The following is a 57,001-nucleotide window of genomic DNA, read 5'->3' on the forward strand; positions in this document are numbered from 1 at the left end:
CTACCGCAACGATGTGGAGCGCGCCGCTCGTTCGCGCATGAATGTGTCCTTCGTCTTGCACGATGCTGCGCTGGACCGTGCCTTCCTCGCGGAATCCGAGGCCGCCGGTTTCATCGGCCTCAAGGGGCACAAGGCCGTGGGAGGCATGCGTGCATCCCTGTACAACGCGGTGTCGCAGCCCGCGGTGGAAGCGCTCGTGCAATTCATGCGGGACTTTGCGGCGCGGCACGGTTAAAGTCGGAAGTCGCCGCGCTGCAGCATTGCAACGCGGGGACAAACGTTTCACCTGCAACCACTTAGCCGCCTGGAAGTCCATGAGCAAGACCCCTGCCGACAAACAAGCCACGCTCGCCGAGGCGCGCACGCGCATCGACAGCATCGACCAGCAACTGCAATCGCTCATCAGCGAACGCGCCCGGTGGGCGCAGCAGGTCGGGCGGGCCAAGGGCCCGTTGAAGGCGGCGGTGGAGTATTACCGACCCGAACGTGAGGCTCAGGTACTGCGCGGTGTGATCGACCGCAACGACGGTCCGCTGCCCAATGCGGAACTGGTGCGGTTATTCCGCGAGATCATGTCGTCGTGCCTGTCGCAGCAGCAGCCGCTGAAGATTGGCTTCCTCGGTCCCGAAGGCACCTTCAGCGAGCAGGCCGTGCGCAAGCACTTCGGTCACGCCGCTTACGGCCTGCCATTGGGCAGCATCGAAGAGGTGTTCCAGGAGGTTGCGGCCGGCAACGCCGACTTCGGCGTGGTGCCGGTGGAGAACTCGGGGCAGGGCATGATCCAGATGACGCTGGACATGTTCCTCGTGTCGAAGGCCACCATCTGCGGTGAGGTCGAGCTTCGCGTCCACCAGAACCTGCTTTCGTTGAGCGGCGAACTGAAAGACGTGAAGCGTGTGTACTCCCACCCGCAGTCATTGCAGCAGTGCCAGGGCTGGTTGCGCGTGAACCTTCCGCACGCCGAGCGCGTGCCGGTATCGAGCAACGCCGAAGCCGCGCGCACGGCCCGCCTTTCGCCGGAATCCGCCGCGATCGCGGGGGAAACGGCCGGCCGCGTCTATGGTCTCAAGACCGTTGCCGGTCCCATCGAGGACCGTTCCGACAACACCACGCGCTTCCTCGTCATCGGCCGCTCGATCTTTCCCGCGTCGGGCAACGACCGCACGTCGCTGCTGGTGTCGGTACGCGACAAACCGGGTGCGCTGTACGACGTGTTGAGTCCGCTGGCGAAACACGACATCAGCATGAACCGTATCGAGTCCCGTCCGGCACATACGGGCAAGTGGCAGTACGCGTTTTTCATCGACGTGTCCGGCCATGTGGACGATCCGGCCTTGCAGGCCGCGCTCGAAGAAATGAAACCCGCCGCCGCCGACGTACGCGTGCTTGGCTCTTACCCTGTCGCCCTTCCATGACCTCTTCATTCGATGCAGCCACGCTCGCCAACAGGGCGACGTCGGCACTCCGCGCCTACGACCCCGGCCATGACCTCCCGGCACTGCGCCGGCGCTTCGGTCCGGCCATCTCCGAACTCGGTTCGAACGAGAACCCGTTGGGTCCTAGCCCCCTTGCCATGCGCGCCGCCACCGACGCGCTGGATGAGGTGTGGCGGTATCCCGATCCGCTTGGCGCGTCGCTGAAACGAGCCTTGTCCGCCGCGCACGGTGTTCCGGTGCCCGGCATCACGCTCGGCAACGGCTCGCATGAACTGCTGATGCTGCTCGCGCAATGCTTCGCGGATGCCGAGCATCCCGTGCTGCATTCGCAGTTCGGCTTCGCGGTGTTCCCCATCGCCGCGGCGGCAGCGGGTGCGCCCTCGATCGCCGTGCCGGCGCTTCCCGCCGACCATCCGGAAGCGCCTTACGGTCACGACCTGGATGCGCTGGCGAAAACCGTCACCGAAAACACGCGGCTGGTGTACCTCGCCAATCCGAACAATCCCACAGGTACCTGGTTCGGCGACGCCGCGCTGGAAGCCTTCCTCCGCAAGGTGCCGTCGCGGACGCTCGTCGTCGTGGACGAGGCTTACCACGAATATGTCGACGCCGAAGGCCTGACGACGGCCGCGCACTTCCTCGACCGCTTCCCGAACCTGGTGGTCACGCGCACGTTCTCGAAAGCATACGCACTCGCCGGCCTGCGCATCGGATACATGCTGAGCCATCCTTCCGTGGCGGCGGTGTGCGAACGCCTGCGCGAGTCGTTCAACGTGAACGGCGTGGCGCTGGCGGCGGCGGAAGCGGCCCTCGGCGATGCCGATCATCTGCACCGCGTGCGTGAGACGAACCGCGTCGACCGGGCATGGCTTGCCGAACAGCTGAGCGCGCGCGGCTTCCGTGTGTTGCCATCGCAGACCAATTTCCTGCTGTTGGACCTCGGCCGCGATGCGGCCCCGTTCGAGGCGCACCTGTTCGAGCGTGGCGTGATCGTGCGGCCCATGGTCGGCTATCGCCTGCCGCATACGGTGCGCATCAGCATAGGGAGCCGCGCGGAACTCGAGCGCCTGCTGGAGCACCTGCCGTGAACCGTCTCGATTGGGTGAGCCGGAAGGGCGGCCCCTTGCTCGGCGAGATCGTCGTCCCCGGCGACAAGTCGGTGTCGCATCGCGCATTGATGTTCGGGGCGATCGCGGAGGGTGTCACGCACATCCGCGGATTCCTGGAGGGCGAGGACACCCTCGCCACCGCATCCATCCTGGGCAAGCTCGGCGTGGGGTTCGAAACACCGTCGCCGGGCGAACGCATCGTCCACGGCGTCGGCCTGCATGGCCTGCGCGGCACGTCGGAGCCCCTCGATTGCGGTAACGCCGGCACGGGCATGCGTCTCCTGGCCGGCCTGCTCGCGGGCCAGGCGTTCGACTCCACGCTCGTGGGCGACGAATCGCTGTCGCGCCGGCCGATGCGCCGCGTGACGGATCCGCTGGCGGAGATGGGCGCTTCGATCGACACGAACGAGGGGAAGCCGCCGCTTCGCATCCGCGGTGGGGCACGGCTCCGTGGCCTGACGTACCACCCGCCGGTGGCAAGCGCCCAGATCAAGTCGGCGCTGCTGCTCGCGGGCCTGTACGCCGATGGGTTCACGGAGGTGGTGGAACCGCATCCCACCCGCGACTACACCGAGAGCATGCTGAAGGCCTTCGGTTGGCCTATCGACTACTCCCCGGGCCGCGCACGGCTCGAGGGTGGGCACGTACTGCATGCCGCCGACGTGGACGTGCCTGCCGACTTTTCTTCCGCTGCCTTTTTCATAGTCGCGGCCACCATCGTTCCCGGCTCCCTGCTGCGCCTCGTCGGGGTGGGGCTCAATCCGCGGCGAACAGGCCTGCTCCGGGCGTTGCGCCTGATGGGCGCCGACATCGCCGTGGAGAACGAGCGCTCGAGTGGCGGCGAGACGATCGCGGACCTGGTCGTTCGTCATGCACCGCTTCGCGGGGTGGCGCTGCCCGAGGAGATCGTGCCGGACATGATCGACGAGTTCCCGGCGTTGTTCGTGGCCGCGGCCGTGGCCGAGGGCACGACCACCATCCGCGGCGCGGCGGAACTGCGCGTCAAGGAATCGGACCGCATCGCGAGCATGGCCAACGGGCTCAAGGCATGTGGCGTCGCGGTCGAGGAACTGCCGGATGGCGCCGTCATCCACGGTGGCGGCGTGCGTTCCGGCAGCATCGACAGCCATGGCGACCACCGCATCGCGATGAGCTTCGCCATCGCCGGGCTCGTGGCCGATGGGCCCATCACCATCGGCGACTGCGCCAACGTGGCCACGTCGTTCCCGGGTTTCATGGAACTGGCCAACGGTGCGGGCTTCGGGCTCGAGGCGTCGAAGTGATCCAGCCACGTTGCGTGGCTGGGCGAGTTCGCACATTACGCGTGCGGTACGAAGGCGCTACGCTTCACGTCCCCTGAGCCGGACATCGCCAATGGTCATGAAGCTTCCCCCGTTCGTCGTCGTGGTGCCCGCGCGCTTCGGCTCCACCCGGCTGCCGGGCAAGCCGCTGCTGAAGATCGGTGGGGAATCCATGATCCGCCGTGTGGCGGCGAGGGCGGCGCAGGCGGGTGCCGCGCAGGTGGTCGTGGCCACCGATGACGACCGGGTGGTGCGCGAACTGCGCGGATGTGGCGACATCCTGGTCTGCATGACCCGGCCGGATCACGCCTCCGGCAGCGACCGCATCGCGGAAACCGTCGGCCACTTCGGTTGGCCGGACGACACGGTGATCGTCAACCTCCAGGGTGACGAGCCCTTCGCCCCCGCCGCCGGTATCCGGGCCGTGGTGGCGACGCTGGCGGGCGACGAGGCGCCCATGGCCACGCTGGCCGCGCCCATCGAAGACGCCGGGGAGCTCTTCGATCCGAACGTCGTCAAGGTGGTTCGCGGCGGACACGGCCGCGCCCTTTATTTCACGCGGGCCCCCGCGCCATGGGCCCGCGACGCCTTCGCGCAGGACCGCGGGTCGCTTCCACCCGACGTGCCTTTCCTGCGTCACATCGGCATCTACGCCTATCGCGCGGGCTTCCTGCGGCGCCTTGCGGCCCTTCCGCGGACACCGCTGGAGCAGGCCGAGTCCCTGGAACAGTTGCGGGCCCTCGAACACGGATACGCCATCTCCGTACGCCCGACGCCCGAGCCGTTTCCCCCGGGCATCGACACGGCCGACGACCTGGACCGGGCCGAGCGCTGGCTCGCCGGGCAAGCCAGACAGCGATCGTAAGGTTTCCCCTGCACGAGTGAGCGGGGGCGTCCGACAAGCCGCGCAGGCCTCGGCCGAGCGCGCGAACGAGGCCTACGACGTAACCTAATCCCGTCGCCACACTCACCCCTCAGCAGGACGGCGACACCCCAAGGAAGGTCCCGCCGGCATGGCCCATCCCATGCCGGCGTCTTCGCGTCTGTGGCCCGCCAACGCGGTAAAATGGCGGCATGGAGCACACCGAGTCGCATCCGTTCGACGGCAAGGCCTTCGTCCGCCATCTCACCACCTCTCCCGGCGTCTACCGCTATTTCGATGCGGAAGACGAGCTTCTGTACGTCGGCAAGGCGGCCAATCTCAAGAAGCGGGTAGGGAATTACTTCCTGAAGCCGCCGATGGACCCCCGCATTGCGTCGATGGTCTCCCAGATCGCGCGCGCGGAGGTGACGCTTACTCGCACCGCGGGCGAGGCCCTGCTGCTCGAATCCCAGCTGATCAAGTCGTTGAAGCCGCGATACAACATCGTGCTGCGCGACGACAAGAGCTATCCCTACATCTACTTGTCCGGCGGCGAGGACTATCCGCGACTGGCCTTCCATCGCGGCGCCAAGACCGGTCCCGGTCGTTACTTCGGCCCGTACCCGAGCACTTTCGCCGTGCGCGAGAGCCTGGGCCTGATGCAGAAGCTGTTCAAGGTGCGCCAGTGCGAGGACAGCTACTTCAGGAACCGCTCGCGCCCGTGCCTCCAGCACCAGATCGGCCGTTGCAGCGCCCCGTGCGTGCGCCTTATCGAGGTGGACGACTACCAGAGCGACGTGCGCCACGCCGAGATGTTCCTGGAAGGGCGTAGCAGCGCCGTCATCGACGAACTGGCAGCATCGATGGAACGGGCGTCGCGCGACCTGAATTTCGAACGCGCGGCGAGCCTGCGCGACCAGGTGGCCGCGTTGCGCAAATTGCAGGCCCAGCATTTCGTCCAGGGCGCCAGCGCCGACATGGACGTGATCGCATGCTGCATGGAGGGTGGCATGGCCTGCGTGAGCGTGCTGTTCTTCCGCAATGGCGTGAGCCTGGGGTCGCGCGACTTCTTCCCGCGGCTGCCGACGGATGCATCCATTTCCGACGTGTTGTCGCAGTTCATCGCGCAGTACTACCTGGAACGGCAGGTGCCGCGCGAACTGGTGCTGAGCGATCCCGTGGAGGACATGGACGTGCTTGCTTCGGTCCTGTCCGACCATGCCGGCTATGTCGTGTCGCTCAAGCCCAGCGTCCGCGGTGAGCGCGCCCGTTTCCTCGAGATGGCCCAGCGAAACGCCAGCGCTGCCCTCACGTCGCGACTGGCCAGCCGCCACACCTTGCTGGCGCGCTTCGACGACCTGCAGAAGGTCCTGGAGCTGGCGACCATGCCGAGGCGCATCGAGTGCTTCGACATCAGCCATACGCGCGGCGAGCTGACGGTGGCCTCGTGCGTGGTGTTCGGACCGGAGGGGCCGGAGAAATCCCATTACCGCCGTTTCAACATTTCCGGCATCACCCCCGGGGACGACTATGCGGCCATGCACCAGGCCCTGACCCGGCGCTTCAAGAAGGTGGTGGAGGGAGGGGTGAAGCCCGACATCCTGCTGATCGACGGCGGCACGGGGCAAGTGGCCCAGGCCATGGACGTGCTGCGCGAACTCGGCGTGGAAGAGGGCATCCGCGTGGTCGGCGTGGCCAAGGGGCCCGGGCGGCGCGCGGGCGAGGAGACGCTCGTTCTTGCGGACAGTGGCAAAACCCTGCATCCGGGCACCTCGTCGCCTGCGCTGCATCTCGTGGCGGCAGTACGTGACGAAGCGCACCGTTTCGCCATCAGCGGCCATCGCCGTCGTCGCGAAGCGGCGCGGGAGCGGAGTACGCTGGAAGACGTGCCCGGCGTGGGCGCGCGTCGCCGCGCGGCCCTGCTCAAGGCTTTCGGCGGTCTCGCAGGCGTGGAAGCCGCGGGTGTCGAGGAATTGATGAGCGTAAAGGGTATTGATCGCGGCCTCGCCGAACGCATCTATGCCATGCTCCATCCCTGATTGACTGGACGCGAGGCCGACACGCATCGCTTCCCGCACCGGCTGACTTATGCGAATCAACCTTCCCACGTGGCTCACCCTGTTCCGAGTGCTCCTGCTCCCGGTCATGGTGATCGTTTTCTACCTGCCGTTCCGCGGCGCCAACCTCACGGCGGCGGTGGTCTTCGTCCTCGCGGCGGTCACCGACTGGCTCGATGGCTACCTGGCCCGGCGGTTGAACCTCACCTCGGCGTTCGGGGCCTTCCTGGATCCGGTGGCCGACAAGCTCATGATCGCCGTCACGCTCTTCCTGCTGGTGCAGTCCCATCGGGGCGGGTGGCAGGGCATCCTGATGGCGGTCACGGCGTCCATCATCGTGGGGCGCGAGATCAGCGTGTCCGCGCTGCGCGAGTGGATGGCCCAGATCGGGGCGCGCTCCAAGGTGAAGGTGGCCTTCCTCGGCAAGTTGAAGACGGCCATGCAGATGGTGGCCCTCGTGGTGCTCCTGCTGCAGCACGACGCCGAGACGCTGCGGCTCTACCACATCGGCGAGGCGCTCCTGGTGGTGGCCGGCGTCCTCACCATCTGGTCGGGCCTCGATTACCTGCGGGCCGCCTGGCCTAGTCTGCGGGGAGATTCAGAAGAGGTGAAGGAAAATGAAAAAAATCCGGTGCAAAGTGGTTGACACATTCCCCATCTGATCTAAAATAGCCGGACAACGACGCGGGAATAGCTCAGTTGGTAGAGCACGACCTTGCCAAGGTCGGGGTCGCGAGTTCGAGTCTCGTTTCCCGCTCCAAGTAATTCCACAAAGCCTCGGTCATCCGAGGTTTTGTTTTTTAGGCGCTTCGCGGATACTCTTCGCGCTGCGCAAGCGATGGCCGGGTGGCAGAGTGGTCATGCAGCGGACTGCAAATCCGCGTACGCCGGTTCGATTCCGACCTCGGCCTCCATCGCATTCCAAGGCGCATCCGCCCAAAGCGGTTGCGCCTTTTTTCTTTCCGCCCGGATGGCGAAACCGGTAGACGCAAGGGACTTAAAATCCCTCATCCGAAAGGGTATGTGGGTTCGAGTCCCACTCCGGGCACCATCTCGCAGTTTCGCGGCATCCCATTTCCTCCCTCGTACGACCTAGCTATCCGGGATGTCCCTCCAAATAGAGCATTCCGGCGTCCCCTAGTGTCCCTAGGCGTCTCATTGCATCCCTCCTTGCGTGTGAGTAACTTTGTGAGTAGGCTGGCACCTACTCACCGAGGGCGGCTTGGTTACTCACAATGCTTACCGACGCTAAACTAAGAGCGCTGAAACACCGAGAGACGCTTTATCGCGTCACCGACTCGGCGGGTCTTGCGGTGGAAGTGCCTGTTAACGGTGCTCCCCGGTGGCGCTTTCGCTATCGCTTCGACGGCAAGGCAAAAATGCTTAGCCTCGGCACATATCCGAGCGTATCCCTTGCGCAAGCTCGTCTACGGCGTGACGCGGCTCGTGCCCAGCTGGCGAATGGGATTGATCCGAGTGCCAGCCGCCAGGAAGACAGGAAGGCGCGTTCCCTGGCGCTCGCACCTGTCCCGACGTTCCGCTCCGTCGCCGAAATATGGATGTCGCGCCAGGACGTGTCCGAAGCGACAGCGAACAAGTCCCGCTGGATATTTACTAAGTACCTGTATCCGGACCTCGGCGAATTGCCGCTGCGCGAGATTACGTCTCGCACTGTCCTGGACGCTCTGCGGAAGATTGAGGGCTCCGACATGCTGGAGACTGCACGCCGGGCAAAGATCAGGGTAGGGCAGGTATTCCGCTTCGCTGTCATTGAGGGGTTAACGGACGCCGATCCGACACAGCCCCTTCGTGGTGCGCTCAAGGCCCCGAAGGTGAAGCACCACGCGGCAATCGTCGATCCTGTGAAGATTGGTGGTCTATTGCGAGCCATAGACGGGTTCTCCGGACAGTTCGTCACTCTTTGTGCCCTCCAACTGGCCCCGCTGGTCTTCGTGCGCCCTGGGGAGCTACGTGCTGCGGCGTGGTCGGAATTCGACCTTGACGGGCATGTATGGCGAATCCCCGCTGAGCGCATGAAGATGAAGGCGGCACACGTCGTGCCTCTGTCGAAACAGGCCGTTTCGATCCTCCGAAAACTCCACGAGTACACCGGCCATGGGCGCTTTGTCTTCCCGAGCCTGCGGTCGGCAAATCGCCCGATGAGCGAGAACACGATCAACGCTGCGTTGCGTCGCCTCGGCTACTCCGGCGAAGAAATGACGGGTCATGGCTTCCGCAGCCTAGCCGCCACTCGCCTTAACGAAATGGGATGGAACGCGGACGCCATCGAGCGCCAGCTAGCCCACGCCGAGTCCAACAAGGTACGAGACGCCTACACGCACGCGGCTCAGTACCTCAAGGAACGCATAAAGATGATGCAGGCGTGGGCGGATTATCTGGACAGCCTGAGGGCTGGTGGCAAGGTCGTTGCATTCAAACCGCAGGCGGGGTCTGCGGCGTAAGAATTCCGACGCGAAGTCGGAAGCGGCGGGACAGGGTGTAGCAGCACCCCGCCCGCCTAACCACAACCACGACGATAGGAGTCGGGATCATGGGTATCAATATTGTAGCCGGTAGCCTCACGCGTTCGTCGGCCCCCAAGAGGGCCCCCTCAGCCATTCGAGCGGAAACAGACCAGGAGCGTGAACTCCTTCGGCTTTACCGCCAACTTCGTCCATCTCTGAAGTCGCTTCCGTTCGAGGTAATCGAGTGCATGCGGGCAGGTCGGCCTCCGTTCTCTCGATGGGTTCGCGGCATGGACTCGTCCGCGTTGGCTCTCGTTGCGGAGGATGAGGCAGGGCACCTTCTGGAATGGGTAGACCTTGATGTTGCGGAACTTCCTCAGCGTCCGGACCTGCTCGCCCGTCTCGGTGAGCAGGCTGTAGCTCGCCTTCTCGCCGATGCGGCGGAAGCTACTTCACTCAAGACTCATTGAGGGCGCAGCCATGGGAAACGAGCTACATGCATACCGCGCGGGATGCGAATCGCTCTCCGAGTTCCTGAGCGGACCCTCAAAGATCAAATGCCTACGCCTGCTGGACGACTCAATGGCGGGGACGATCTGCGCAGGCGACATCATCACTGTAGATATGAGCGATACGGCTGTAACGAGCGGACATTGCTACCTAGTCATCACCCAAGGCACGGTTCGGGTGCGACGAGTGCTTGAGGCGGACGGAGCAATTCAGCTCATGGCGGACAGCCAAGACAAGCGTCGCTACCCTGATCAGGCCGTAAACGGCGACTCGGCAGACTTCACGATTTTAGGGCGCGTCACCGACCGCCGGGGTGAGAACGGCCTATGAAAGCCAGACCCCTGTGCGGAGGCATGGTCGGGAGTGCCCAAATCATCGACTTCCAGTCTGCCCGAAAGCGGCGGGGGGCTCCTGCTGCGCGCCCCCAACATACCCGCGAGGAATTGCTCAAGATCGGGCGGAACGCATGGATACAGGAGCAGCTTCTAAAGAAACTAGACGAATGGGGATGGGACAAAGAACTGCCCCGGTAAGTTGACCATCACTCTAGATTGGGGGCCTGATATGAGGCCCCTGGTCACTTTAGGATATGTCCATGGCCTTCAACTACAAGCTGCCAGTGGAAGAAATGGAGCTGGCCTGCCAAGGATTTCGGATCACTGTCCCCGGCCCCTATCCGGTGGGCGAGGCAGGACCGCTCGACGAGGACATGGAGGCTTTATGCGACTCCATGTTTCCCTACCTGTCCTCAGACGAGAACGACCACACCTATACCGTCGCAGCCTTGACTTGGAAATACGCTAGCGCTGCCTTTGATGGATATTTTCCGATCCAGGTTCCAGTCAGAGATTCACAGCTGGCGGCAGGACTGCTAATAGCCCACGTTGCTCTCGTTCATGCATGCCGTCCGCTTCGCCTGCGGACATATGCTTGGACACAGCAATGCCTTCGGGCAGCGTTTCGGGTTGTGGAGGCGCGTGCGTCGGAAGATCGTACCGACCAAAAACGATTCGCCGCCAAGAGGGGCGTAGACCAGTGGAGAGAGCCAGTTAGGGCACTGGTTATCGGGAAGGTTGAGGCCGCGGGCGATGATTGGAGCGCCAGCAAGCTCGCCCGTGAATTGAGTGGCGAGGTGTTGGAAGTTGCGAAGGCCCACGGGCGGACACTAAGCCCTTACAACGTCGAAGGCACCATTCGCAAGATGATCGGCAAGCATCGCCGGGAGACTGGTCGAGGCTGAAAAACTGGCCTGACCATGCCCGAGCCAACGCCAGCACGCTAAAGCCATGCTGTCGCACTTTACATCACCCCCCTCCGGTTATAGCTTGCCTGCAAGCGCGGATGCGACGCCATTCGTCACCATGCAAATTGGTGCTTGGCTGTGAGCAAGCAGACGCGCGGACCCACTTCTAGACCTTCTCGGGGGCAATAAAAAGCCCCCACCACGGCAATGGCGAGGGCTAGGAGTCTTGCTAACAAAGGCCGTCGCCTTTTGGGCGGGGCACCTTCATGGTAGGCAATGCCCTACCTAGATGCAAGGTGCCTTGCTTCTGAGGTCCGGCCGTCATTATGAGACGACCGCATGACCCACGTGTCCCATGTGTCGGGCCCGTTTGTGCCCGAAAACTCGATCAAGTTCCTTCGTCTTCCCGCCGTGTGCGAACGGACGGGGTTGTCCCGCAGTCAGGTCTATCGTCTGGAAGCCGCTGGCAAGTTCCCGCGACGCGTAAAGCTGGCGCTCTCGACGAGTGCTTGGGTCGAATCGGAGATTCAGTGTTGGGCGGCTGACCGCATCGCGGCGTCGCGAGGTGACGCGTGAATCGGTCCCCGCGGTGCCCCCGCTTTGATTCCTGCAATGCCCCTATCTGTCCGCTCGATCCGAAGTGGACGACTGCTCAGCACCTCAAGGGCGAGGCCGTGTGCGCGATGCTCTCGGAACTGGTCAAGGTGGGCGGTAAGGCGCGTCTAGAGGGTCTTCTATCGACGGAACAGATGGAGGCCCTGATAAGGGAATGGCCGAAGGTGGAAGCACGATGGAGTCCCATCCGTGCACGACTGAAGGACGCGGCCACGTCGGGATCGCGTATCGAGCACGGAAAGCGCATTGGAAGCGGGTCTGTATCCGGGAAACAACCCCAACCCCTAGCTCACCCATTGGTGAGGTCACGTAGCCCTGATACAGACCCAGCTAGAGGGGGCATTAGCGGGGGTGCAGGGTGACGGCGCAGAAGAAGCGATGGAGAGAGAAGGGGCGCAAAGAATCCGGCAACTTCTCCCTGATTCCGCATGCTGTACAGGACTCTCCGAACTGGAAGGCGTGCAGCGGGACAGCGGTCAAGCTGCTTTGTGATCTCGCTCGCCAATACAACGGCCGGAACAACGGGGATCTGTGTGCTGCACGGAGCGTCCTGGCTACTCGCGGCTGGCGCTCTCCAGACACCCTTGATCGAGCACTCCACGAACTCCTGCACTACGGGTTCATCACGTTGACTCGTCAAGGCGGACGCAACTTGGCAAACCTTTACGGGCTGACGTGGCAAGCCATCGACGAGTGTGACGGAAAGCTCGATTGCTCGGCTACAAGGGTTGCGTCGGGTGATTGGAAGGTGGCGAAGCCACGGTTCCAGCGGCGTCCGAAAATTGAAAGTAGTAGTACGGAATCCGTAGCAACTAACTACGGAATCCGTACTAGTGGCACTTCGAAGGCTGCCTAACTAGTACGGATTCCGTAGTTGTAGGGGCCATTTTGGGCAAATCCTAACTACGGAATCCGTACACCTTTATAGATATATACCAAGGGCTCTCCATTTATGAGCATCCACTATCTCCCCGGATACCAGCCAGCTGACGCGTCGCCGCTGTCCGCTTTCGATGCGGAGAAGACTCGGACAAATGCAGACCGTGACGTAACGAGTAACGCTCTTAGTAACGCTCTTGCCGTTACTCAACGGTCCCCGGGCTGGAACAACCGCAAGCCTGACATCCAACGAGTCCAGATCGGTGCTTGCACGTTGCTAGCAGTCCCGTACCGCCGTTGGGCTTGGCGTCGCTACGAGCAGCGCATAGCGGCACAGCGACGAAAGGAAGCCTAATGACGATCGGCAGGCGGGCCGATAGCGATGAGGCAATGATTGAGCGAGCGGCGAGGCGTTTAGCGGGTGCGCTCGGGACCGGGCAGAACTGGTTCGCATACACAGCCATTGCAAGTGCTCGCGACCTCACTCACGAGGACGGGCTCATGCCATCCGCCCTTACGGTCGTCCGCCGTGGGCGAGTGACGGAGCAGGCGGCGAAGTCCATCGGAGGCTCGGGCAAGGTGAAGCGCCAGCATCAGTGGTCAGCGTCGAGGGCCGTAGTTGCCGTCCCCGCGTGTCGCCCTGATAGCGAGGCGCTAGGATCTTTAAGTTTCGCGAAACTGGACCGACCCTTGGAGGCGATATTGCTGCTGTACGCAACAGGAGACACGGAACGGTTCTGGCCGGTTGTGGAGCGGTTCGGCCTGGCATGCCTTCGCAATGCGTTCGCATTCGAAGCGCTCAATGACGCCATGGCACGAATCATGTACCGGCGGGCAGCAATCGCACAGGATGACAGGGCGAGGCAGCTTGGAATTAGGGCTAGCTCATACCGGGGGGCGACAAGGGAGGCCGAGGCGATGCTCAGGCGATGGCTACGACGGGCCGCTCGGGAGTTCTTGAGTGCGATGGAAGCCGGCCCCAAAACGGTGGAGGCAGCTTAAATGCGGGATGGACCGACTTGGATTTCCGGCGACGCTATTCGCATCGTCAAGAGCCGCAATGGCTTTACTGTCGAGCGGGTGCCTGCCGATCAGCAGTGCAAATCCCTCGTCTTCGGCACTTGGGACGAGTTGTCGTCTTACCTCGCCGACCACTTCGCCAAGCCGCTGGTTGAAGCGGGAACCTAATGTGAGGCGACATGGCCGTCACGCCCCGGCGGTATGTGCGGTCGCTACGCTACATTTGGACCCGTCGGCCAAAGCGCGCCCGGGAGCAATCGTAGGAGGTGCGAAGGTTGAAGCGACAAGAGTGATCCAGGTTCTATGGGGCCCGAACTACCTTTCCATCTTGAACTACGAGTCGAGCCGAAAGGTCCGGATCGCTGGCAAGGCCCTTCTCCGGGCTCCGCGACCAGAAGGCAATCCCGTTCACGCATTTCGATAGCCTTACGGACGTCTCAACAAGGGTGCGCAGCTCATCCACTGTTCGGTCGGTCGATTCAAACTCTCCGCCACTTGAGCTGGATGCCTTAAACCGCATGGTCCCGACCCCTATGTCGTCGCTCCCACCGGTCTGCGAGGTCATCCAGACGTCGTGCAGAAGTCGATTTCTCACGGGCGTCAGTTCCTTAATCTCATTCCGTAGCTTCTTCAAGATAGCGTCGCTTGCTGCATCGATTCGACCTACCCATGCGGACCGGGCGACAGAGAAGAAAGCCTCCGTAACGGCCTCGGCAGTCCGGCCGGCGAGGGCAGACCGGAGCAGCATGTGATTGTGGTAGATAGGCCAAGACGGTGTCGCAAAGGCGATAGTGCCTTCCTCGAGTGAATTCAGCAGGGTCGAATAGGCAGCAACGAATCGACCCACCTCGAGGTGGACGGCATCAACTCTGCTTAGCTCTGATGAAGGTGCTTGCATGCCATCGACCTGCCCAAATTGGTCAGTCTAGGTTACGCCAACCGTGGTGTTCGGCGACATCCAAGATCGGCAGCCAGTCATCCTGCCGCCAGATCTCTGCTCAGTGTGGTGCGAGGCGTCCCCGGCGGACGCCCAGGGCGTGCTTGCCGCGGTGCCAGAGGTGGACGTTGTCTATTACCCCGTGCCGAAGGCAGTTGGTTCGCCGAAGAACAACGGCCCCGAGCGAACCCATCACGCTTTAGCGCCGGTCGGACCAGAGCATGTCCTGCGCCCTGGCGACACGTAGCAGCGCCTCGCCGTAATTCGAATGCGGGATAACCCCCGTCGGGCCTTGCTATGACAGGACAGGCAAAGCAGGCTCATCCTTGAGCCATGCTCCGCTAGAAGTGAACGGTTATGGGGATAAACCAGGGGATGCAGGCTTTGGGGTCCCCGACGCATGGTGGAAGATCGCCTAACGGCGATGGCACAGGTGCGGGGTCATACTGGGACGCCGCCCAAACTCGCGTTCCTTTGTAGTACACAAGATTCCCATCTCCCTGCAAGGAGAAGAAACCACCATCGGGGAACAGCTTCATAGGCCCTTGATCACCCTGGAAGCTAGTAGGTACCGGCGCAGTGTTGACCGCCCAGTTCGTCCCATTGTCGTTCCAGGCAATAAGTCCGTTGGATATCCGAACTTTCGTCGCCCCGTTCGAGTTGAGTGACCAGATTGGGGTGCCATATCGGTACAGAACGAGGTTCCCATCATTTTGAAACGTAAAGTTGTAGCCTCCAGCCTGACTGTAAGCCTCGCCCCTGTTTAATACTGTGCCGTCAACAAAGGAAATCGGAGGAACGGACGGATTCGTGGGATCGCTAGTATGGCTATCCCATAATGGGATGAACGAAGCGATGACCGCGCGACCTTCGTCGTCAACGGTGAACATGTTGCCCTGGTTCGCCTGGCCGCTCGTTTGGGTGCTCCAGACTGGTTGCCAGCTCGCGTTGTAGAGAACGAAGTTTCCGTCAGCCTGCATCATGGCGTGAGCGGCACCAGAGCCGAAAGTGCCGGTGTTCCAGATAGCTTTGCCGCTCCCATCGTTCCGATACACAACGAAATTGCCATCGGATTGCATGATGGCGAAGTAAGCATGATTGTGGCTTTGCAAAGCCTGTCCTACTTGAAGTTCTTGGCCCGCATAAAGCCAGTCTGCGGAAGCGGGTGCTGAATGCACGCCCGTAAGCCCCATCGCAAGAGCCGCCAACAGTTTGAAGTGGTGTTTCATAGATACCCTGTCCCTTATTCCAGCCCACGTGGGCGGCAAGATGGTGGTATCTCAATTGCTTAAGGTATGTAGGCCGCGGCTGATCCCCTTGTAGGGGAACGCTGACACATGTTCACCCCTGGTCGAACCACGACGTGTCCAGGGCACCCGCCAGCTGTAAGAGTGCGTAGCCGTAATTAGAATGAGGTATGCCTCCAGTCGGCCCGAGTCTTTCCAAGGCGTGCGAGGCGGCAGTCGCCACCCGGTCAAGCTTCGCAACAGCCGCCTTGTCCGCGATCAACTGTGCCCGGAACCGCGCTTCGTCGAAGTCGCGGTCTAATGCAGCCTGGGTCAATGCCTCGCCATCTCGCGCAATATCCGCGGCCACAAGGATGGCTTCTTCCCGAGGGTCCATTGGACAAGGTAGCTGAGTGTGGTTTGCGATGATGGTAGGGCGTTTCCTACAGACTTATTCCCGCGAGATCGGCAAAATGAGCCATCTTACGGAGGCCACCATGCGAATCATTGCTAGCGCCCTTAGCCTTGCCTGCATCTTCCTCACTGGGTGCGCTACGCAATCGCGTAGCTGGGCAGACGACCGCCCCACCATCGGAGCCCAGCCGCCAGCTCCATTCTGTTCGTCAGGCCCCAACGGGAAGACCGCCGCGTGCGCCGCTACGATAGGGATCAACACCGCCATCCAAGCCGCTCAAAAATGACCGGCGGCAGGAAGCCGACAATGGCGTCAGCGGGTTAGGGTGCAAACCTCCGACGAGGCTGCGCATCGTCCACGTTTCTGAGACAGACAACCGGTAACTTGCCGGTTATGCACAGCATTGCCGATATCGAATGGAGGCCCCCGTCCATAGAGGGCGCCGCTTGGTTCGCCCGGGTGAAGCACGTTGACGTCGGGTACGTTACACAGACCGCGCGGGCAGATGGCTGCTGGCGAGCTGTGGTAATACCTCGGGCGGACAAGGAACTGTCTTGTTACGCCGGCAGCGAAGCTCAGGCCATTTATTTCGTCGAGCGATACCTACGTTGCCACATGCCTGACGTGGAAGCCCTGTCGCGCGCAAGGGCGAGCCTGAGGGGAGGGGCGGAGAGGTCGCTACCGCGCAAGCCCAAAGGGTTGGAGGATCGGTCGTAGCCGCTTGGCATGTTTGGATTTCCGACCCGTAGTATCCGGCTGGCCATCCATCGCGCGAGTCTAAATTCGCCGGCGTCCTGAAGCCCATGTAGTAGGGCGATACACTCTCGCTCCGGGCTCCCGACAAGGTAGCAAATCGGCTTGAGCCGCCGAGAGAACTCAACGCGTTCGCCCACGACTAACTCGTAGCCGTCCCGGTTAAACCGTAGTGTGCGACGTTCGCCCGTGCGCCTATCCGGGCATATGGGCATTTCCATAGCTTCGCCCCATGCTGGCGACCATCTTGGATAACCCCACCCCGAACTTACTCCGGCCGGGTTAAAGGAACGTGACCATTCCCCGGACGGAAATGCACCGTCAGAACGACCTAGTAAATAGGCCCTTGCCGCCTCAAGGTGCCTCCCGATGCCGTGCCGGGCAATGCACGGCAACTTTCTTACGAGGCGGTTATGACAACTAACGTTCCTGATAACGATACAAGCTAGGACACTGGTACTCCCGTGGAGTGTGTTTTTTGTGACCGGGTCTTTGCGGGACTTGGCGATTTCAATGCTCATCTCGCAGCAGATCCGACGCCGAAAACCTGCAAATCCGATCACGGAGCGGGATTTGCACAGGACGAGGATGGGCTTTGGCGATCGTGCATCCGATTGGTCGATGAGCCAGGGCGCACGTTCCCCGAGTTGCCGGAATTCTCTGCTGTATCCGCAGCGGTTGTCTCCGCTGGAGGATATCCACGGTGACGGTGCTCGACGACTTCCGAGAGAAGTACCCGCAGTACAAGGATATACCTGACGGCAAGCTCGCCTATGCCATCAGGCAGAAATACTACAAGGACATGCCTGCCGAGGATTTCTACCGAAAGGCTGGCCTGAGTCATCTCGTGGGCCTGTCCGAAGACAAGTCAACAGGCCTTGGCTCCGACACGCAGAACTTCTTTGCTGGCGTCGGAAAGTCGGTAACAGACAATGCTAGAGGTGTCGCCCAGGCTGTTACTGGCGGCCTTCGGCTTGGGACACTCCCGGCCAGTATGTTGCTAAAGTCTGCCGGTGCAGATGACCCGCTCGGGGACACCGTGGGCGGCGCCTATGATTCGCTCAAGGCCGCCTAGTCCGACGTGAACGCACGTGACACGGCCCTCATGGACACGAAGGCTGGCATCGTGGGCAATATCGTCGGCCAGGGTGCACAGGCTGTTGCGGGCGGTACCGCACTGAAGGCTGCGGGGCTGAGCGGTGCGGTTCTACCCTAGGGATATGCCGGAACTGCTATTTCTGGCGCGATCCAGGGTGGGCTACAGCCCATATCCAGCGATCAGGGCGAGACGGACCGGCTGAAGAACGCCGCCATAGGAGCCGGGGCTGGCATCGCTGGTCGAGCCGTAGTCGGTGGCCTTGGGGCAGCGTGGCGTGGCATTAGGGCTCTTGTTGACCCTCTCACTGATAGCGGTCAGCAGCGCATCGTGGCGAACACTATCGGCAAGTTCGCGGGTGGCGATGTTTCTCCGACCCCATCCGCCGTTCCTGGCGTACAGCCCTCCCTTGCCGAAGCCACGGGGAATCCTGGACTTGGGCAGCTTCAGCGCACCATGGCTAGCTCGGACACGGACTTTGCCTCGCGCCTTGCCGAGCAGCGTCTTGCGAACAACGCGGCACGCTACGGACATCTGGCGTAGGTCGCCGGTACGGCAGACGACATCTCAGCAGCGAAGGCGGCCAGGGCCCTTGAAGCCAACAACCTGTATGCCCAGGCGGCTAAGACGGACGTTAGCCAAGTACCGCAAGCCATTCGCGACCTAGCTAAGCGACCGGCCATGCAATAGGCGGTTGAGCAGGCAAAGTCTCTCGCCGCCAATATGGGCGAAAACATCGACGATCCGCTGGCATCGGTCAATGGCTTGCACTATGTCAAAATGGCCCTTGACGACATGCTAAACGTCGGTCAAAAGCAAGGCATCGGCAATGTCCAAAAGCAGGCCATTACCGGAACTCGTGAAAAGCTCATCGATGAGATTGGCAAGATCGCCCCCGACTATCTCAAGGCGAAGGATGCCTATGCGGCCGCCAGTCAGCCGATCAGCCAGATGGGCGTGCTGCAAGAGCTTCTGAAGCGCGGCTCTAGTGCCCTGCCTGACTAGGCTGGCAACCCAACGATCACGCCAGCCCGCTTTGCCAATGCATCGCGTAGCCTGGACGACATCGCCTCGAAGGTGACTGGCCGTAAGGGTAGTCTTGCCTCGAAGGTACTTACTAGTGACCAGCTTGGCCGAGTGCAGGCGGTGACGAGCGACCTGTCTCGGCAGAACGTGGCCGATACGGCGGGTAAGGCGACTGGCTCAAATACAGTGCAGAACCTTGCCAGCCAGAACCTTCTTTCGTAGATCACGAAAGGTGCTGGCCTGCCCGGTTTGGCAGAAAGCAGCACATTGGGCCGTCTTGTGCGACCCGTGGACGCCGCTTACAAGCTGTTCGGCGTGCCCGACGAGATTAAGGCGAAGCTTGGCCAAGCGTTGCTTGATCCTACATCCCCGCAGTCGCAGAAGATCCTTCAGTCCATCCCGAAGCTCATGCGTCCTGCGATTGAATCACAACTCGGCCCGATCTTTGGGACGGTAGGCTAGGCGACCGGTATCGGCTCGCTGCGCGCCTATCAAACCAACGAAAAGAAAATCTCACCTTAAAGGTCTCCCTTGCATGGCAAGTCTCTCGCCCAACGCAAAACAACAGTATTTCAATAATCAAGCCCAGCCTGCGGCTGGCTATTTGCTCTACACGTGCCAGACGAACTCCTCGACGCCGCTGGCTACTTACTCAGACAAGGCCGGAACAGTCCCTAACGCGAACCCCATCACCCTCGATGCTCGCGGCGAGGCGATCATCTACCTGCAAAACTAGCAGTATCGCTACGTGCTAAAGGATTCGCTCGGGTCCACGGTATGGACGCGGGATAACGTGTCCCCCAGCGCAGACGGATTTGACTTGTCCTCCGGCACGGAAACGACTGGCTCGGCCCTCGTAGGCTTTTTGCAGCTTGGCCCGGGGGCTGTCGCGCGAACAGCCCAGGACAAGATGCGGGATCGCGTCTCCGTCCTGGACTTCATGACGCAGGCACAGATTGCTTCCGTGCGTGCTGGCAATCGAACCATCGACGTTACAACGGCTTTCCAGGCGGCGTGTGATTCGGGGGCAGCTACTATTGATGTCCCTGATGGTGGCTACCAACTTTCAGGGACAATTACGCTCGCGGCCAACCAGTCGCTGGAGGGCTCTGGTCAAAACACCAATGGTGGCACTGTCATCTACGCTGGGCCTGCCTAGAATTCCGCTGTTTTCAAGATGAGCAATGGCGGTGGTGAAATCCGAAATATGGCAATTCTTGGGTCGGCGTCGGCCGCCACGACGGGCCAGCACCTCATCTACGTGAACAGTTCAAATAACAACACCGTCCGGGATGTGTTCCTTAGCGGAGGGTTCAATGGCATCTATTGCGACGGAACGAGCTTCTTCACGACGGTGCGTGACGTCCAGTTTTACACGATGCAAAACATCCAGCTGTACGTGAACAGTGTCGCGGCAGCTGGCGTCGATCTCATTGCTCACAACCTACGATTCCTGTCTCACAACGGCCCGTTCTGTGCCGTTTTCTCCGGCCTGGGTTCGATGCTCTCCTCAAATCTTCAGTTTTCTGTCAACACTGCTACCGTGGCGACAGTATTTTTTGACGTGCCGGCCGCGCAGTACGGCGGTATGCAGGCAACGAACTGGGTGATTGAGAACTCGGGGGCTGGCATTTCTTGCTACATCAAGGGAACTGCGCTCCTTCCATGGACCTTCATGCGGTTCGTTAACTGCAATATCGGAGCAGACGCCGGTAACGCCATTCGTATCGATTACGCAAACGCCCCCCGCTTCACGGAATGTTCCATTGCCAGTTCCATCGCGGGTGGCACCGTCTTTTTCCCCTCTGCGTGCAATGTGAAGGATTTTAGGTTCATCGCTTGCGACTTCCAGGGCCTAGCCTCGTCTTCGCCTATCGTCTGCGCAAGCTCGGTCTCGATCAGCGGCGACCTTATTTCGCCATCTTGGGGAGGCTCGGCCGCGTTGGTCGATTTCACGGCCGCGAGTATCGGCCAGGTCACATCGTTCAACCTTATCGGCGGGAATCCAGGGACAAGCGCCACTCCGGTCCGCTTGACGAGCGAAGCGACAATACCCGGCACTCGTTTGTCAGAATCTGCGTGGGTCACGTACACCCCGACGATCGCCTCGGTAGGCGGAACACTTGCCTCGGCATCGGCCACCGGTTCATACATGAAGATCGGCAAGACAATTCACTACCGGATTTCTGCCGCCATTGTCAGCAACGGTACGGGTTCGGGCGCCATCAATCTTGGCTTGCCACGCAACGCCGGCGCTACTGCTGTGGGGCTAGGTAAGGGAGCACAGATAAGTGGTAAGGCCCTGATCGGCTCCCTTAGCGCGGGCACCGCCGTCATCCGCGTCAACAATTACGACGGGTCCTACCCAGCAGTCGACGGAGAGATCCTCGTCATGACCGGCACCTATCAATCGGACTGAAGGATCAACATGCCGTGAGGGGGCGTTGGGGGTGGCGCAGTGACTATGTCCGCCGACCTGCCCGAATGGCCCGGAGGTGAGTCGTACGGAAGGGCCGATTCAAACTGGTGGAACAAATAATACCCTGGTATAATATGTGGTTGGACGTTTGTCGCTGGCCGCGTCTGTTGCGCTTGGCGCGGATCGCGAGAAGTCCTTAACCAGATGATACGTAAAAAAATCGTTCATTTTGTCGGCCGGTTTGAACTCGTCGCGACCGGGCAAGCAATATCAATGGGTAGCGTCGAAACTCACCTATTCGAATGATTGACCGTGAATTCAATCGTGGATTGGAGATCTCAGCCGGCAGACGCTGGGCGACCACTGGGGCCGCCTCTATGACGACAGTTGTAGGCCGGCCGCGTCCCTTCCGTTGCGGAAAGGATGTCCCTATGATGGGACTTATCCAGGACGGGAACCGCGTATGACCAGCCATGGGCGCTTAAGCAAGCCGCCGGTCGTTGAAGCAATCATTGACATCCAATTCGATGCGTCAAATGCGGAGATTGTCGAGGTCGAAGCCATCGCGGATGCCTTCGTCAAGGAAGGCTGGACAAAGTCGCCCGTCCACGAGGCCACCATTGAGCTCAGGGCAGGTGAGGGTGTGGAAGCCGCGCCGACTGGAAAATCGACGCTCGTCGGTTATACCGTGCATGACAGTACGTCAAGAGTGTTCTATCAGTTTAGGCCGGATCGGGTGACCGTGAGTCATTCTCGCCAGTACGGCGAATGGGACGATCTCGTTAACGACGCAATGATCGCGCTGGCCGCGCATGTTAAGAAGTCGCAACCGGCAGCGATCGAGCGCATCGGCACCCGGTTCATTAATCGGATACCCCTCCCCTCGCAAGAGTTTACTGAGTTCGGAGAAATACTCGCGTTTCCTCCGACCGCTCCGCCGGTAGGCCTCCTTACCGACTTTTTTACTCAAAAGGTCATCAAAGGGATACAGGGAGGCTACACAAGCCGTATGACGCTGGCCACGGTTGCGCCCCAGCAGGATGAGGTGGTAAACGCAGTACTAATCGACATCGATGTGTTTAAGGAGTGCCGTCTCCCGCCGATAGCTACAGAATTGACCAAGGAACTTACCGAACTTCGCTGGATCAAAAACGAATTGTTCTTTAAGTCCGTGCGCGATGATGCTTTGGAGAATCTGAGATGAGCGTTTGCGCAGAAATTCTTACAGTTCGTGGCGTGCCCACCGCCCCGGCACCGTATCCGAGCCGAGCGCTGGTTGGCACATTTTCGGCAAAACGACTCTCGCCGACGCCGACGCCACGCGAGCAGGTCGTGCTCGACGCGCGTAATCGTTTATGGGAAGAAGGTGTCGCAGCGCTCGTCAGCGCTCAGGATTCTGGCGTCCGCTTTTCGTCTACAGTCCCGAGCCTGCTACACCGCTTCGCGTTGGGCTTGGCGGGAGAACTCCCTTACGCAGAGGCCTATGTCTCGGATTACGGCAGCCTCTGCTTCGATTGGGACGAGGACCCAAACAATCAGCTTTCGATTGTTTTGCAAGGTCATAACCGCATAGCCTTTGCGTCTTACAGAAATGGAGAGCGGCTGCATGGTAGCGCCAAGATGGCCGGTGAAAGGCTTCCTCAGATTCTTGAAGAAGCGATTCGGAAGTGGCAGCGCAACGCTGCGACAAAGAGCCGGGGCGGCTAAGCGCACGCATCTCTTACTAGCAATCGGCATCAACGAGCGCAGCAAAATCACCGCTGAGCCGCGGGCGAAGCTAAAAAATTTCCGACCGCGAATGCATGCCGGCCGGGCGGAGTTGTCTACCTTCGCTCTGGACGGTATGCCGGAATCCGACGCGTGGGCGCTCCTCAACGAATTCAGCAATAAGCCGCCGGTCTTAGGACGGGCGAACTTGTCGCCATCGGACGTCCTCGCCGCGGGATTGCGATGTGATCCGAACTGGGTACCTCCACGCCATGTGAACATTTTGGGGTGGCCGGAAGCCGAAGAAGCTGAGATTTCGGCCGCTCAGGAACTGCATGCTCGCCATCGCTACCAAGCTAACCCAGGCTACGCGCGGTAAGCGCCTTCGCTGCCTAAACATCCTAAACACGGGCTCGCTGAGTGACTAAGCGCGATCCTGGGATGTCGGCCGTAGCTTGAAGAAGAGCAAGGCCATCGGGGTGGTGGTGTGCCATCCAGCACACGAGCTCTGCATCCGACAGCACCTTCCGGATGCAACAACGAGCGACCATGAGCTGTAGGACCGGAGCGCACTCTGAGCGCTCGGCGACGTCTACCCGTATGCACCTACTCCCCGCCATGGTCAGCCAGTCGCCATCAGATGAAAGGCTGCTCATCATGCACCCGAGCGCGCGTAGCTGGGATCGACAGACATCCGACGCCAAGCGTAGGCTTGCTAGGGCGACCTGGTCTCTAGCTCGCCGCGTTTCCTCAGTCACCCACATCTCAACCTCGCGATACTTCGGCCAGATCCAAGAGGATCGCCAGCGACGGAAACAGGAAGAACCGCGCGGCGACGTCGGGCTGCTCCGTGACCATGCCTGGCCATGTTGGAGACGCGTTCGACGGCAGTACAACGTAATCGAGAGGGGTACCTCCATCCGGAGACATGCGAACGAAAACGACTAGGTCGGCGGGTCTCGAAACGGTTGGCACCCGCCATTTCCATCGGTGATGGTCTTTGGAAGCCTGGAGCAGATGAAAGGATACGGACCACGCCCCGTCGACCGTGATGGTCCAACCCGAACGACGCACGGCGGCCCCGGCATCCGTAAGCGACTCAACTGCAAACGACACAACGCTTTCCCGCCACACGGCGATCCTTTCTTTCTTCTCGCCGAAGCTGATGTCCCTCGCTGGAACGTACCCGATGAGTTCGTACGCCCGCCGGAGGCTGCCGAACCGACGCATGTACAGCTGGGGGCTGGGGGCGGAAAGAGACTCAGCGATTAGGCCGCTTGTGAGCCTCCCATGGTGGCGGAGCACACTTCGCAACGCGGTCAAGGCCTCGCTGTCCGTAATAGTCGCGCACCGCTGTTCCCGGACGGCTTTCGCTCTTAGAAACAGCTCCGGCGGAACGATGGCTTCGAACGCGCCCGGAGATCGTGTCCAGGTGCTCTCTGGTTGGGAAGCCAGGCCGCGCCTAAGTACTTGGGTGAACCGGCCATACGTATTCACGCCCATGTATTTCTCGTTGCATAGCATCTGCCGCACTGCGGTCTTAGTCCACTTCCGCCCGCCTGTCGTAGCGTTCAAACTGCGCGTTATTTGATCCGTCGGAACACCAGCAGCGGACTGTTCGAAGATCCAGCGCACGATCGCGACCTCTTCGCGAGTCCCGGGAACGAGGATCACCCTGTCGGTCGGGTACGCCTTCCTCTCGCCGCGACGCAATATCCCCCTACGCCCGCCCTTCGCGTCGACAACCATTCGCTGAAGGCCGTACCCAGGCGTTCCGCCCATGCGGTAGCCTAAGCTTGTAAGCCGTCGCTGCCCCGCGCTGACCTTCGAGGAAAGCTCTCGGCTGAACTCGGCAGCCATGGATCGCTTGAGCCCCTTCACAACCATGGCGAAGGGGGTCCCGTCGTTTTCGAACAACTCGCCGACGTAGCAGATCCGGACTCCGGCCTTCCAGCACAGGAACTCGTAATAGGCGGCCTCGTCCACGTTCTGAAAGCGGCCCCACCGGGAAACGTCCAACACAAGCACGGCTGAATAGCCCGGCGGCCCCTGTGAAATGTCACGCATAAGCGCCATCAACCCCGGCCTGTGCTCGATGGTTAGCCCGGAGAGTCCGTCGTCCCGATATGTCCGGGTAACAACCATCCCATGGGAGTTGGCGTAGCCGGTGATAGCTCGGGTTTGGTTGAGGATCGAGTATTGCTGCATCTCCGTGGACATCCGCATGTATGCGGCGACGGGGATGGGGCCATTGGGGGACGCCGGAGCAGTTGGAGCGAGCATGAGGCCGCTTCCAGGGATTCAGTCGCTATCACGCTAGACCAACCCATCCGACTTGTCGTGTAGGAACTGCTTGGGTTTTCCGACGCTATAAAAAGGCGAATGGGTTATCTGACACGGTAAAGGCCGGTCAGTCCGCCACCTTCTTCCTCGGTTTATAGGGGCGCATCGGAGTCGCAACCAGGTTCGGGAAGCTGGGGAGTCTACCGCCGAGTTTCCTCGCTAGTCTGGCCGAAGCCTCAACCTCCTTTCGTCCGCGCACAATGGCGTCGACAAATGACCGGCGGTCTTTCTCCGACTGTGTGTGCTGGTGCCAAGGATCTGACCGGCTGATGACCGTGTGCAGTTCCTCTCGGGCAAAGAGCTTCCTGCCCATGAACCGCTTGGGTGCAATGCCCAGGGATTGGTAGTGGGTCTGGAACTGGCGGACGGACACGCCGGAATAGAAGGCGGCTTCTTCTTCGGTGAACCAGTCCTTGCCCGCAATGTTGAGCGGCATCTCGGTCACTTGCGAGTCCTCAGGATAATCGGGCATTGTCCGCCACGCAGGTGAAAGCATCCAAGGTTCTAGCCTTGGTCGTCGCAGCAGGGAAGACAAGGGGAAAGCGTTACATGAAGAGGCATTTTCTATTGGCTACGATGCTCGTCGCCGCCGCTCAAGCAGCGTGTAGCACACAGTACCGGATCGAGATGGACCCCGAAGTATTCCTGGCGACTTGGAATAGAGATATGCACGGACCAGACATGACGCTCAGTCGTCACCGACGAGATGGCGACGCGGAACTGGTTTCAGAACAATGGCTTGTGGTGACTCAAAATACCAGGGATCGCAGCTGGACGCTCATCGCTCCCGAGGCGGTCGGACAGCAGACCTGTAATGAGTTGCTGGTAGCTGCGCTCGGGGTTTCGCGAAGTGCCGCGGATGCGCTCTTTGCACGAGCACAAAAGGAGAAGCGGCTCAAGGACGGGAATCTAGACTTTGAGATCGCGCACGAAGGCGGCTTGATTTGCAGGGTTGCCGTGTCGGATAGCCATAACTAACGGTCAGTGGAACTACCTGTACCCATAGGGTCGATACCCCCACCCGGTGGTATCCCTTGCAGTGGTCCTCTTCTAGGCAGCCTCAGAGCATTTCTAAAGTAGAGGCAATTAGACCGGCGACGACGACTTGAAGTTGGGGTTCTTCTGAAAGCTTCCGGTAACGATCTCTCCTACTTCGTCCACTTTCCATGCACCGACCACTGCATGAGGAGGAACGGCGTCCGAAGGTCCGAAATTGCCGCTGATCACGTAGACCCAACCGCCTGGGTTCTGCCTGGCCTCGGCACGCATGGCGTCGCTGATGTGCATGGTGGGATCGTGTTCCGTCATAGAGCTTCCTAAGTGCGATTGAGTTAAATCAAAGATTCAAACGGGTCCGACCAAGCGGGGGTCCGACGCTAGAGTGCCTCGAAATCGCTCTATACGGGGTACTCCATCGAAGACGCAGGGGTGACCCAGTAGGGTGATAGCGGGCAGGGCGGTACACATGATGGAGGGTAGCCCGCAGGCGGTTTGAGGCGGTTCCATCCATCACTACTTTAGTGATGAGTAGCAATGCAGCCCATCACACAGTGAGACGAAGTGCGACCGAAATATAGAAACGTTAGGGCGGTCTAGGAGCACCGAGAACGTATGTCTTTGCTTCCGCAAGAACACTGGATCCATGACGTTTCGTGATCAGTTCATCGAAGCGACCGCCCAGGAACTCATCCCAAGTGCAGCAGGCCGAGCCAGAACTGTGCGCGAAGCGACCAGTGGTGACCCAAACGGAGCCGTCTGGGTAAACCATTAGGCCGGCGAGGTCGCCTTCCGAGTTGTCGCTCGTCCAAGTGCGAAGGGGTCTCGGCATAAGTGCCATGCGACGGTTCCCTAGGGCGGATAGGCCGGCGGTTAGCAATCAAAGAAATCAGCGGCTTACTGTAAACAACAGCGAAATACTCTTGAGAACAATGGGTATCAATGCTCCCGTGACAGGATTGCCAGAGCAATGATCACAGCCCCCAGAACTATCGCTGTCGGTGTGGAGAGATGCCAGTTGTGCCCCGCCCACCAGAGGCCTCCTATGACGGCAAGGAGCAGGGAAGCCTCCCAAGCGAGGATGATGCCTGCACCGGCCAGTAACAGGATGCCAATGACGGTTCCGGCTCCAGCCGCGCCCCAAGCCGTTAGGGCCCAATAGCAGCCGCCGCATACGATAGCCCCGGTAAGCGTCCTGGCTACTGGCGACCGGATCGTCTGCCACCAAACCTTCAGACGCATATCCAAGGGCGGGAAACGCACCACCTTGGTATCTAATGCTTGTCGAATGCCCAAGGTCGCCACGGACGCGGGCGCAAGAGCCCACCAACCCGCATACCCCTCACTAAGTACAATAAGACCCGTGCAGATCGCCACGCCTACCACGACCCATAGCCCAATCCATGCGCGTCGCTCGATAGCGGTGAGCGGCCGGAGACTCTCGGTTGCAGGCGCTATCGCTCCCTTGTTGTTGGTTTCCATACTCCTTCCCCCTGATTGGCTGACCCCTGCGGCATATTCTAGGCCGATCTAGGCGGAAGCGAAGATGAGTAACTTTGGGAGTACGTGGCCTTGAGGTATCCCCTGAGCCGCACCAATCCTAGGTATTCGACGCCCACTCCGGCATTCCGCAGATCGCCGGGTTCCGTGCACGCCTAGGGCGCTTCCACACGAGGCCCTCTGGGCCATCGCCATGCCATGACGATCGTCGCGACCGATAGGGCGATTTCAATGCAGCCGAGGACTTGGTAGAAACGCCACGAGCCAGGCATCGTCACCGCCATGACAACTGCGTAGAAAGAACCGAGGATCACGTTCGTCCACCGGCACACCCGGGCGGGCAGAAGGGCGGACAGCACGATCATCAGCGCCGGGACAGCGAGCAATATCGCGGTGGCAACGAGGGTTCCCTGGCTCGCCGGGCCGATAGGACCGTCCCCGGCCAGCATGCCTTTCAGCTTGCCGGGCACGTAGAGTCCGAAGTAGTCGCCGTATATGTAGCAAGCCATCAGCGAGGCCCAGAGAAGAGCCAGCTTCAGGCGGACTGAAACGGGTGAGTCGATGAGCGTGGTCGCCACTGTCGTGCTCCTGCCGGGTCGGCCGACCCGAGGAAGAACAGACTAGCTGTTCTTCCTCGGGGGTGCCGTCAATCGAACCAGATCAATGGGAGGTCTCGAGTCATTGCGAGATGGATAAACGTGCCAGTGGTCGATGCATGTAGGACGACATGATGGGTGCCTGGTGTCAGCGCTCCGGCGCCCGTGGCCAGGTAGCTTGTCCCGAGGGTGCGAGTGCTCACAGATGAGGGGGCGGCAAGCTGCTGAACACCGAAAGAGCCGCGCCTTGCACCGTCAATTGTCAGGTAGAGGAAGCCTTGACCACCCGGGTCGGAAGAGTCTGCCTGAATCCTCGTCTTCCCCGTAATTAGCACAACGCCGTTATGCCCCGCGGGTATAACGATGTCGCCTTCTGCGACGACCACGTCCGATCCGACCGGCGGACAGCCTGGCCATGCCTGGCTGGTTGCGACGCAAATGTAATTGCCGACGTTGTGAGCATCTGTTGGAGCAGCGGCTGCGCCGACGACTGTCATACCTCCCGTAAGTGCCACCAAAGTCGAATCAGCGCCCACCCGGTACTGGACACTATCGGCAGGTTGGCCCACACCGTAAGGAAGGGCCGAGGACACGAGGGAGGCTGTGTGCCCAGAAGCCAGGGACGGAACGAATGCCTGTGTGAAGAAAGGCGCCTGATTCTCCGCATACTCATACATGTCGTTGTCGGACCAACTCGCCTGGTTATTGGGGAGCGTTGCTCCATCCAGGGCGATGCTAGTAAGGGGATCTCCGGCGTTTCCCCAGCGGTAGATACGCGCCGATGAGAGAGCAACGACGGGTTGCCCCGTTCCACCGCCAACCGGGAGGCTCACGTGGGTAACTGTCGGTAGTACTGCCGTACCGTCCAGTCCCGCGACATTGACGCTCGTAACGCCTGAGTCAGAGCCGCGGCTCCCGACAGCGACGGTGCTTGCAGGGTTAATGAGGACACTGAGGTTGCTATCGGCGCCGATCGTAAAAGAGCGGTTATTCTGTGAAGCTGTACGGAGTTCGACCGTGTGCATGCCTGCGCCGAGAAAAACCGCGCCAATGTTGTTGTAGCTGTGTTGCTGCGGGCTCTTGGAGACCGACCAGTCTGTGACGCTGGCGTTACCGATCGGCGCGCCATCGACAAAGATGCGGGTAGTGGCCACCGCCCCACCCCCGCTGGGTATATAGCGGCCATCCGACTGCACATATACCCAGCTATTGGAAGCCAGATTAATAACGTTGCTCAGGACTACGGTATCAGCGGAACCGACCGTACGATCAGCCGAGAGTTGGCTGTACGTTGAATTTAACTCGCCGGCGAAGGTTGGGCCGCCCAGCAGCAATAAGACCGCAGCGCAAAGGACTTTCGTTCTCATGGAGGATCCTCGGACGTGACGCAAAGGGAGAGAAAATTCTGAGCCGCCTTCCCGCACTTTGTCTGTAGGGCATTTCCTACACGCTGTTCGAGATGCACGTAGGGTTTTTCCTACAGACTTTTCTCAGCCAGATCGGCAAAAATGCGCCACCCTCCGGAGATCGACATGCGAATCGTTGCCAGCATCCTCAGCTTTGCCTGCTTGTTCCTCGCTGGGTGTGCTACGCAATCGCGAGGCTTGGCCGACGAACGACCCACGGCCGGAGCGCCGTCGACAACGCCACACTGCTCGTCAGGTCCCAACGGAAGGACAGCTGCCTGTGCTGCCACGGTCGCGATAAACGCCGCCATCGAAGCTGCTCGAAATTGACTCGATAATGGCCGGGCGAGGCTGTGAGCCGCTTCCTTGCGGCCCTGAGATAAGGGCAATGTTCAGCCAGCCCTCATTCCACTAATCGCCAAGAAGCAAGTACGTTGCAGCAGTCACATTCGGAAAGACCGGCTTCACCGTGACTGTAGGCGACGTCGATGCATGGGAGTCCTGATCGCCCGTATACGTCCCGATGAACTGGTACGACGTTGGTCCTTGGGGCAACGTAATGGGGAAAGTGACCGTGGTGTTCTGGGATCTATAAATGTACAGACCGCAGGCCAAATCCACGCAGCCAGATTCATAAACGGTGGAGTTTGCTACGGATGCCCGCACTTGCGCGACGACAGCCCCGTTCAACGAGAGCTGTACCGTACCTCCGGGAACACTATATTGAGGACCGTCGACGAGGTGTTTGCCTGTAACGACAACCGTAACGGCCACCTGTTTGCCTGGCGTGGGCTTACCGCTGACGGTGACAGTGGTTCCCGTTGTGCTATCGGCAAGGGTCGGGAGCGGTAGGAGGCCGACGCCGATTGTTGCGGCGGCTATTAAACGCCGCCCGAGCCCCCGCATCGAGTGGCCTATTGAGGAGACCATTCTTCTGGTCCTCAGTTTGCGCGAATATTGGAAGCGACGCATTGATTGCCGGCATCGGCTGAATAACTAACGGTTGCCAACGTTGCACCTCGTGCCTGTGCCGCAAGGAGCACTGCCAGCATCGATTTTCCCGGGCCAGTGTTCGGGTCGGGAAGGTAGACGATGCCGAACACGCACGGATAGCTCAGCCCTTCCTTGAACTCGACGTAGGCTTGACCGGAGGTTGCACCGACAGTGTTAATCGTCCGGTTATAGTCGTCGGTCGCAGAAGCCTGGAACGAGACGGCGGCGATCAAGCCGCCAAGCAGCAGAGTAGAGATCTTCACGGATTCCCCTTGAGTGGTTTGCCACAGATGGCGCGGGGATCATGCCGGGCGAGGATTGTTCGAGTATGTAGGCGGAGTCCTGTATGGATGTAGGGGATATCCTACATGGTGCAACAGCCTGTACAGGCGACGACGGTGTCGCGCGAAGACCCTTTGGTTCTCATGAAACGAAACAGGACGGCCCCAGCCGTCCTGTTTGGAAATCACGACCCTTCACCGGGGCTACAACTGAGTCAAGGTCCGTCCACGGCGAACGTGCGGAGGATGCACTGCGATCCGACGACGTCGTACTCCATTTGCATATGTGCATTCATGGCCTTGGCTGCCAACACCGTCGCCAATAACTGTTTGTGTCGATCGGGGGTGTCGGTGCTATCGAGGCTAAGTTCTCCATACGTGCATGGCGAACCCGTAAAAAAGACCTTTACGCCGGTCGGATAGTTTTGAACGCGCCAGCCATTCACGGCGGTATTCAATACTTGCGTGGCAGAGACCGCCCCGCTTGAAATGATCAGCGCTGCGGCTAGCGAGATGGCGATAGATTTAATTCGTTTGGCGTGCATGGTGTTCTCCGTCGGTATTTTTTGGCGGAAAGGAATCACAAATTGATAGTCATGGAGTTCGGTGTCTCTGCATCGGACGGAATGGGTTCAGTCGCCAAGCAAATAACTGATTGCGGCACTCACATTTGCGGTCTTGCCGCAGAACCATTTGCCCGCCAGCGATGCACTGCATTCTGCGTTCTTTATCCCTAAGCCGACCGGTTGATATGCACTTCTAAGACTGGAAATATCGCGTACGCCTAGACACGTCCCGCGCGTCACCCACATGAATGGTGCGAGCCACACCACATTCGGGTCCGTATTCATTCGGTTGATATAACGGTTGGGGCTTTCCTGATCTACTCCCATGCAATTGGAAAGCGATCCGGGGACGATGATGTATTTCTTTCCAGGGGCGTACGTGTTCTCCAGGCCGTTCAATGTGTTGGTCCACTCACTATCGGTGTCGCCGTAGTGGTCGAAACCCACCCAATCCAACAGCTTGATGCCTTGCGGCATCAGATAGAAGCGAGGGGTCAGCACCGAAGCAATCGGAAGACCCGTGGTGGCGGCATTTCCGCGCAGGGCCGCTACCGCATTAGCCAGCGCGGGGTGCGGGGCACCGTCCTGGTCGTTGAGCGCGGGTGGGCCGTTGGGCTCGTCAATCAGGTAGATCGAGTTGACAGTGCTTCTCTCGAGATCACCAGGAATCAGCAGCCCGCGATCGAGCATTTTCTGAACGAAGCTATTCCAATGTGCCGCCGCAGAAGGATCCAAATGATACGCATTCTCTCCCAGCGCATGCTGGAAGACGAACGGCCACGCGGGAACCATGGCGTGCACGTGGTACTGACGAGCGCGTTCCAGTTCGCCCAGAACATAGTTCTCGGACGCCGCCATGTCATCGCTGGTTCCTGACCAGAACTGGATGGAGTACAGGTTGGCATGATCTTGAAACTCGTGCAGATCGGGAACGTTAGCTACAGAAGCGTAATCGCCCCCGAAATAGCCGAAGAATTTGTCCACCGGGGCCGCATGAGACGAGAAGGGCAGAAGAAGGAGGGACAGTATTAGGGGCTTCAATGACACGACTTGCTCCTCTCAGTTGCGAATAACGATGATGTTGACGTCTTCACTGTTCACCCAGCGAGTGCAAGTGCCTGTTCCGTACACATCAATTGATACGTTCGAAGCCTTCGCCGTGAGAAGCGCGGCATACTGTCGCTTAGACGTATCGGAGTTTTCGTTCGGAAGCACCCAGAGGTTGTTGGAAGCTGCGCAGGAGGCACGGCCGGAGATGGCGCCATCTGTTTCGAAATAAACAAGTCCGTCGCTCTGGCGAACGTAAATGGCAAGAACGTGGCCGTTGACGACACCGGCGTAAGAGGGCGCGACGGCGAGAGACGACAGGACCAGAAAGCCCAGTGCTGCGATCTTCATTTTGTTTCCCCAGAGGACTTCCGTGGAGGTCACGGCGGAAGAAGGTTGAAGGCGCGAAGCACTAGATGTATGTAGGTGTGGTCCGATGTCGGTGTAGGGTGACTCCTACACAAATTTGGTGTTCGGGACGCAAGAGGTATGCCACCGCTGCGTTCTCGTCGTCGTCCCGAAGTAGGCGATGTAGTTCTTATGCGGAGTTGCGAGCGCGGTCAGTGAAGGAACGAGAGCTTGTCTGGGGCGGATGGGCCCGGTGCGAAATGCGATGGCAGCAGAAGTCGCCGAACGCAGGAACCCGTCCCGTAACCAGGTGCTCAATTGAAGTACCCGGGAAGCCAGGCGCCGAAACGGGTTCTTACAAGCCTTTAGGCATTTCGACGGCGAATAATCCCGCCTCCGAAGCCGGTGTGCCGGAGGCCGCCATGAACCGTCGCGAGTTCTCGTCCCATTTGCTTCTCGGCCTGTCTGCCCTCGCTTTCTCGGCTCGAAGCGTGGCCCAATCCGGCCCCGCCAGCCCGGGGCCGGAGAGTCGGACCCCGACGACAAGAGCTCGAAACATCGTGCTCGTCCACGGCCTTTTCGCCGACGGCTCGTGTTGGTCCGAAGTGATCCCGCGGCTTCAGGCCAAGGGCCTGAATGTGACGTCTGTCCAGAATCCGCTGACCACCTTGCCCGAAGCCGTGGATGCCTGCCGCCGCGTACTCGACAGGCAGGATGGTCCCACCGTGCTGGTAGGGCATTCCTTCTCCGGCATGATCGTTACCGAGGCAGGTGTGCATCCGAAGGTCTCCGCCTTGGTGTACATCGCGGCACGCGCCCCCGATGCGGGGGAGGACTACACCGCCCTGGCGAAGAAGTATCCAACGCCTCCCGCGTCAAAGGGCATCGTGTTCGATGGCGACGAGGGACGGCTGACGCAAGAGGCTTTCTTGCAAGACTTCGCCGGAGATCTGCCACGGGAACGCGCACTCGCTCTCTATGCGGTGCAGGAACCTTTCAGGAAGGCGCTGCTGACGGGCAAGACCTCGAATGCCGCATGGCGGCAGAAGCCGAGCTTTTATGCGGTATCGACGCAAGACCGCACCATCGATCCCGATCTGGAGCGCTTCATGGCGAAGCGCATGAATGCGCAGACGATCGAGCTGCCGTCGAGCCATGTCTCGATGATTTCGCATCCCGAGGAGATCACGGCGCTTATCCTCCGGGCGGCAGGCTGAAACGGGAATCAATCGCTACGAGCGACCCACGCACTCGGCAAATGCAGGCTGTCGCAACCGCGCTGACAGATGAGTGCACCACGCGGGCCAGCGAACTCCAGATGGCTGCCGTCGGCCAGCGCGAGGGTGAGTTCGGCACGTTTGGATGCGCCCGAGGCGGCAAGATTGCTCTTCACGACGGTGACCTCCACCGTGAAGTTGTCCGGCCCCCACGACCAGTTTGCTTCGCCCTCGTCGCCACTGATGCGAATTTCCGCCGCATCGCCCTTTTCACCGCTGACGAGGCGCCACGATTCCTGCGAACAGCCGGCGGCCAGGCAGGCGAGCAGGGGGAAAGCCGCAGTGGCAATTCGGTTCATCGTTCCGCTCCAGCCTGAGTAGGCACGTCATCGGCAGGAGCACGCGAATCTTTAGCCGGTCCGGCAGCGCGCTGGGCGGCTACGCCCCCGGTATAGGGCACCGTCGATTGACGCCCAGGGTGCGGCTGTGTAGCGTGGCCGCGCGCGATCGCGCAATGCGTTCACCCTAGGGAGCGACACCATCGTGAAGCCTGTGGCCGCGGGTAACCTGCACAGCCAAGTGGTCCGGGAACTGGGGCAACTCATCGTCAGCGGTAAGCTGGCGCCGGGTGAAGGCCTGCCCCGGGAGGAAGTGCTCGCGGAACAGATGCAGGTAAGTCGCACGGCTTTGCGCGAAGCCATGAAGGTGCTCGTTGCCAAGGGGTTGATCGAGTCCCGTCAGCGCACGGGAGCGCGCGTGCGCGAGGCCGTGCATTGGAACCAGCTCGACGCGGATGTCCTCGCGTGGCGCTGCGCCCTCATGCCTACCGAAAGCTTCGTCGAGAAGCTGGTGGAGATGCGTGAGTTCATCGAGCCCGCCGCCGCTGCCGCCGCCGCCATGCGGCGAACGCCCGAGCAACTCACCGAGCTCAGGCAGGCCTATGACGCCATGTCGGCTGCGACGGATCTCGACGACTGGGCAGAGGCCGACCTCGCGTTCCACGAAACGCTCCTGCGGGCCACGAACAACGAATTGATGGCCTCGCTGTTCTCGGTTATCGAAACAGCCCTGGGCGCGTTTTTCCTGCTTTCCGCGCGAAACTCGGCCAACTTCAAGGCCGCGTTGCCGCACCACGAAAAAGTGTACGAGGCCGTGCGCAGGCGACAGCCGGAGGTGGCGCGGCAAGCGATGTGGAAGATGGTCGCCGCGTCGCGCAGGAACATCGCCGGCCGTGGCCGCCGGGCCAAATCCGCCTGAGGCGAAATCCTGCTGTCGGTAGCGAATGCTGCGCCGCAGCTTGCAGCCGTATAATCATAAAATACTACAATTGCCCTCATCGGCGTCCGGGGCTGGATCGACGCGTCCAAAGAGGGGAGGCGGATGCAACGGAAAGTAGTTGCCTTGTCGGCATGGTCGACGGTCGCGTCGGTACGACGGCCGGCTGAAGCGTGCGCAGACCCAAGGCCGCACGCTCCTCGTTGGCTTGCGCGGCTCGCCCTGACCGCATGACCGAAACCGTACCGCTGCAGATCCGGAACGACCGGCTGAGTCTTCGTGTGCTGCCACGACTTGGCGGCGGCATCGCGGCTTTCGACTGGATCGGGAAGGGCGCTGGCGTGCCGCTGATGCGGCCATGGACGCCGGATGGAGCGAACGATCCGAACCGTCTCGCGTGTTACCCCCTGCTGCCGTGGAGCAACCGCGTTGCCCACGGCGGTTTTTTTTACGGGGGAAGACGCATCGTGCTCGAGCGTAACCGCGCCGACGATGCCTGGCCGATCCACGGTCATGGCTGGCAGCGCGAATGGACGGTCGCCAATCATGAAGCGCAGGTCCTGGTGCTGACGATGGAAGAATCTTCGCCGGAGGGCTACGCCTACCGGGCCCTGCTTGGTTACCGCCTGGATGGCGATGCGTTGCGCGTGCGCCTGCGCATAACGAATGTCGGGCATGACTCGCTGCCATTCGGGCTCGGATTGCATCCCTTTTTTCCGCTGCACGGCGGGGCGAAGCTGTACGCCCCGTCGACGTCGGTCTGGCACAACGATGGGACGAGCCCGATGCCGGTGGAACGCACCACACCGCCCGAGGCCTGGCATTTCGACCGGCTGCGCGCATTGCCCGCCGACGGTCTCAATCATGCCTTCCAGGGCTGGACGGGCGAAGCGGCGATCGAGTGGCCGCGCGTGGGATTGCGGCTGGGCATCGAGGCCGACCTCGACACCTACGTGCTGTATGTCCCGTCTGGCGGCGATTTTTTTTGTTTCGAGCCCGTCGATCATCCGATCAATGCCGTGCACCTTCCCGGTGGCCCGATCGCGAATGGCATGACGGACCTCGCGCCCGGAGCGAGCCTCGAGCGGTCGTTTGCTTTCCGGGTAGAGACCCTCCATGCCTGACATGTCGTAGCGAACACGAGGAAGAGCCCGCAGTGAATCGTCCGTCACCGATCGTCCGTTTGTCCATTGTCCTCGTTGCGGCTTCGCTCGCTACCACGGTAGCCGCGCGCACCGAGGATGCGGCGCCTCGCTACGATGCCGAACATCGTGTTTTCCGCTTCGATGCGGGCGATGTCACCTATGCCATGGGTGTCAATGCCGACGGCTTCCTGCAGACGTTGTACTGGGGCGCTCGGCTTGCGCCTGACGATCCGGTAGGGCCAGCGGTTCCCGCACGCGAGCGTTCCTCGTTCGATCCCGCCGGCAGCCTTACACTGCAGGAGTATGCCGGCTGGGGCGGTGCGATGACCGCCACCCCGGCCTTGAAGCTGCGCCTGGCCGATGGCAATCGCGACGTGGTACTGCGTTACGACAGCTATCGCATCGACAGGAACGCGCTCTCGATTCGCCTGCGTGATGCGCAGGCCGGCGTCACGGTCGACCTTCGCTACACGACGGACGTGTCTACCGGCATCGTCGGACGTTCGGCCCACATCGAGAACACGGGGAAACAACCCCTGACGATCGACGCCGCCGCGGCCGCCACATGGAACCTCCCGCGTGGCGATTATTCCCTTCGCTACCTCACGGGAACGTGGGCTGGTGAATGGCACCTGCAGACCCGGGCCATCACTCCCGGAGCCACCGTCCTGGAAAGTCGCCGTGGCAGTACCGGCGACGAGAACAATCCATGGTTTGCGATCGGACGAGGCGGCGACTGGAACGAGGAACACGGCGATGTCTGGTTCGGTGCCCTGGCATGGAGCGGCAACTGGCGCATCCAGGTCGACGAGGATATCCTCGGCCAGGTTCGCGTGACGGGCGGGTACAACCCGTTCGACTTCGCCTACCGCCTGACGCCGGGACAAGCGCTGGATACCCCGGTTTTCTACGCGGGATACACGGGGCAGGGCATCGGCACGGCCTCTCGTCTGCTGCATCGCTTCGAACGGGATCGCGTGCTGCCTGGCGGCGCCGCCGCCAAGCTTCGGCCGGTGCTTTACAACTCGTGGGAAGCCACCGAATTCAAGGTCGACGAGGCAGGGCAGGAACGTCTGGCCGAGAAGGCCGCCGCGCTCGGCGTCGAGCGTTTCGTGGTCGACGACGGCTGGTTCGGTGCGCGCGACAACGATCATGCCGGCCTGGGCGACTGGGTGGTGAACCGGCGCAAGTTTCCGAACGGACTCAAGCCGCTGATCGATAAGGTGCATGGCCTGGGCATGAGCTTCGGCCTTTGGGTGGAACCGGAGATGGTGAATCCGGACAGCGATCTCTATCGTGCCCATCCCGACTGGGTGCTCAACTTCCCCGGACGGCAGCGCAGCGAAGGCCGCCATCAGCTCGTGCTGAATCTCGCTCGCGAAGACGCGAAGGCGCACGTGCTGGCCGTGTTGGACGGTTTGCTTCGCGACAACGATATCCAGTTCCTGAAATGGGACTACAACCGCAACTGGTCGGAACCGGGCTGGCCGCAGATGTCGCCGGATGAACAGCAGAAGGTGTACGTCGCGTACGTGCACAATCTCTACGACATTTTGCGCGAATTGCGTGCGCGCCATCCGGGTGTCGAAATCGAATCGTGCTCCGGTGGCGGCGCGCGTGTCGACCTCGGCATCATGGCGCTTACCGACGAAGTGTGGCCGTCGGACAATACCGATCCGTCGGACAGGCTTTCCATCCAGGATGGTTTCTCCCAGGCTTATGCGCCCGCCACGATGATGGCCTGGGTGACGGGCTCGCCCAACTGGGTGAATGCACGCAGCAGCTCGCTCGATTTCCGTTTCCTTTCCGCCATGCAGGGCGGCTTGGGCATCGGTGCGAACCTGCTGGAATGGTCGCCCGCGGAAGAGGCGACCGCGCGCAGTTACATTGCCGCGTACAAGACGATTCGCGCCACGGTGCAGCGCGGTGCACTTTACCGCCTGTTGTCGCCGCAGGACCGCGCACCCTGGTCCGCCACCGAATCGGTCGCCAGCGACGGCACGCAGGCCGTGCTTTTTGCTTTCCAGCGGCAAGGTGAGGAAGCGCGCCCGTTCCCGAGCTTGCGCTTGCGCGGCCTCGATGGGAAAGCGCGCTACCGCTATCGCGTCATCCATGGCGCGGTAGAGCCCGGAACACCCGACGTGGCCAGTGGTGCCTATTGGATGCAGCGGGGCATCGACCTCGTGATGAAGGGCGACCTGCAAGCCGCTGGATTGATCTTCGAGCGCACCAACGCTCACTGACGAATCGTGCCCCCTGGGGGCACGCGCATGCCTTCGTTTCCACGGGTCCATCGATCGGCGTTCGCCATCGGACGCCCCAACCTTCGGAGTCGCGCCATGAACGTTCGCCATGACTTTCTCTCTCGCTCGCGTCTGGCCCTGGCCTGCGGGTTGACGCTCCTTGCCTCCACCGGCATGGCACAGGTGAATGGCGCCGGTCATGCGCCGTATCTGGGCTGGAGCAGTTTCAGCCAGCAGACGATCGATCCTGGCTTCCTCACCCAGGAGAACATGCGCAAGCAGTCCGATGCATTGGCGGCGTCCGGTCTTCAGGGGCATGGGTATACCTACATCAACCTCGATTCCGGTTGGCAGGGTGGCTTCGATGCCAATGGACGCCCGACGCCCGATCCCACCACGTTTCCCGACATCAAGGCACTGATCGACCACATCCACGACAATGGACAGAAGGCAGGGATCTACTGGATACCCGGTGTGGAAGAGCCCGCGGTGCAAGCCAATTCGCCCATTCTCGGCACGGCGCTGCATATCCAGGACATCCTTGCGGTGCCGCATCGCGCAGGCAATGCGTTCGGCGGGCCCGGCGAGTCGCCTTACCATTACAAGATCGACTTCGGCAAACCCGGTGCGCAGGAATACATCGATTCCGTCGTGGCCTTGTTCGCGTCGTGGGGCGTGGACTTCATCAAGCTCGACGGTGTCACGCCCGGCTCCTATAGCGACGACTTGCACATCGACAATCGCGACGATGTGGCGGCCTGGTCCAAGGCCATTGCACGTACCGGCAAGCCGATCTGGTTGACCGTGTCGTGGGCCGTGGACAAGGACTACCTGAACGTATGGCAGGCTTATTCGAACGCGCGTCGTATCGATGACGACGTCGAATGCGAAAGCCGCTGCGCCACCCTCACCAACTGGCCGCGCATCGAAAAGCGCTTTCGCGACCTGCCGTCCTGGCAGGATGCGGCAGGCCCGACGAAAGGATGGAACGACCTCGATACGCTGGACATCGGCGACGGGGAGGGCGATGGCTTGAGCGTCGATGAAAAGCGCTCGGCGGTCACGCTGTGGGCGATGGCGAACGCACCGCTCTACCTCGGGGGCGACCTCACCCGCCTCGACGAAACCGGTAAACAGCTTGCCGGGAATGATGAAGTGATCGCGGTCGACCAGTCCGGCAAGCCCGCGACGCAGCGCGTGGGTGGCGACTTGCCCGTATGGGTAAGCGATCTCGGCGGCGGTCGCTTCTACGTCGCGATGTTCAACATGAATGCGACGCGTGCCGTCGTCGAGTTGCCGTGGCATGTGCTGGGTGTCCACGGTGCCAGCCGCCTGCGCGATCTGTGGCGTCATCGCGAGTTGGGGCCATCGCTCGGCGCGTATCGGACGGAACTCCCCGGCCACGGTACGCAGCTGCTCCTGGTTGAAACACTGCCCGGCACGGTGCCGGCTTCTCCCAGCAGCGGGTATGAGGCGGAGCAGGCCTCCCTGTCCGGGAGTGCCACGGTGGCGTCGTGCGTCGGTTGCTCGGATGGCCTCAAGGTAGGTGGCCTCGGGCTCGGTGCCGACAATGCGGTGACTTTCGACCACGTATTTGCACCGCGGGACGGCGTCTATTTCATGCAGGTCGATTCGCTCACGTTGGGGCTGCGCTCCTATCTGTACCAGATCAACGATGGGCCGCTGCGTACGTTCAACAGCGGAGGCGGGAGCTTCCAACTGCCATCCAGCAGCAACCTGCCCGTATGCCTGCACCGGGGGCTCAATCGCATCCGCTTTGGCAATGCGGTGAGCTATCCACCGGATCTCGATCGCATCGTGGTGCACGGTCGTGGCGACGCAGCGCTTCCGGCTGCGATGACCTACGAAGCCGAGGCCGCGATGCTCGGTGGCAACGTCACATCCGGTTTCAGCAATTACTACTCCGGCCTCGCGAAGGCAGGCAACGTTGGCGGCGGCGCCGCCAACAGCGTCACCTTTCCATCGGTACGTGTACCGGTGGCGGGCGTCTATCAACTGGAGATCGACTACGCCACCAGCGGCCCACGTGCGCTTTACCTCGCAATCAACGGCGGAGCGCCGCGCAAGCTGGACCTGGACGGAAGCAGTTTCGACGACCCGGTGGCGAAGGTGCTGGAGGTTTCGCTCAAGGCGGGCACGAACACCATCGCACTGGGCAATCAGGATTCACCTGCGCCGGACCTGGACCGCATCGTCGTCGCGCCATCGGTGAAGCCTGCGTGGCTCGGTGCTTCGGTGGATGGCTGCCCGCGCTAGCGGATGCATCTGTGGAGACGATCTAGCTGAGGACTTCACGCCGCCCCAATGCGGAGGCGGCGACGCTCTTCGCATCGCAAGGCGATTATGTGGGGAGTACGGTCATGGCTACGGTCGCATCCGGTTCGCACACCAGCACCATCGGCGCGCTTGCGGCGGGCAAGTTGCTCGCCAAGGCAACGGGAGGGCGCTGGGGTCCGGCCATTCTCATCCTCACCGGCATCATCCTTCTCCGAAAACGCGCCGCCGCACGGGCGGCGCGCCGGGTTCGCGCGGATGTCGTCGATGCTGACGAACTGGACGCGCCGAGGTAGCGATCACTTCTTCTGGTGATTGTCCTCGCCGGTATCGTCCACGGGGTCGCCGCTGGCATCGGTCGGCGGCTGTTCCGTAGGACCACGCCGGTCCTTGGGCGGCACATCCTGGCCCGGCTGCTGCGGTGGGCGATTTTTCTCATTGGCCATGTCGGGCTCTCCGTCTCGTGGAGGGTCCACCATGGCCTGCCGCGGCTCACGACGATGTGCGTGGTCCGTGAGCGATTCGTCGCGTCAGTGCGTGGTGTCCTTGCGCACGGGGGCGACGACGGAACGGACAGGAAGGCCGACACGAACCGGGGAGTCAGTATCGCTCGCCTGCTCGGTCAGGAGCGGCGTGACCACCGTCATCCATCCCTCCGCGAACGAGCGGACGTCGCTCGGCCATTCGTCGGGCGTGTAGCTGGACATGGCCCGCGACAGGGCGGCGACGAGTGCGGCGGGCTCGGGATGGGTGGAAATGGCCGCTTCGAGGGCCGATTCCAGCGCCGCCAGCTTCCCGAGAAGGTAGGTATGGTCGTCCATGGATGAATGTCCTTGCGTGGTCCTTGGAGCTTCGGTGGCCGTTGGCGACCGTGGTTCCGGTGTGCGTAATTGACCGAGGGCTGCGCGCGCAGTCCGGCCGCAGGCCCTGGCGAATGCCTACGCGTTGCTGCGGCGAACGATGACACGATCATCAGGTCGTGTCACGTCGCGCGGCGTGGCGATACCGCTACATAAAGCGGGGCCAAGTTACGATCATACCGTCACGCTGGTTGTCTCGCCTGCACATCTGGCATTGTATGCATTCGCAGGCGGCGTCCGGATTCAGTCCGGCGCCTAGAACAGTCGGCCCAGGGAGGGCTCTAGATGATTAACGTTGTTTTGGTCGACGACCATGAATTGGTCAGGACCGGATTTCGGATGATCCTGCAGCAGCAGGCCGATCTTCGGATCAGGGGGGAGGCAAGTTCGGCGGAGGAGGGCCTGCGGCTCATCCGTTCGCATTCACCCGACATCGCGCTGGTCGATGTCCACATGCCCGGCATGAGCGGCGTGGAGCTTACCGAGCGCATCATCCGCGCCAAATTGCGCACGAACGTCGTCATCCTTACGGTGGTCGACGACGCCCGCTTTCCGAAGCGGCTGCTGGACGCCGGCGCGCTCGGTTACCTCACCAAGGGCTGCTCGTCGGACGAACTGCTCAGCGCGGTGCGGCAGGTCGCGTCGGGGCGCCGGTACCTCGCGCCCACTGTGGCGCAACAGTTGGCACTCGCCACGTTGGACGGCTCGGATTCACCGTTCGACACGCTGTCCACCCGCGAGATGGAGGTGTCGATGATGCTCGTCAGGGGTATGCCGCTCACCTCGATCGGCGAACGTTTGAACCTGAGCCCGAAAACGGTTTCGACCTACAAGCAGCGCCTCATGGAGAAGCTGCACGTCGAACATGTGGTGGGTCTGGCCCACTTGATGACCGTGCATGGGCTTCTCGACACGCACAACCACCAGGTCGGGAGCTGACACCTTTCCGTTAGCCATAAAAAAACGCCGGGCTTAGCCCGGCGTTTTTCGTTTCGGATCACTGCTCGCCGTGTGGCTCTTGCCGCGGACGGGTAAGCAGATCGCCCTGCGCCGGCGGCGTCCAGCCCGGCTTGGGTGCCGGCGCCGGATGCGACACGGGCGAGACGTTCGACGCCTCGGGCGACTTCGGGGTGGTTTGGGCGGTCGGCACGCTTGCGTCCTCGTCGTCATCGGCCGGCGCCGTCGCATCGCTTGCCGTGTCGATGGCAGCAGCCGGGGTAGCGGCGGGAGGCGGCACCGGAGCCGGGGCAGGAGCCGAGGCTGGTGCAGGAGCCGGAGTTTCGGCCACGACTGGGCTGGTAACGGGCGCCGGGACCGACTCCGGGGTCGATGCAACCGTTTGAGTCGGAATGGCGTCGTCCGGGAGGAATCCGCGTGCGGGAGCATCCAGGCCGACGCCGGCAACGGGCGGCGCGGCCGCTATGATGTCGTCCACGGCCGGCTGTTCGGGCTTCATCGGTGCCGCGGCGGGAACCGGCGCGGAGCCAGTCACCGGAGCGGTCTTCAGAGGAGCGTCCGATTCGGTCTGGCGACGCTCGGTGGTGCGCGTCGCCGCCGAATCCGCCGGTGTGGCGGCGTCGGCAACGTGCGCAGCCGGCTCCGACACGGCCGTGAAGCCTGGGATGGGTGGCAGTTTCGGCAGGGTGGGCAGGGTCAGCGCGGACGGGACGGCTTCGTCATCGGCCGGTTCGGCCAGATGGGCGGCTGTGCTGCCGGTGGCTTCGACCGCGAAGGTGTTCCGCGCGGCGGCGGCGGTGTCGAGGACCGGCGGCACGCTCGAGCTGACACGGCCCGTCGCGGTCTGCGGCTCGTCGTCGCCATCCTCGTCATCCAGGTCGTCGGCGTTGTTCACACCTTCGATGGCGCCGGCCTGCGTGCCGTCTTCCTGGCGACGGCGGCGACGGCCACCGCGGCGGCCGCGGCGACGGCGCTGTCCGCCTTCGGTTTCCTTGCCAGCCTCGGCACCCCCCGGAATGCCGGCGTCGGCAGCGATGGTCGCCTCGATGTCGCTCGTCGGCGCTTCGGCGAGAGCCTGCATGGGCTTTTCGTCGATCTTGCCGGCGGGGACGACGGCCTTTTCGGCCGCTGGGGCACGCTGTGCCGGCGGCTGGACGGCGGCTGGAGCCTGAACGGCGGCCGCGGTAGCTACGGCCTTTTCGGCCTTCTCGCCCTGCGGCTGGCGTTCAGCACGCGGCTGGCGACGGTTCTCGCCCGGCGCGGCCTGGTCCTGACGGCCCTGCCGCCCCTGCTGCTGGGCATCCTTCTGGCGTGCTTGCTTCTCTTCGCCCTGGCGAGCCTGCGGCTGGTCGCCGCGGCCCGGCTTGTTGCCCTTGGCTTGTTGCTGGCCGCGGCCCTGCTGCTGGGCGTTGTCCTTGCGCTGGCCGCGCTGTTCGCCACCCTTGCCGCGGCCTTCGTTACCGCGACGCTCGTCGCGACGGCCGCCGGTGCGGTCGCTGCGACCACCCTGACGGGCATCGTCGCGCCGAGCCTGTGCGGCCGGCTGCGTTGCCGGTGCCGGCTGGGTGCCGCCGCCGAACAGGCTGCCGAAGAGACGGGAGAAGAACCCGCCCGCGGGAGCGGCCGGAGCGGCCTGCTTCGCGGCGGGAGTCGGCACGCTGGGAGCTTCGACCTCGTCGTCGCGAAGCGGAGCCGGCGTGGACGGCACGACGCCCGTGACCAGCGGCTGCTCGCCGCTGCCCAGGGCCTGGCCCATCTTCGGCAGCGCCGTGGCCACGGTGGGGGTAGTGCGTTCGTAGCTGGGCTTGCTGTGTTCGCCCATGTCCGCCTCGCGGATACGGGTGATCTCGAGGTGCGGCGTTTCCAGCTTCTCGTCGGCCACCACCACCACGTGCACGCTGTGGCGGAGTTCGATCTCGACGATGCTGGCGCGCTTCTCGTTGAGCATGAAGTTGGCCACCGAAGACGGTGCCTGCACCAGGACCTGCCCGGTGTTTTCCTTCATGGCATGTTCTTCGATCAGGCGCAGGGTGGAGAGCGCCAGGGATTCCACGCTGCGGATATGGCCGTGGCCCTCGCAACGCGGGCAGACGATCTGCGTGGCCTCGCCGAGGCTGGGACGCAGGCGCTGGCGCGACATTTCGAGGAGGCCGAAGCGCGAGATGCGCCCGATCTGGACGCGGGCGCGGTCGGCCTTGAGGGCGTCCTTGAGGCGTTCTTCCACCTCCCGCTGGTGGCGCGGGCTGTCCATGTCGATGAAGTCGATGACGATGAGACCGCCGGCGTCGCGGATGCGCAGCTGGCGGGCGATCTCGGTGGCGGCCTCGAGGTTGGTGTTGAACGCCGTTTCCTCGATGTCGCTGCCCTTCGTGGCCTTCGACGAGTTGATGTCGATGGCGGTGAGGGCTTCCGTCTGGTCGATGACGATCGAGCCACCCGAGGGCAGGCGCACGTTGCGCTCGAAGATGCTCTCGATCTGGGTTTCGATCTGGTAGCGCGAGAAGAGCGGGGTCGGGTCCTGGTACAGCTTGAGCTTGCGCAGGTTGTTCGGCATTACCTGCTGCACGAAGTCGCGAGCGTCGTTGAACAGCGATTCCTCGTCGATCAGGATCTCGCCGATGTCGTTGCGCAGGTAGTCGCGCAGGGCGCGGATGAACAGCTTGGATTCCTGGTAGATCAGGAACGGCGCCTTCTGCGAGTTCGCGGCGGCCGAGATCGACTTCCACAGCTGCAGGAGGTAGTCGAGGTCCCATTGGAGTTCCTCGGCGTCGCGCCCCATGCCGGCGGTGCGCACGATGAGGCCCATCTCGTCCGGCACCGAGAGGTGCTCCATGGCTTCCTTCAGCGCCTGCCGGTCCTCGCCCTCGATGCGGCGGGAGACGCCGCCCGCGCGGGGGTTATTCGGCATCAGCACCATGTAGCGCCCGGCCAGGCTGATGAAGGTGGTGAGGGCGGCGCCCTTGTTGCCGCGTTCTTCCTTCTCGACCTGGACGATGATTTCCTGGCCTTCCTTGAGGAGCTCGCGGATGTTCGACTTACCTTCCGCGTTCGGATTGAAGTATTCGCGGGCCACTTCCTTCAACGGAAGGAAGCCATGGCGCTCGGCGCCATAGTCGACGAAACAGGCTTCGAGGGAGGGTTCGACGCGGGTGATGCGGCCTTTGTAGATATTGGCCTTTTTCTGTTCCCGGGACGGGATTTCGATGTCGAGGTCGTAAAGGTTCTGGCCATCGACGATGGCCACACGCAACTCTTCGCGCTGAGTCGCGTTGATCAACATACGCTTCATTGTAGGTTCCTCGGCCTTGCCGCGCGGCCGCGCGCCGCGGTGGCGCCCATGTGGCGGCCTGCCGGGGATCGCGCCGCAGCGGTGAGGCTTCAAGCGGCATGGGATCCGGGACCGATACCTGGACCCGGCGTGATTCGTGAATAAGCGCCTTGCAACCGGTCCGCGTCCCTACGGATTAGCCGGACAACCGCAACCCGAACCGCTACGATGTGGGGTGTTCTCGCCTTCCGACCCCTCGGCCGGAACGGCGTCACACTCGCCCTACGCGGCGGCACCGGCACCCCGCGAGAGATGAGTCTTCAGCGGAGCCTGGCGCCCGCCGAGTATCCTATCAATTTCGAGTTTTATCAATGCAGACGGCAACTTCCCTCGACGGCGGCCAAGGTGTGCGCCAGGTCGAAATCGGTCCCGAGCGGGACGGCCAGCGGGTGGACAACGCGCTGATCACCCTGCTCAAGGGGGTGCCGCGCAGCCTGGTCTATCGCCTGCTGAGAACGGGCCAGGTACGCATCAACGGCAAGCGCGCCAAGCCGGAAACCCGCCTGGCGCTGGGCGACATGCTGCGCATCCCGCCCGTCCGCGTAGCCGAGCGCGAGGAAGGCGTGGCGCCTTCGGGCATGGTGAAGGCCGTGGCCGACTCGGTCATTTTCGAGGACAAGCATTTCCTGGTCATCGACAAGCCGGTGGGCATCGCCGCCCACGGGGGAAGCGGGGTGAGCCACGGCGCCATCGAGCTCCTGCGTGCCGCCCGTCCCAACGAGCACCTGGAACTGGTCCACCGCCTCGACCGCGACACCAGCGGGGTGCTCGTCCTGGCCCGGTCCCGTCCGGGGCTCACGGGGCTCCAGGCGCTCATCCGCGACAATGCGGTCATCAAGCAGTACCTCTGCCTGATGACGGGAACGCCGCGCAAGGCGAAGTTCGACGTCAATGCGCCGCTCCTGAAGTCCGTTCTCCATGGCGGCGAACGCATGGTCCGTGTGGACGACGCCGGCAAGCCGTCGCTCACCTTTTTCCAGGAACTGGAGCAGTACCCGGGCTCGCGTCTCATGCAGGCCACCCTGGGTACGGGCCGCACCCACCAGATCCGCGTGCATGCCCAATACATCGGCCATCCACTCGCCGGCGACCCGAAATACGGCGACGAGGAAGCCAACAAGCGCTTCCGCGCCAAGGGTTTGAAGCGCATGTTCCTGCACGCTTCGAGGATGAGCTTCGACCTCGGCGGCAAGAACTACGATTTTTCCGCTCCGTTGCCCGACGATCTGAAGGCTTTCCTCGACAATCTCCGCAGTTAGGCGCTGGATCGCGTCCCGTGGGGCCGCGGGAACGGGCGTTCGCCGCGGGTGCCCGGCGTCACGCGAGTTTCGGCGCCTATTGAAGGAATCGGGCGCTGACCTCGAGGGACCTGAGCAGGCCGCCGGCCAGCCCGGCTTGCAACACCACCGCGCTGGCCGCGTGCGCGATCGCCACCGGCAGCAGCGCGCGGCGATGGAAATACCACCACGCCCAACCCAGTTCGGCAACGAAACACAACTGCATCAGCAGGCCGTTCGGGGTGTGCAGAAGGGCGAAGGCCAGTGCCGTCAGCAGCACGGCCCAGGGGCGGGGCAGCGCTCTCGCCAGGAGCGCGCCAGCTGTCGCCAGCACCAGCCACTGTTGGAACAGGGCCCAGCCAAGATAGATCGCGACGCGACCGATCGGAGGCCAGACCGGCGCATGTCCGAACACAGCGACCAGGGCGAGTGCCGCGGGAATGGCGAGCAACGGCCAGCCGGCCTGGCGCCAATCGCCGAGCCCATGCCAGCGGGGCGGTAGGCGTCGGATGGCGAGGTATGCCGCATAGACGATGCCTGCCGCGAACATCGCCGCGCCGGCGGGCTCAGGACGCATCGACAGGCCCAGGCCGGCGATGAACCAGAGCGGGCCCAGCAGCACGAGCGCCGCGTCGATGACATCGGTGGTCGAGGTGGAGCGAACGGGCCCGGGTCCCGCCTTCTGCGGCGGCCGCGACGGGGCGGCAGTGGCGTGGCGGCCAGCCGCGAACGTCCGCCGATACACCCAGGCGGCAAGCAGCACAAGATAGGCGATGGGAGGCAGCCACGCCGTCCATGTCGCTCGCGGGACAGGGGCGGTCGCGTGGCCGAACGTTACCAGTGGGTCCCTGTCGTACTGCCGATCTCGCCAGGTCAGCAGTCCTTCTGCCGACAGGCCCGCCGGAAGCTCGACGGTGCGCGGCGCGATGCTCCCCGTGCCGGGAAGGAGGGCGGCCCGGTCCAGGAGAAGCGTGGCGCCCGGAGTAAGGTTCACTTGCAGGCGCAGCATCGCCGCCCGTGCCGGAGGCGGTGTCTGCCGCCCGGCGGCATCGGTCCAGGCCAGCCTACGTAGCGCGATCGGCAGCGAAAGTCGGTCCGGTGGGAGGGTGCCAAGGCTCGCCTGCACAAGGGGCCCGTCCAGCGCCTCGCGGACGGCGATGCCGTAGTCGCCGGTGGCCGAGGCACGCGCGTGCCAGTACAAGGTGTCGAGCCGGGTCAGGTCCACGGGGCGGGAAAGTGGCAAGCCCAGCTCCACCGTGCCTGACCGATCGGCCTTGAAGGTGAGCCCGGATTGGCCGGCCTCGAGCGCTCCACCGCCGAAGGCGCGACCGGCTACGACGTCGTCCGGCTGTCGGAAACGCCACGACCATGGCGAATCGCCCGCCGCGAAGCGGACGCGTTCCGCCGCGCTTTCCGATGCGATGGCCGCGCGGACCACGGCGGCTGCCAGGTAAGGCATCGCCCCCAGCAGGGCCAGGGCCAGGAAGCCGGCTGCCAGCCAGCGGATGGCCCCGGGGCGCACGTCAGCGATCCAGCAGGGCCTCGACGCGTGCGGCGCAGATGAAGTCGTTCAGCGAGAGACCGCCGACATCGTGGGTCGACCACAGCACCTGACAATGGCCATAGCCGGCCTCAAGGTCGGGGTGGTGGTCTTCCTGGTTCGCCATGAGGCCCACGGCGTTGATGAAGCCCAGCGTGTGGTGGAAGTCGGGAAAACGGAAATCCTTCACGATGGCCTTGCCGTCCGCGCTCAAGGCCCAACCCGGCAGCGTGGCGAGGTGCCCGTCGATGCTGGCGCGATCCAGCGCGTGTTCCGCACCCTTGCGTGGCTGGCAATGCTGGGTGGCGAGAGGGGAGAGGGGCATGATGGCGATTCCGTCCGGGAAAGCGCGAAGGTTGGCGTGCCGCCGGTTGAATTGTCAAAAGTCGGCGTCCACCTCGAAAGCGTACTAAAATGGTGCTGTTTCCGGCGTCCCCAGGCCGGACCCTCCTTCGGAGCCGTCATGATCGATATCTCGGAACGCGCGCAGGCGCATTTCCTGCGCCTCCTGGCGCAACAGGGCGAAGATGGCCTCGGCATCCGCCTCCGTGTGGTTGCCGCGGGTACGCCGTCGGCCCAGTGCGAGCTGGAGTTCTGCGCCACGTCGGAACTGCAGGGCGACGAATGGACCGTGGAGTGCGCAGGTTTCAACCTGTACGTCGACACGGAGAGCATGCGCTGGCTCGATCCGGCGAACATCGACTACGAAACCACGCCCACCGGCAGCCAGTTGAACATTCGCGCGCCGCGCATCAAGGGCGACGCTCCGGGCGAAGGCGCGGGTCTCGTGGAACGCGTGCAGTTCGTGCTTGAGTCGGAGATCGCGCCGCAGATCGCATCGCACGGTGGGCGCATCTCGCTGGTGGAAGTCACCTCCGAAGGCGTCGTGGTGCTGCGTTTCGGCGGCGGTTGCCACGGCTGCGGCATGGTCGACGTCACGCTGAAGAACGGCGTGGAAAAGACCTTGCGCGAACGCATTCCCGAGATCACCGAAGTTCGCGACGCCACGGATCACGAAACCGGCGAGAAGCCCTATTTCGCCAGGGCGGGTTGATTGACTGATCTGCTCTGTGTAGGAGCCGCTTCAGCGGCGATGGGAGCTCGCGCCAAGCTTGCCGGCTGCCGCCGGATCGCCGGCGTAGCCGGCTCCCACCATCGAACAGGCGCTTACTCGCCCTGGATATGGCCTTCGAGGCCCTGCAGCTTCGTCGGCATCGTGGAGAAGTACGCCGAGATGTCCTCGATGTCCTGATCCGACAGGGTGGCCGCGAAGCCCTTCATGATCGGGTTGTTGCGCTCGCCGTTCTTGTACTCGTGCAGCGCCTGCGCCAGGTAGTCGGCGTACTGGCCCGCAAGACGGGGGTACTGCGGATCGACGGAGTTGCCGTCCGTGCCATGGCAGGCCACGCAGGTGGCGATCTTGCTCTTGCCGCGCGCCGGATCGCTGGCGGCGAATGTCTGGGTGGCGGTCAGCGCGAGGAGCGCGCCGATGGCAATCAGGGAAAACCCACGGGTCATCGTTCGTCCTCGGCGGCTTACTTGGCGATGCTGGAAAGGTAGGCGGCGATATCCGCGATTTCCTGGTCGGACAGGCTCTGCGCCTGGGCGCCCATCGTCGGATGCTTGCGGTCGCCCTTCTGGTAGGCCTTCAGCGCGTTGACGATGTACAGCTCGTTCTGCCCGGCAATGTGCGGCACGTGGTACTCGGGGTAAGCGTTCGAGTAGCCGTCCACGCCGTGGCAGCCGTTGCAGGTGTAGACGAGTTCCCGTCCCTTGGCTTTGTCGCCTTCGGCATGCACTGCGGACGCGGCGCACAGAGCTACAGCAATCAGACCAACCAGTTGCAGACGCTTCATTAAGAGTTCCCTGGGTGCCGGGCGGGGCCGGGGTTGAACAGCCCCGGAAGTATAGAGGCCAGCCGCGACGGGGGACAACTCGGCCTCAGAAGAGGCTGCGGATGATATGGATGCCGGCGATGTACTCGCCCGCAATCGTGCCGATGCTGACGAGGAAGAAATTGAGCAGGGTGCGCGCGACGCGATTCTTCCACCAGCCGGTCCAGTGGGTGATGTCGTCGCGCAAGCGCTCGAAGTCCAGCACGCGCGGCTTGCGCACCCACGCCTCGGCCATGGCGCTGACGGCACCGGAGGGAATGCCCGGCCGGAACGGTTTCAACGGCGCCGCCACGAAGGCGGCCACGACGGACAGCGGATGCGCACCCGCGATCAGTGCCCCCAGCGCCGAGAGCCCACCGGTGAGCAGGATCCAGTTCTTCAAGGCATCGGCGCCGAGGGTGGGATTGCGATAGAACGCGAAGCCGATGGCGGCGAAGATCGCCAGCACCACGCCGACCGCAAGATATTTCGGCCACTTCGCTGCGGGAGGCGTGACGGCGAGATCGTCGGCGAGGGCGCGCGCGTCGCCATGCTGCTCCGCCAGTTGTGCGGTCATGCCCTTCAGGTGGCCCGCGCCGATCACGACGAGCACCTTGCGGCTCGGTGCCGAGGCGTCCATGGCCGCCGCGTTCTCTCGCAGCTTCGCGGCCATGAATTCGTCGCGCTCCGAAATCAGCGCGCGGTACAGCGGCGCGGAACCGGCGGCGAATTCGCTGAAGGCGCTTTCCAGAAGATCGGACTGCTTCAGCTTCTCGATGTCTTCCTCGGCGATGTCCTCGCGCTCGAACACGCTGCCGAGCATGCCCGCCAGGAGGCCGAAGCGCTGGAAGAAGCCCACGCTGCGCCAGGCCCGCTTGAGCGTGGTGCCCACTTCGCGGTCCACCAGCCATACCGGAACGCCGCGCGCATCGGCGCCATCCATGGCCGCTTTCATCTCGGCGCCCGGCTCGATGCCGTATTGGGCGGCCAGGCGCTTCTGGAACGAGCCGAGCACCAGGCTGGCCGCGACCATGCCGGCCTTGCCCTGCCTGATCACCTGGAACAGATCCATCTGCTTGAAGGCTTCGGGATCGCGGATGCCGTGTGCGCGGCTGGGGCAGAGCTCCACGGCCACGGCGTCGAAGGACTCCGTTTCCAGCAGGGCGTCCACCGCCTGCACGCTGGCCCGTGACACGTGGGCCGTGCCGAGGATGACGTACTCGACGCCGTCGCGCGTCATGCGCTCGATGGGTTGGCCTTCCAGGGCGGCGGGTGGCGCGACGTTCTCGGCGGGAATCATGCGGTGGGAAATCCTTGGATGGTCAGTCGCGGAAGCGCTTGGTCAGGTCGCCGTAGGCATCGATACGCCGATCGCGCAGGAAGGGCCAGATGCGCCGCACGTGCTCGCTGCGTTCCATGTCCACGTCGCAGATCAGCAGTTCGCGGCCGTCCGTGCCCGCCTGGGCGAGGAACTCGCCCTGCGGCCCGGCGACGAAACTGGATCCCCAGAACTGGATGCCGCTGCCGACGTTCGACGGATCGGCCTCGAAGCCGGTGCGGTTGCACGCGAGCAGCGGCAGGCCGTTCGCGACGGCATGGCCGCGCTGCACGGTGATCCACGCTTCACGCTGGCGTGCCTTTTCCTCGTCGGAATCGTCCGGATCCCAGCCGATGGCGGTGGGATAGAACAGCAGGTCTGCACCGGCCAGGGCCATCAGGCGAGCGCCTTCCGGATACCACTGGTCCCAGCAGACGAGCACGCCGAGCTTGCCCACCGAGGTGCTGATCGGTTCGAAGCCCAGGTCGCCCGGCGTGAAGTAGAACTTCTCGTAGAAACCCGGATCGTCCGGGATGTGCATCTTGCGGTATTTGCCCGCGATTTCGCGCGAACGATCGAACACCACCGCCGTGTTGTGGTACAGGCCGGTGGCGCGCTTCTCGAAGATCGACGCGACCACGACGAGCTTCAGCTCCTCGGCCAGCTTGCCGATGCGGTCGGTGCCGGGGCCGGGAATGGTCTCGGCGAGGTCGAACACGTCGACGCTTTCGCGCTGGCAGAAGTACGGGCCGTTGTGCAGTTCCTGCAGCAGCACCAGTTCGACGCCGGCCTTCGCGGCCTCGCGCAGGCCCGCCTCGATCGCGTCGAGGTTGGCGTCGCGGCTTCCGCGGTCGGTTTCCTGGAGGAGGGCGACCTTGAGGGTCTTGCGGGTCATGGGCGGACATTCCTCGCGCGGCAGCTGCCGCGCTTGCAAAGGTGAATCACGCGGCGACTGCCGCCGGCAGCTGCATGGTGATGCAATGCAGGCTGCCGTTCTGCCAGATCAACGGGCGGCACGGCACCTGGACCACTTCGCGGCCCGGGTGGGCCAGTCCGATGATGCGTGCCGCCTGCGCGTCGACCCGGTCGCCATAGGCCGGCACGAGCACCGCGCCGTTGACGATCAGGTAGTTTGCATACGACGCCGCGAGCCGCCGCCCTTCGTCGACGATGGGCTGGGCCCAGGGCAGCGGATGCAGCACATAGGGCTTGCCTTCCGGCGAACGCAGTTCGGCGAGTTCCGATGCCATGCGGCCCAGTTCCTCGAAGTGCGGATCGCTGGCGTCGTCGCACGCCTGGTACACGATGCCGCCGTCCTCGGAGAAGCGCGCCAGCGTATCGATATGGGCGTCGGTGTCGTCGCCTTCAAGATAGCCATGTTCGAGCCACAGCACGCGGTCGGCATGCAGCGTTTCGGCCAGTGTATCGGTCATCGTTTCGCGCGAAAGGTCGGGATGACGCTGGTTGAGACACTTCCACGTGGTGAGGATCGTCCCGCGCCCGTCGCTTTCGATGCCGCCGCCTTCCAGCGCCCAGTCGATGCGCCGGTGGGGCAGGCCGGAAAGCACGCCACGCTGCAGCAGCCCGGCAATGAGCGCATCGTCCTGGTCGGCGCCGAACTTGCCACCCCAACCGGTGAAGCGGTAGTCGTTGAGCAGCACGCCGTCCGGGCCCGTGAGGGTGATGGGGCCGGAGTCGCGCAGCCAGGTGTCGTCGTAAGGGAGTTCGATGAAATGCACGCGGGACATGTCGGCACCGGTCGCCACGATGGCGGCGCGCGCATGCTCGCGTAGCGCCGCGTCGGCCACCACGATGTGCAGGGGCTCGAAGCGTGTCACGGCGGCGGCCAGCGCCACGTACGTGGTCTCCACCTCGGCCAGCCGGTCGGCCCAGTCGGTACCGGCATGGGGCCAGGCGATGAGCACGCCGGCCTGCGGCTCCCATTCGGCGGGCAGGCGGTAGGAAGAACGGTCGGTCATGGCGGTGGGGGCAACAGAGGGTAAGCCCTCTATTCTAGCCGACTGCGGGAGCCGCTTCAGCGAGCGCTGCGAACTGTAGGAGCCGCTATAGCGGCGAGGGATGGCGCCTCACGGCTTCGTCGCTCCGTTGGCTTCTCGCCGCTATAGCGGCTCCTACAGGGCCGGGCGGGGGAGCTACCGCGGATTCGCCGGGTTGGTGTTGTTGCCCGCCGGCGTGTTCAGCACCGTATGGATCACGTGGCTGCGCTCGAAATAGACGATGTAACCGGGATACATCCAGCGGTTGATGACCGGCTGCTTGCGGCTGCCGCCGCCTCGCGCGTCCAGCTTCGACGTCGGCGCGCCGAAACGACGCTCCACCTCGGCCATGCTCATGCCCTTCTGCGGCAGGTTCATGGACTGCTCCTGCTTCACACGTTGCATGAGCAGGGTGTCGCCGGCGTGCACGGACGGAGCCACCGAGGCGGACGCCAGAACCAGCGCAATGGCGGTGGACACAGCTTTGAAGGTGTTCATGATGACTCCGTTGCGCTCCCCATGCGGCGCAGGACGCCGTTGTAACAGATCGCCCCGGGGCACGCCATGGGCGGCGCGTGGAGGATCGCGCGCCTGTGTGCTGCGTCGCGTTTCGGGGACGTGGGCGCCTGGGGCCGCTATCATGCGCAGTCGCCCGTCGCCCCCATGTGTTCACCATGATCTCGTTTCGCAATCTCGCCCTGCGCCGGGGCAGCCGCACCCTCCTGTCGCGCATGGACCTCACGATCCAGACCGGCTGGAGCCTGGGCGTCATCGGCCGCAACGGTTGCGGCAAGTCCACCCTGTTCGCCGCCTTGAAGGGCGAGTTGGAGCCGGAGGTGGGTGACCTGGACATGCCCTCGAAGGTGCGCCAGGCTTCCGTCGCGCAGGAAACCCCGGCCTTGCCCGATCCGGCCATCGACTACGTGCTGGGTGGCGACGTCGAGGTGGCCGCCGCCCTGAAAGCCGAGGCGGACGCGATGGACGCGGGAGACCTCGAGGCCGTCGCCGCCGCGCACCTGCGCATCGAGGAGGTCAACGGCTACGACGCACGGGCACGGGCCGGGCGCCTGATGCACGGTCTGGGTTTCGCCCCGGAGACGCACGAGCAGCCGGTGGCGTCGTTCTCGGGTGGCTGGCGGGTCCGGCTCAATCTCGCCCGTGCGCTCATGGCGCCGTCCGACCTGTTGCTTCTCGACGAGCCCACCAACCACCTCGATCTCGACGCCGTGCTGTGGCTGGAAGAATGGCTGCGCCGTTACCAGGGTACGCTGCTCATCATCTCGCACGACCGCGAATTCCTCGACGGCGTGATCTCGCACACGATGCACCTGCACGACGGCACGGCGAAGCTCTACACCGGTAACTACACGGCGTTCGAGCGTCAGCGCGCCGAGCACCTGCGCCAGCAGCAGATCGCGCACGAGCGCGAACAGGCCGAGCGCGCCCACCTGCAATCCTTCATCGATCGCTTCAAGGCGAAGGCTAGCAAGGCCAAGCAGGCGCAGTCGCGCATGAAGCGCCTGGAGAAGATGGCCGGTACCGAAGCGGTGCGCGCGGAACGATCCTTCAGCTTCTCGTTTCCCGCACCGGATCGCCTGCCCACGTCGATGCTGCAACTCGATCACGTCGACGCGGGTTACGGCGAGCACGTCGTACTGCGCGACATCGCCTTCGGACTCGAGGCCGGCGATCGCATCGGGCTGCTCGGGCCGAACGGCGCCGGTAAGTCCACGATGGTGAAGTCCCTGGTCGGCGAACTGGCGCCTTTGCGTGGCGAACGCGGATTCCACAAAGACACGCGCATCGGCTACTTCGCACAGCACACCGTGGAGAGCCTGCGCGAAGGTGCCAGCCCATTCGACCACCTGCAGGAGAAGGCACCGAACGCGGGTGCGCAGGTACTGCGCGATTACCTGGGCACATGGAATTTCCCCGCCGACCGGGCCTTCGAACCGGTGGACGCGTTCTCCGGCGGCGAGCGCGCGCGTCTCGCGCTGGCGTTGATCGCCTGGGACAAGCCCAACCTCCTGCTCCTCGACGAACCGACGAACCATCTCGACCTCGACATGCGCGAAGCGCTGGCCGATGCGCTGGCGGCTTTCGACGGCGCGCTGGTGCTCGTCTCACACGATCGCCACCTGCTCGGCATGGTCTGTGACGAGTTCTGGCGCGTGGCCGACGGCAAGGTGGAATCCTTCGACGGCGACCTCGACGATTACGCGAAGTGGCTGCGCAGCCGCGCCACCACGCGCAAGACGGCGGCGGTGGCGTCCGCGCCGGCCGATGCGCCGGTACAGGAATCCGCGAAAGAGAGGCGCAAGCAGAGCGCCGGGGACCGCGAGAAGGAAAAGCCGTTGCGCGCACGGGTGAAGAAGATCGAATCGTTGATCGAAAGCATGGACAAGGAACTTGTCGCGATCGAAGTGAAGCTCGCCGATCCGGCCGTCTACGAAGGTTCGACGGCCGAGCTGATGAGGCTCGGCCAGCGCCAGGCGGAATTGCGCGGCGAGAAGGAAAGCCTCG

General features: G+C 62.8%; 52 protein-coding genes, 3 tRNA genes and 1 pseudogene (1 of these 56 cut by a window edge). 33 read left to right on the forward strand and 23 right to left on the reverse strand.

Translation table 11 applies throughout. The features are described 5' to 3' along the window. The 15 genes and pseudogenes from ACPYOD_RS04290 to ACPYOD_RS04360 form a co-directional block, all read left to right on the forward strand. Positions 1 to 235 (forward strand): annotated as a pseudogene (locus ACPYOD_RS04290) (3-phosphoserine/phosphohydroxythreonine transaminase); the annotation flags it as partial. A 79-nt stretch (positions 236 to 314) separates the two neighbouring features. After that, positions 315 to 1,415, forward strand: coding sequence for a prephenate dehydratase (gene pheA, locus ACPYOD_RS04295; RefSeq protein WP_481300495.1), 1,101 nt, complete (start codon positions 315 to 317; stop codon positions 1,413 to 1,415). After that, on the forward strand, positions 1,412 to 2,524 hold the full coding sequence (hisC, locus tag ACPYOD_RS04300; protein ID WP_481300496.1) for a histidinol-phosphate transaminase: 1,113 nt from the start codon (positions 1,412 to 1,414) through the stop codon (positions 2,522 to 2,524). Before pheA ends, hisC begins: the two co-directional genes overlap by 4 nt. Continuing rightward, a complete protein-coding gene (gene aroA / locus ACPYOD_RS04305) occupies positions 2,521 to 3,828 on the forward strand; it encodes a 3-phosphoshikimate 1-carboxyvinyltransferase (RefSeq protein WP_481300497.1) in 1,308 nt (435 codons plus the stop codon). The genes hisC and aroA overlap by 4 nt, the downstream gene beginning before the upstream one ends. 97 nt (positions 3,829 to 3,925) lie before the next feature. Next, entirely contained in the window at positions 3,926 to 4,711 is a 786-nt protein-coding gene (gene kdsB, locus ACPYOD_RS04310; RefSeq protein WP_481300498.1) for a 3-deoxy-manno-octulosonate cytidylyltransferase, read from the forward strand. Between the two features lie 209 nt (positions 4,712 to 4,920). Beyond that, positions 4,921 to 6,747 (forward strand): excinuclease ABC subunit UvrC, encoded by a 1,827-nt coding sequence (gene uvrC, locus ACPYOD_RS04315; protein WP_481300499.1) that lies wholly within the window; start codon positions 4,921 to 4,923, stop codon positions 6,745 to 6,747. 49 nt (positions 6,748 to 6,796) lie between these two features. Further along, complete coding sequence (pgsA, locus tag ACPYOD_RS04320) at positions 6,797 to 7,411, forward strand: CDP-diacylglycerol--glycerol-3-phosphate 3-phosphatidyltransferase (protein WP_481300500.1); 615 nt, start codon at positions 6,797 to 6,799, stop codon at positions 7,409 to 7,411. A 38-nt stretch (positions 7,412 to 7,449) separates the two neighbouring features. Then, a tRNA-Gly gene (locus ACPYOD_RS04325) sits at positions 7,450 to 7,525 on the forward strand. Between the two features lie 80 nt (positions 7,526 to 7,605). Then, positions 7,606 to 7,679, forward strand: a tRNA-Cys gene (locus ACPYOD_RS04330). A 50-nt stretch (positions 7,680 to 7,729) separates the two neighbouring features. Next, positions 7,730 to 7,816: transfer RNA gene (locus tag ACPYOD_RS04335), tRNA-Leu, on the forward strand. Between the two features lie 184 nt (positions 7,817 to 8,000). Next, positions 8,001 to 9,227 carry a tyrosine-type recombinase/integrase gene (locus tag ACPYOD_RS04340; RefSeq protein ID WP_481300501.1) on the forward strand — a complete coding sequence of 409 codons (1,227 nt, stop codon included), beginning with the start codon at positions 8,001 to 8,003 and terminating at the stop codon, positions 9,225 to 9,227. Positions 9,228 to 9,710: 483 nt separating this feature from the next. Beyond that, positions 9,711 to 10,070 (forward strand): S24 family peptidase, encoded by a 360-nt coding sequence (locus ACPYOD_RS04345; RefSeq protein ID WP_481300502.1) that lies wholly within the window; start codon positions 9,711 to 9,713, stop codon positions 10,068 to 10,070. A 265-nt stretch (positions 10,071 to 10,335) separates the two neighbouring features. Next, positions 10,336 to 10,980 (forward strand): hypothetical protein, encoded by a 645-nt coding sequence (locus ACPYOD_RS04350; protein WP_481300503.1) that lies wholly within the window; start codon positions 10,336 to 10,338, stop codon positions 10,978 to 10,980. A gap of 342 nt (positions 10,981 to 11,322) precedes the next feature. Further along, the gene (locus ACPYOD_RS04355) at positions 11,323 to 11,559 is read left to right on the forward strand and encodes a helix-turn-helix transcriptional regulator (RefSeq protein ID WP_481300504.1); all 237 of its coding nucleotides are present in this window, start codon (positions 11,323 to 11,325) and stop codon (positions 11,557 to 11,559) included. 1,920 nt (positions 11,560 to 13,479) lie between these two features. Further along, positions 13,480 to 13,665, forward strand: a complete 186-nt coding sequence (locus ACPYOD_RS04360; RefSeq protein WP_481300505.1) for a hypothetical protein — start codon at positions 13,480 to 13,482, stop codon at positions 13,663 to 13,665. 133 nt (positions 13,666 to 13,798) lie between these two features. On the opposite strand, the gene ACPYOD_RS04365 is transcribed toward ACPYOD_RS04360, so the two are convergent. Both ACPYOD_RS04365 and ACPYOD_RS04370 read right to left on the reverse strand, forming a co-directional pair. Continuing rightward, entirely contained in the window at positions 13,799 to 14,395 is a 597-nt protein-coding gene (locus tag ACPYOD_RS04365; protein ID WP_481300506.1) for a hypothetical protein, read from the reverse strand. 380 nt (positions 14,396 to 14,775) lie between these two features. After that, complete coding sequence (locus tag ACPYOD_RS04370; protein WP_481300507.1) at positions 14,776 to 15,663, reverse strand: hypothetical protein; 888 nt, start codon at positions 15,661 to 15,663, stop codon at positions 14,776 to 14,778. Between the two features lie 1,868 nt (positions 15,664 to 17,531). Between ACPYOD_RS04370 and ACPYOD_RS04375 the strand changes: the two genes are divergently transcribed. From ACPYOD_RS04375 to ACPYOD_RS04405, 7 genes are all read left to right on the forward strand, one after another. Next, positions 17,532 to 17,903, forward strand: a complete 372-nt coding sequence (locus ACPYOD_RS04375) for a hypothetical protein (RefSeq protein ID WP_481300508.1) — start codon at positions 17,532 to 17,534, stop codon at positions 17,901 to 17,903. A 6-nt stretch (positions 17,904 to 17,909) separates the two neighbouring features. After that, positions 17,910 to 18,044: a hypothetical protein gene (locus ACPYOD_RS04380; RefSeq protein WP_481300509.1), complete on the forward strand. Its 135-nt coding sequence runs from the start codon at positions 17,910 to 17,912 to the stop codon at positions 18,042 to 18,044. Between the two features lie 603 nt (positions 18,045 to 18,647). Beyond that, positions 18,648 to 18,929: a hypothetical protein gene (locus tag ACPYOD_RS04385; RefSeq protein WP_481300510.1), complete on the forward strand. Its 282-nt coding sequence runs from the start codon at positions 18,648 to 18,650 to the stop codon at positions 18,927 to 18,929. Between the two features lie 556 nt (positions 18,930 to 19,485). Beyond that, complete coding sequence (locus ACPYOD_RS04390) at positions 19,486 to 19,686, forward strand: hypothetical protein (RefSeq protein WP_481300511.1); 201 nt, start codon at positions 19,486 to 19,488, stop codon at positions 19,684 to 19,686. A gap of 441 nt (positions 19,687 to 20,127) precedes the next feature. After that, positions 20,128 to 21,369 carry a hypothetical protein gene (locus ACPYOD_RS04395; protein ID WP_481300512.1) on the forward strand — a complete coding sequence of 414 codons (1,242 nt, stop codon included), beginning with the start codon at positions 20,128 to 20,130 and terminating at the stop codon, positions 21,367 to 21,369. 463 nt (positions 21,370 to 21,832) lie between these two features. Next, complete coding sequence (locus tag ACPYOD_RS04400; RefSeq protein WP_481300513.1) at positions 21,833 to 22,573, forward strand: TIGR04255 family protein; 741 nt, start codon at positions 21,833 to 21,835, stop codon at positions 22,571 to 22,573. Next, positions 22,570 to 23,076 (forward strand): hypothetical protein, encoded by a 507-nt coding sequence (locus ACPYOD_RS04405; protein ID WP_481300514.1) that lies wholly within the window; start codon positions 22,570 to 22,572, stop codon positions 23,074 to 23,076. The genes ACPYOD_RS04400 and ACPYOD_RS04405 overlap by 4 nt, the downstream gene beginning before the upstream one ends. A gap of 765 nt (positions 23,077 to 23,841) precedes the next feature. Here the strand turns inward: ACPYOD_RS04405 and ACPYOD_RS04410 are convergent. Together ACPYOD_RS04410 and ACPYOD_RS04415 are read right to left on the reverse strand one after the other, a co-directional pair. Beyond that, entirely contained in the window at positions 23,842 to 25,359 is a 1,518-nt protein-coding gene (locus ACPYOD_RS04410) for a recombinase family protein (RefSeq protein ID WP_481300515.1), read from the reverse strand. A gap of 127 nt (positions 25,360 to 25,486) precedes the next feature. Further along, entirely contained in the window at positions 25,487 to 25,864 is a 378-nt protein-coding gene (locus ACPYOD_RS04415; protein ID WP_481300516.1) for a hypothetical protein, read from the reverse strand. A 26-nt stretch (positions 25,865 to 25,890) separates the two neighbouring features. On the opposite strand from ACPYOD_RS04415, the gene ACPYOD_RS04420 reads away from it, so the two are divergent. Further along, positions 25,891 to 26,397: a hypothetical protein gene (locus tag ACPYOD_RS04420; protein WP_481300517.1), complete on the forward strand. Its 507-nt coding sequence runs from the start codon at positions 25,891 to 25,893 to the stop codon at positions 26,395 to 26,397. A gap of 108 nt (positions 26,398 to 26,505) precedes the next feature. On the opposite strand, the gene ACPYOD_RS04425 is transcribed toward ACPYOD_RS04420, so the two are convergent. The 7 genes from ACPYOD_RS04425 to ACPYOD_RS04455 form a co-directional block, all read right to left on the reverse strand. Next, entirely contained in the window at positions 26,506 to 26,727 is a 222-nt protein-coding gene (locus ACPYOD_RS04425; protein WP_481300518.1) for a hypothetical protein, read from the reverse strand. Positions 26,728 to 28,070: 1,343 nt separating this feature from the next. Further along, positions 28,071 to 28,493 carry a DUF6326 family protein gene (locus ACPYOD_RS04430; protein WP_481300519.1) on the reverse strand — a complete coding sequence of 141 codons (423 nt, stop codon included), beginning with the start codon at positions 28,491 to 28,493 and terminating at the stop codon, positions 28,071 to 28,073. A gap of 68 nt (positions 28,494 to 28,561) precedes the next feature. After that, complete coding sequence (locus ACPYOD_RS04435) at positions 28,562 to 29,878, reverse strand: hypothetical protein (RefSeq protein WP_481300520.1); 1,317 nt, start codon at positions 29,876 to 29,878, stop codon at positions 28,562 to 28,564. Between the two features lie 980 nt (positions 29,879 to 30,858). Continuing rightward, positions 30,859 to 31,173: a hypothetical protein gene (locus ACPYOD_RS04440; RefSeq protein WP_481300521.1), complete on the reverse strand. Its 315-nt coding sequence runs from the start codon at positions 31,171 to 31,173 to the stop codon at positions 30,859 to 30,861. 233 nt (positions 31,174 to 31,406) lie between these two features. Then, entirely contained in the window at positions 31,407 to 31,736 is a 330-nt protein-coding gene (locus ACPYOD_RS04445) for a hypothetical protein (protein ID WP_481300522.1), read from the reverse strand. A gap of 87 nt (positions 31,737 to 31,823) precedes the next feature. Next, a complete protein-coding gene (locus ACPYOD_RS04450) occupies positions 31,824 to 32,804 on the reverse strand; it encodes a hypothetical protein (RefSeq protein WP_481300523.1) in 981 nt (326 codons plus the stop codon). 12 nt (positions 32,805 to 32,816) lie between these two features. Next, the gene (locus ACPYOD_RS04455; protein ID WP_481300524.1) at positions 32,817 to 33,155 is read right to left on the reverse strand and encodes a hypothetical protein; all 339 of its coding nucleotides are present in this window, start codon (positions 33,153 to 33,155) and stop codon (positions 32,817 to 32,819) included. A gap of 419 nt (positions 33,156 to 33,574) precedes the next feature. Between ACPYOD_RS04455 and ACPYOD_RS04460 the strand changes: the two genes are divergently transcribed. Further along, positions 33,575 to 34,369, forward strand: coding sequence for an alpha/beta fold hydrolase (locus tag ACPYOD_RS04460; RefSeq protein WP_481300525.1), 795 nt, complete (start codon positions 33,575 to 33,577; stop codon positions 34,367 to 34,369). Between the two features lie 8 nt (positions 34,370 to 34,377). Here ACPYOD_RS04460 and ACPYOD_RS04465 read toward each other — a convergent pair whose 3' ends face one another. Beyond that, positions 34,378 to 34,728, reverse strand: coding sequence for a hypothetical protein (locus tag ACPYOD_RS04465; RefSeq protein ID WP_481300526.1), 351 nt, complete (start codon positions 34,726 to 34,728; stop codon positions 34,378 to 34,380). A gap of 184 nt (positions 34,729 to 34,912) precedes the next feature. On the opposite strand from ACPYOD_RS04465, the gene ACPYOD_RS04470 reads away from it, so the two are divergent. The 5 genes from ACPYOD_RS04470 to ACPYOD_RS04490 all read left to right on the forward strand — a co-directional run bounded on the left by ACPYOD_RS04470 (position 34,913) and on the right by ACPYOD_RS04490 (position 41,623). Continuing rightward, on the forward strand, positions 34,913 to 35,626 hold the full coding sequence (locus ACPYOD_RS04470; protein WP_481300527.1) for a FadR/GntR family transcriptional regulator: 714 nt from the start codon (positions 34,913 to 34,915) through the stop codon (positions 35,624 to 35,626). A 248-nt stretch (positions 35,627 to 35,874) separates the two neighbouring features. Then, complete coding sequence (locus ACPYOD_RS04475) at positions 35,875 to 36,768, forward strand: aldose 1-epimerase (RefSeq protein WP_481300528.1); 894 nt, start codon at positions 35,875 to 35,877, stop codon at positions 36,766 to 36,768. A gap of 32 nt (positions 36,769 to 36,800) precedes the next feature. Continuing rightward, a complete protein-coding gene (locus tag ACPYOD_RS04480) occupies positions 36,801 to 39,032 on the forward strand; it encodes an alpha-galactosidase (RefSeq protein WP_481300529.1) in 2,232 nt (743 codons plus the stop codon). 96 nt (positions 39,033 to 39,128) lie between these two features. Beyond that, positions 39,129 to 41,309, forward strand: coding sequence for a CBM35 domain-containing protein (locus ACPYOD_RS04485; RefSeq protein ID WP_481300530.1), 2,181 nt, complete (start codon positions 39,129 to 39,131; stop codon positions 41,307 to 41,309). A gap of 104 nt (positions 41,310 to 41,413) precedes the next feature. Continuing rightward, entirely contained in the window at positions 41,414 to 41,623 is a 210-nt protein-coding gene (locus ACPYOD_RS04490; RefSeq protein WP_481300531.1) for a hypothetical protein, read from the forward strand. A 3-nt stretch (positions 41,624 to 41,626) separates the two neighbouring features. Here the strand turns inward: ACPYOD_RS04490 and ACPYOD_RS04495 are convergent, their stop codons facing one another. Then, entirely contained in the window at positions 41,627 to 41,773 is a 147-nt protein-coding gene (locus ACPYOD_RS04495) for a hypothetical protein (RefSeq protein WP_427455067.1), read from the reverse strand. Between the two features lie 84 nt (positions 41,774 to 41,857). Next, on the reverse strand, positions 41,858 to 42,148 hold the full coding sequence (locus ACPYOD_RS04500; protein ID WP_481300532.1) for a hypothetical protein: 291 nt from the start codon (positions 42,146 to 42,148) through the stop codon (positions 41,858 to 41,860). Between the two features lie 324 nt (positions 42,149 to 42,472). Between ACPYOD_RS04500 and ACPYOD_RS04505 the strand changes: the two genes are divergently transcribed. After that, positions 42,473 to 43,126, forward strand: coding sequence for a response regulator (locus ACPYOD_RS04505; protein ID WP_331542502.1), 654 nt, complete (start codon positions 42,473 to 42,475; stop codon positions 43,124 to 43,126). Positions 43,127 to 43,184: 58 nt separating this feature from the next. Here the strand turns inward: ACPYOD_RS04505 and rne are convergent, their stop codons facing one another. Further along, positions 43,185 to 46,433 carry a ribonuclease E gene (gene rne, locus ACPYOD_RS04510; protein WP_481300533.1) on the reverse strand — a complete coding sequence of 1,083 codons (3,249 nt, stop codon included), beginning with the start codon at positions 46,431 to 46,433 and terminating at the stop codon, positions 43,185 to 43,187. A 350-nt stretch (positions 46,434 to 46,783) separates the two neighbouring features. Between rne and ACPYOD_RS04515 the strand changes: the two genes are divergently transcribed. Continuing rightward, positions 46,784 to 47,731 (forward strand): RluA family pseudouridine synthase, encoded by a 948-nt coding sequence (locus ACPYOD_RS04515; protein ID WP_481300534.1) that lies wholly within the window; start codon positions 46,784 to 46,786, stop codon positions 47,729 to 47,731. Between the two features lie 76 nt (positions 47,732 to 47,807). Here ACPYOD_RS04515 and ACPYOD_RS04520 read toward each other — a convergent pair whose 3' ends face one another. After that, a complete protein-coding gene (locus ACPYOD_RS04520; RefSeq protein ID WP_481300535.1) occupies positions 47,808 to 49,271 on the reverse strand; it encodes a CPBP family glutamic-type intramembrane protease in 1,464 nt (487 codons plus the stop codon). A gap of 1 nt (position 49,272) precedes the next feature. Beyond that, entirely contained in the window at positions 49,273 to 49,614 is a 342-nt protein-coding gene (locus ACPYOD_RS04525; protein WP_481300536.1) for a 4a-hydroxytetrahydrobiopterin dehydratase, read from the reverse strand. Positions 49,615 to 49,752: 138 nt separating this feature from the next. On the opposite strand from ACPYOD_RS04525, the gene ACPYOD_RS04530 reads away from it, so the two are divergent. Next, complete coding sequence (locus ACPYOD_RS04530) at positions 49,753 to 50,343, forward strand: NfuA family Fe-S biogenesis protein (RefSeq protein WP_481300537.1); 591 nt, start codon at positions 49,753 to 49,755, stop codon at positions 50,341 to 50,343. 113 nt (positions 50,344 to 50,456) lie between these two features. Here ACPYOD_RS04530 and ACPYOD_RS04535 read toward each other — a convergent pair whose 3' ends face one another. From ACPYOD_RS04535 to ACPYOD_RS04560, 6 genes are all read right to left on the reverse strand, one after another. Continuing rightward, complete coding sequence (locus ACPYOD_RS04535) at positions 50,457 to 50,807, reverse strand: c-type cytochrome (protein WP_481300538.1); 351 nt, start codon at positions 50,805 to 50,807, stop codon at positions 50,457 to 50,459. Between the two features lie 17 nt (positions 50,808 to 50,824). After that, positions 50,825 to 51,145, reverse strand: coding sequence for a c-type cytochrome (locus ACPYOD_RS04540; protein WP_481300539.1), 321 nt, complete (start codon positions 51,143 to 51,145; stop codon positions 50,825 to 50,827). Positions 51,146 to 51,230: 85 nt separating this feature from the next. After that, positions 51,231 to 52,463: a TraB/GumN family protein gene (locus ACPYOD_RS04545; RefSeq protein ID WP_481300540.1), complete on the reverse strand. Its 1,233-nt coding sequence runs from the start codon at positions 52,461 to 52,463 to the stop codon at positions 51,231 to 51,233. 22 nt (positions 52,464 to 52,485) lie between these two features. Beyond that, positions 52,486 to 53,376 (reverse strand): carbon-nitrogen hydrolase, encoded by an 891-nt coding sequence (locus ACPYOD_RS04550; RefSeq protein WP_481300541.1) that lies wholly within the window; start codon positions 53,374 to 53,376, stop codon positions 52,486 to 52,488. Between the two features lie 46 nt (positions 53,377 to 53,422). After that, entirely contained in the window at positions 53,423 to 54,460 is a 1,038-nt protein-coding gene (locus ACPYOD_RS04555; protein WP_481300542.1) for an agmatine deiminase family protein, read from the reverse strand. 174 nt (positions 54,461 to 54,634) lie between these two features. Beyond that, positions 54,635 to 54,976, reverse strand: a complete 342-nt coding sequence (locus ACPYOD_RS04560; protein WP_481300543.1) for a hypothetical protein — start codon at positions 54,974 to 54,976, stop codon at positions 54,635 to 54,637. 176 nt (positions 54,977 to 55,152) lie between these two features. Between ACPYOD_RS04560 and ACPYOD_RS04565 the strand changes: the two genes are divergently transcribed. Further along, positions 55,153 to 57,001 carry the 5' portion of an ATP-binding cassette domain-containing protein gene (locus ACPYOD_RS04565; protein WP_481300544.1) on the forward strand. 41 nt of this gene lie beyond the right edge of the window, so 1,849 of the gene's 1,890 nt are visible here — the first part of the coding sequence; the start codon lies at positions 55,153 to 55,155; its stop codon lies beyond the right edge, outside the window.

The sequence above is a fragment of the Luteibacter sp. HAY1-4A genome (assembly GCF_056755355.1).

Bases quoted from the DNA above. Each gene is read 5' to 3' on its own strand.
- pheA (WP_481300495.1), top strand. From the start codon at position 315: ATGAGCAAGACCCCTGCCGACAAACAAGCCACGCTCGCCGAGGCGCGC.
- hisC (WP_481300496.1), top strand. From the start codon at position 1,412: ATGACCTCTTCATTCGATGCAGCCACGCTCGCCAACAGGGCGACGTCG.
- kdsB (WP_481300498.1), top strand. From the start codon at position 3,926: ATGAAGCTTCCCCCGTTCGTCGTCGTGGTGCCCGCGCGCTTCGGCTCC.
- uvrC (WP_481300499.1), top strand. From the start codon at position 4,921: ATGGAGCACACCGAGTCGCATCCGTTCGACGGCAAGGCCTTCGTCCGC.
- pgsA (WP_481300500.1), top strand. From the start codon at position 6,797: ATGCGAATCAACCTTCCCACGTGGCTCACCCTGTTCCGAGTGCTCCTG.
- ACPYOD_RS04340 (WP_481300501.1), top strand. From the start codon at position 8,001: ATGCTTACCGACGCTAAACTAAGAGCGCTGAAACACCGAGAGACGCTT.
- ACPYOD_RS04345 (WP_481300502.1), top strand. From the start codon at position 9,711: ATGGGAAACGAGCTACATGCATACCGCGCGGGATGCGAATCGCTCTCC.
- ACPYOD_RS04350 (WP_481300503.1), top strand. From the start codon at position 10,336: ATGGCCTTCAACTACAAGCTGCCAGTGGAAGAAATGGAGCTGGCCTGC.
- ACPYOD_RS04355 (WP_481300504.1), top strand. From the start codon at position 11,323: ATGACCCACGTGTCCCATGTGTCGGGCCCGTTTGTGCCCGAAAACTCG.
- ACPYOD_RS04360 (WP_481300505.1), top strand. From the start codon at position 13,480: ATGCGGGATGGACCGACTTGGATTTCCGGCGACGCTATTCGCATCGTC.
- ACPYOD_RS04365 (WP_481300506.1), bottom strand. From the start codon at position 14,395: ATGCAAGCACCTTCATCAGAGCTAAGCAGAGTTGATGCCGTCCACCTC.
- ACPYOD_RS04370 (WP_481300507.1), bottom strand. From the start codon at position 15,663: ATGAAACACCACTTCAAACTGTTGGCGGCTCTTGCGATGGGGCTTACG.
- ACPYOD_RS04385 (WP_481300510.1), top strand. From the start codon at position 18,648: ATGGGCGAAAACATCGACGATCCGCTGGCATCGGTCAATGGCTTGCAC.
- ACPYOD_RS04390 (WP_481300511.1), top strand. From the start codon at position 19,486: ATGGCAAGTCTCTCGCCCAACGCAAAACAACAGTATTTCAATAATCAA.
- ACPYOD_RS04395 (WP_481300512.1), top strand. From the start codon at position 20,128: ATGAGCAATGGCGGTGGTGAAATCCGAAATATGGCAATTCTTGGGTCG.
- ACPYOD_RS04400 (WP_481300513.1), top strand. From the start codon at position 21,833: ATGACCAGCCATGGGCGCTTAAGCAAGCCGCCGGTCGTTGAAGCAATC.
- ACPYOD_RS04405 (WP_481300514.1), top strand. From the start codon at position 22,570: ATGAGCGTTTGCGCAGAAATTCTTACAGTTCGTGGCGTGCCCACCGCC.
- ACPYOD_RS04410 (WP_481300515.1), bottom strand. From the start codon at position 25,359: ATGCTCGCTCCAACTGCTCCGGCGTCCCCCAATGGCCCCATCCCCGTC.
- ACPYOD_RS04425 (WP_481300518.1), bottom strand. From the start codon at position 26,727: ATGACGGAACACGATCCCACCATGCACATCAGCGACGCCATGCGTGCC.
- ACPYOD_RS04435 (WP_481300520.1), bottom strand. From the start codon at position 29,878: ATGAGAACGAAAGTCCTTTGCGCTGCGGTCTTATTGCTGCTGGGCGGC.
- ACPYOD_RS04445 (WP_481300522.1), bottom strand. From the start codon at position 31,736: ATGCACGCCAAACGAATTAAATCTATCGCCATCTCGCTAGCCGCAGCG.
- ACPYOD_RS04455 (WP_481300524.1), bottom strand. From the start codon at position 33,155: ATGAAGATCGCAGCACTGGGCTTTCTGGTCCTGTCGTCTCTCGCCGTC.
- ACPYOD_RS04460 (WP_481300525.1), top strand. From the start codon at position 33,575: ATGAACCGTCGCGAGTTCTCGTCCCATTTGCTTCTCGGCCTGTCTGCC.
- ACPYOD_RS04465 (WP_481300526.1), bottom strand. From the start codon at position 34,728: ATGAACCGAATTGCCACTGCGGCTTTCCCCCTGCTCGCCTGCCTGGCC.
- ACPYOD_RS04475 (WP_481300528.1), top strand. From the start codon at position 35,875: ATGACCGAAACCGTACCGCTGCAGATCCGGAACGACCGGCTGAGTCTT.
- ACPYOD_RS04485 (WP_481300530.1), top strand. From the start codon at position 39,129: ATGAACGTTCGCCATGACTTTCTCTCTCGCTCGCGTCTGGCCCTGGCC.
- ACPYOD_RS04490 (WP_481300531.1), top strand. From the start codon at position 41,414: ATGGCTACGGTCGCATCCGGTTCGCACACCAGCACCATCGGCGCGCTT.
- ACPYOD_RS04495 (WP_427455067.1), bottom strand. From the start codon at position 41,773: ATGGCCAATGAGAAAAATCGCCCACCGCAGCAGCCGGGCCAGGATGTG.
- ACPYOD_RS04500 (WP_481300532.1), bottom strand. From the start codon at position 42,148: ATGGACGACCATACCTACCTTCTCGGGAAGCTGGCGGCGCTGGAATCG.
- ACPYOD_RS04505 (WP_331542502.1), top strand. From the start codon at position 42,473: ATGATTAACGTTGTTTTGGTCGACGACCATGAATTGGTCAGGACCGGA.
- rne (WP_481300533.1), bottom strand. From the start codon at position 46,433: ATGAAGCGTATGTTGATCAACGCGACTCAGCGCGAAGAGTTGCGTGTG.
- ACPYOD_RS04515 (WP_481300534.1), top strand. From the start codon at position 46,784: ATGCAGACGGCAACTTCCCTCGACGGCGGCCAAGGTGTGCGCCAGGTC.
- ACPYOD_RS04525 (WP_481300536.1), bottom strand. From the start codon at position 49,614: ATGCCCCTCTCCCCTCTCGCCACCCAGCATTGCCAGCCACGCAAGGGT.
- ACPYOD_RS04530 (WP_481300537.1), top strand. From the start codon at position 49,753: ATGATCGATATCTCGGAACGCGCGCAGGCGCATTTCCTGCGCCTCCTG.
- ACPYOD_RS04535 (WP_481300538.1), bottom strand. From the start codon at position 50,807: ATGACCCGTGGGTTTTCCCTGATTGCCATCGGCGCGCTCCTCGCGCTG.
- ACPYOD_RS04540 (WP_481300539.1), bottom strand. From the start codon at position 51,145: ATGAAGCGTCTGCAACTGGTTGGTCTGATTGCTGTAGCTCTGTGCGCC.
- ACPYOD_RS04545 (WP_481300540.1), bottom strand. From the start codon at position 52,463: ATGATTCCCGCCGAGAACGTCGCGCCACCCGCCGCCCTGGAAGGCCAA.
- ACPYOD_RS04550 (WP_481300541.1), bottom strand. From the start codon at position 53,376: ATGACCCGCAAGACCCTCAAGGTCGCCCTCCTCCAGGAAACCGACCGC.
- ACPYOD_RS04555 (WP_481300542.1), bottom strand. From the start codon at position 54,460: ATGACCGACCGTTCTTCCTACCGCCTGCCCGCCGAATGGGAGCCGCAG.
- ACPYOD_RS04560 (WP_481300543.1), bottom strand. From the start codon at position 54,976: ATGAACACCTTCAAAGCTGTGTCCACCGCCATTGCGCTGGTTCTGGCG.